Below are 57,671 nucleotides of genomic sequence, written 5' to 3' on the forward strand. Positions count from 1 at the left end.
GTAAATCGATACAATTAAAAAATAGATTATAAATACTGCATAATCTGCAAATTCGAGACTTGAGCTCATAAGAAATTTGTTTTTTAGTTGGTTAATGATAGTTTATAGAATATTAATTTTTCTCATAACAGTTTCGATTCATAAATCTTTTAAAACTTTAGAATTCCTTTAAAATTCCAAATATTAAATAGCGCATATATTTTTATAAGAACTATTTTTTACGAAAAACGAAATCCAAAAGTAAAATAAAAAAACTTATTTCCATCATTTTTTTAAGTGTTAAAAAAACATTTGTAAACAACACTAAAAATAAAACACTGTAAGACAATAATTTACATAATAAAAATTATTCGTATATTTTCTAATTATCCCTGTAAAATGAATATTAATAAGATGCTTTTTCGAAAAATCAAATTAAATAAGACACTTTTAACATCCTTTATAATCAGATACTAATAAAGCATTTGGACTTCTTTTATACCATATTCTGCAAAACTATCATCTTCTAATAACAGAATTAATTTTCCTGCTGCAGAAACTCCTGTAATGATTCCCATAAAAGATTTTTCTTTAACTTTAAAAGGCATTGGAACACCCTTTTTAAACAAAATTCTTAAGTAATTACTCCATAATTCCTGAGAATTTGAATGAATTTCTAATAAATTTTCTTTTAATTGTTCAACGATTAGAACTAATAATTCTTCTTTATTAAAAACAGCATCAGCAACTACAGCCATTGAAGAAGCTTTAGGCAAATCATCAAAATTAGTCTGATTAACGTTTAAACCTATCCCTATTATTGAAGATATATGACCGCTGGTTTTAAAAGTATTTTCTATCAAAATACCGCCAATTTTAAAATTAGCTGACATAATGTCGTTTGGCCATTTTACACTTAAATTTTTAATATTGAAAGTTTTCAGTACCTGAACCATTGCTAATGCTGTTGCAATATTAAGCTGATAAATACCATTTGGATTTAAAACAACATCTTTCACAAAAACACTCATTATTAAGTTTTTAGATGCCTCGGTATTCCAAACCGATCCCATTTGACCTCGCCCTTTAGTTTGATTTTCAGCACTGACTACGGTGAAATTTTGTAATTCCTGCGTAAGTGACAGCCCTTTTAGGAAATCGTTTGTAGAATCTATGGCATTGAGTTTGATTAGTTTCATTAGCAATTATTTTTGTAACATAATTTAATATTATGTTAAGGTTCAAAAATAATCACAAAAAATGGTAACTTTACACCCTTATTATAAAAATAATTCATGGCAAAAAAGACTGTAAATAATGATGACCTACTGGCAAACATTATCAAAGGAATAGAAGAAGTAAAAGGAAATGATATAGATATTCTCGATCTTAGAGAAATTGACAGCGCAGTTTGCGACTATTTTGTTATCTGCAACGGAAATTCAAATACGCAGGTTAACGCAATTGTTAACTCCATTCAAAAAGTAGTTTCAAAAGAAATTAAAGATAAACCCTGGCATGTTGAAGGAACTGATAATGCTGAATGGGTACTTATGGACTATGTTAATATCGTTGTTCACGTTTTTCAAAAACAAATTAGAGAATATTACAATATCGAAAGCTTGTGGGGTGATGCAAAAATTACTACAATTGCAAATAAATATTAAAGTAAGATAAAAGATAATGGCAAAAGACAATAATCCAAATCCTAATAAATTCAAAATAAGTCCATGGTTAGTATACACTGCCATTTTACTTATTTTTCTGTTTATCAGCTTCATAACAGGGAGTTCCAGTTTACAGGAACCGGCTCAGTTAAAATCGTCTAACATAGATAGTATGTTAACCAAAGGCGAAATTAAAAATGTTATCATTTTTAACAATAAAGATGCTGAAATATACCTTTCGGAAAAAGGATTAAAAGATCCTGCAAATAAAAAAGTCGCTAAAGACATATTTGACAGACCAAATAAAGGACCGCATTACACCACTAAATTTGGTGATTTAAAATCTTTTCAGGAAAAACTGGATGCTGCTAAAGCTGAAAAAAAACTTGTTGATTACGATTTCAAAGAAGCCAGTAACTGGTCAGATATTATTATCAGTTTACTTCCGGTAATTATTATAATTGGGGTATGGATTTTTATTATGCGTAAAATGTCAGGTGGTGGCGCAGGCGGTGGAGGACAAATTTTCAATATCGGAAAATCTAAAGCCAGACTTTTTGATGAAAAAAATGATGTTAAAACCACGTTTAAAGATGTAGCCGGACTGGAAGGTGCAAAAGAAGAAATTCAGGAAATTGTAGAATTCCTTAAAAACCCGGAAAAATTCACTAATCTTGGAGGTAAAATTCCTAAAGGAGCTTTACTTGTAGGGCCTCCGGGAACCGGAAAAACCTTATTGGCTAAAGCGGTTGCCGGTGAAGCACAGGTTCCTTTTTTCTCCTTATCAGGTTCTGATTTTGTTGAAATGTTTGTAGGTGTTGGAGCTTCACGTGTACGCGATTTATTCAAACAGGCTAAAGAAAAATCACCAGCAATTATTTTTATAGACGAAATTGACGCTGTAGGTAGAGCCCGCGGAAAAAACAATATGTCAGGTGGTAATGATGAGAGAGAAAACACTTTAAATCAATTGCTGACAGAAATGGATGGTTTTGGCAGTCAGACTAATGTCATTGTTCTGGCAGCTACAAACAGAGCCGATGTATTAGACAAAGCTTTAATGCGTGCCGGTCGATTTGACAGACAAATTTTTGTAGACTTACCGGATGTACGCGAACGTGCAGAAATTTTTCAGGTTCATTTAGCTCCATTAAAAAAAGTAGAAGGTTTAGACTTAGACTTTTTAGCAAAACAAACTCCCGGTTTTTCCGGTGCAGATATAGCCAATGTATGTAATGAGGCTGCTCTAATTGCTGCACGTAATAACAAAACGGCTGTTGACAAACAAGATTTCCTTGATGCAGTAGACCGAATTGTAGGTGGATTAGAAAAGAAAAATAAGATCATTACACCGGAAGAGAAAAAAGCAATTGCAATTCACGAAGCCGGTCACGCAACTGTGAGCTGGATGCTGGAACATGCCGCACCGTTAATTAAAGTTACCATTGTTCCACGCGGACAGAGTTTAGGAGCTGCATGGTATTTACCTGAAGAACGTCAAATTGTTCGCCCTGACCAAATGCTTGATGAAATGTGCGCTACTATGGGAGGTCGTGCTGCCGAAAAAGTAACTTTTGACCGGATTTCAACCGGTGCCTTGAGTGATTTGGAAAAAGTAACCAAACAAGCCCGAGCCATGGTTACCATCTATGGTTTGAATGATAAAATAGGAAATGTTACTTATTATGACTCATCCGGACAAAGCGAATACAGTTTTTCAAAACCTTATTCAGATGAGACTGCAAAAGTGATAGACACTGAAATATCGGCACTTATAGAAAGTCAGTATCAAAGAGCAATTCAGATATTAGAGGAAAATAAAGATAAGCTAAATCAACTGGCTAATATTCTTATCGAAAAAGAAGTCATTTTTAAAGACGATTTAGAAGCCATTTTTGGAAAAAGAAGCTTCGATAAAAATCTGGAAGAAGTAGTCTCTTAATTAGACTATTGACATAAATTATTTAAAATCTTAATTCAAAACCGCGTTTTGAATTAAGATTTTTTTATCTTTGAACGGTTACAAATAATATATAAAGTACCCTACAAAATATGAGTCTTTTTAGAAAAATTTTCGGATCTAGTATTTCGGCATCAGATGAGGAAAAAGAAAACCAGAATAGCAATTTCTTTCCTGAGAGTAATATATCTGTGGACGAACAATTTATCTATAATTTCAAGAAAAACGGAGGTAAATTTTTATACTGCGAAAATACTCAGGAAGTAAAGGACCAATTTGAAAACATCCTCGAAGAAAATGACTGGTTTGAAAGCGAAGTCCTTAGTTATGATCCAAAACTTTTTGACCTGTTAGAAGAAAACAAACTCAATTATACGAAACCGGCAAACCCTAAATTTTTATTTTCCAGCTGTGAAAACTTGATTGCAGAAGAAGGATCTATCCTTTTTTCCTCTAAACAAATCAAGCAGCTTAAACCTAATGAATTACCTGTTAACATAGTAGTATTGGCGACAACCAGTCAAATTTTAGCTATGAAAAGTGATGGACTTAGTGCTATAAAAAAGAAATACGAAAGAGACTATCCTACAAATATTACAGCTATAAAATATTTTGAAAAAGCAAAAGAAGAAGACTTTACCCAGTACGGAAGTTCGGCAAAAAATCTTTATTTGTTGCTTTTAGAAGATCTTTAAAATGAATGAAACCCTTAAAAGATCAATATCGGGTGCCATCTATATCCTATTGTTGATAGCTTCCATATTATATTCTACCGAAAGTTTCTTTATACTTTTTGGTATATTTTTGGTGATAGCCATAGCCGAATTTTGCAATCTGACCCAAATCAACAGAATACTCCCGCTAATTACAGGAGTATTATTGTATGGAACTGTTACTTTAATCAGTCATTACAATAAAATCACTACCACAACGATTAATGATTTTTTTGATACTAATATTCAGATTACAGTCAATGTACAACAACTCAATATTGTATTATTAGCTATAACTTTAGTGGTATCGGTTAAATGCATTCTTTTTCTGTTTTATGATAACATTCAAAAAATAAGTACTTCTTCAAAATACCTATATCTTTTTGGATACATCATACTTCCTTTTATTTTTATTACTAAAATTTCATTTGGAATTAAAGATTATAATCCTAAAATAATAATTGGATTGTTTTTAATAATTTGGACCAACGATACTTTTGCATATATTGTTGGAAAATCTATTGGTAAACATAAACTTTTTGAACGTATTTCTCCTAAAAAAACGATTGAAGGCTTCATTGGCGGGATTCTTTTTGCCATATTAGCGGGTTATTTGATTTCAAAATATTACATTCGCCCTAACCCTCAATTCAGCAGCCAGTCTATTTTAATCTGGACTTCGATTGCTGCAATTGTAGGTGTTTTTGGAACCATTGGCGACTTGGTAGAATCCAAATTCAAAAGAATTGCCGGGGTTAAAGACAGCGGAAATATCATGCCTGGGCACGGAGGTGTACTAGATAGACTAGATAGTGTTATATTTGTAGCACCAATTATATTTTTATTTTATCAAATTTTAAATTATGTTTCATAAAGAAGGAACCAAGACTATTTTACTGGGAATTATTTTTACTGCTTTAGTACTATTAATTTCTGACTATTTTGTTGATATAATCTGGCTTAAAAAAGGATTACAAATTTTTGCTTTTTTTATTCTTGTTATCATTTTACAATTCTTCAGAAATCCAAAAAGAGCTGTAGATATTAACGAAACCCAGATTCTCGCTCCTGTAGATGGAAAAGTTGTGGTAATTGAAGAAGTATATGAAGGAGAATATTTTAAAGACAAACGGTTACAGGTTTCTATTTTTATGTCTCCTATAAATGTTCACGTAACCCGATATGCGATGAGCGGAATTATAAAATTCAGCAAATACCATCCTGGGAAATTTTTAGTTGCCTGGCACCCTAAAGCAAGCGAAGAAAACGAAAGAACAACGGTGGTTATAGAAAACAATACTTTTGGTGCTGTTTTATACCGCCAGATTGCGGGCGCCTTAGCCAAAAGAATTGTTAATTATGCACAGGAAGGGATGCAGGTAGTTCAGGGTACAGATGCCGGTTTTATAAAATTTGGTTCCAGAGTCGATTTATTTTTACCTTTAGGTACTCCCGTTAATGTAGTTTTAAATCAAAAAGTAATTGGAGGAAAAACTATTATTGCAATAAAAAAGTAATGACTGAAAAAGATTTAGATACCCGTTTTAATGAAGCTGTAAAAAAAGCTTCTAAAATGACTCAGGCATCTCTCCCTCAGGATGTCCAATTAAGACTATATGCTTTTTACAAACAGGCAACCATTGGCACAATGGAAATTAGGCAAACTTCCAATTTTCATTTAAGAGATGCTTTTAAAATAAATGCCTGGATGCAAATCAGTCATATTTCTGCCGAAGAAGCCAAAGAAAACTACATAGCAATTATTAATTCTCTTTGAAACATAAGAAGCAATACAATGAAAAAACTTTTTTTAACAGCAACATCTCTCTTATTTTTTAGTTTTTTTATTTCATGTAATAAGAAAAAACTAATTGAAGTGGTTGAAGTTCCGTTACCCACAGCTCAGGAAAAAGTAACTATTGGGTTTCCTGATGATGTAAAAGCAGCTCCCGGTTCTTTTTTATTAGAAAAATTGCCTTATTCTTATGATGCATTAGCACCCACAATTTCTCCGCTTACTTTAGAAATGCATTATTCCAAACATTACCTGACTTACACTAATAATCTTAATACGGCAATTGCAGGAACAGAATATGAGAATTTAACTATAGAAGAAATCCTGACCAAACTTGATATCAATGATACAGAACTAAGAAACAATGCCGGAGGTTTTTATAACCATTCCTTGTATTGGAAATCAATGGCACCTAATGCCGGCGGAAATCCTACAGATACAATTGCAGCTGTTATAAACAGAGATTTTGGTTCTTATAATGATTTTAAAACCGCGTTTAAACAGGAAGCGACAAAACAATTTGGCTCAGCCTGGGTTTGGTTAATTGTAGATAAAGCAGGTAAACTTAAAATTACCAGTTCTCAAAACCAGGATAATCCTCTGATGAAAAATGCTGCTGTACCAGGCACCCCTGTTTTAGCTTTAGATCTTTGGGAACATGCATATTATTTGGGACATCAATACCGCCGAAGAAGTTATATAGAATCCTTTTTTAATGTTATCAATTGGGAAAAAGTAAATGAAAACTATCGCAATACTTTTATCAGAAAAAGGTACTAGCAAATTCTTTAGTTCCATAAACTTAAAGCTGGTGAGTATTTCATCAGCTTTTTTCAATTAAATCAAAGCGAATAATTCCCCCGCTCCTACTTTTAAAATCATAAATAAATAGTAATATTTATTGGGATTGTTTCCTTTTTCATAAATTTGACAAAAATATATACCCTTGAATAAATCACTGTTTGTCATCTGTTTTGCTCTGTTTTTACTTACTTTTATGAATGTAAGTGCGCAAACACCTAAAAAAATAATCGTTGAGCATTCTGATTTTGCCGATGTAAATCAGGCCGAAATGCCCGATGCTTTTTTATTGACCGGAAATGTAGTTGTAAACCATGACGGAGTCGTTTTAACCTGTAATAAAGCCTATTATTTTCAAAAAGAAAATTACATCAAAGCCTTTGGAAATGTACAATTAGTACAAGGGGATACTCTTTATTTAAATAGTAAATATGCCGAATATAACGGAAACGTAAAAAAAGCATTTGCCACAGGTGATGCCGTGATGACTTCTCCTGATGCGACTTTAAGTACAGACACCATAAATTTTGACCGTAATGTTCAGGAAGTTTTTTACAATACTAAAGGAACCATTGTAAACAAAGAAAATACACTGGTAAGTAAATCCGGCAGGTACTTTGTTGCCGAAAAAAAATTCAAATTTTTAACCGAAGTTGTGGTAACAAACCCCAAATATGTAATCAAATCAAATCATTTAGATTACTACAGCAATTCCGGGCATTCTTATCTTTTTGGTCCTTCAACGATAACAAGTGCTGCCAACTTTATTTATACTGAAAAAGGGTTTTATGACTCTAAAAAAAATCTCGCCCATTTTCTTCGGAAATCGTATATCAAATATGACAACCGACTTATAGAAGGTGACAGTTTGTATTATGACAGAAATCAGGAATTTGCATCGGCTACGCGAAATGTAAAAATTACCGACTCCATCAACAGAGGTGTTGTTAAAGGCCATTATGCCGAAATTTTCCAAAAGAAAGATTCGATGTATGTAACCAAAAGAGCCGTTGCTGTTAATTTTGTCGAAAATGACTCTGTTTATATCCATGGAAAAAAACTGATGGTAACCGGAAAAGAAGGAAACCGAATTATCCGGGCTTTTAATAATGTCCGTTTTTTCAAAGTCGATATGAGCGGAAAATGTGATTCCATTCATTCGAGTTCCAAAACAGCACTCACAAAACTCATTGGAAACCCTATTCTCTGGAACGGGGAAAGCCAGATAACCGGAGATATCATGCATCTTATTGGAGATAATAAAACACAAAAACTAGACTCGCTCAAAGTACTCAACAATACTTTTATTATTTCTAAGGATACACTGGGAACAGGCTACAATCAAATAAAAGGTTTGAATCTTTATGGTAAATTCCTCGAAGGAAAACTCCATGATGTTGATATTGTTAAGAATGCCGAAGTGATTTATTATATGCGAAATGACGATCAGGAACTTATTGGAATCAATAAAAATGTAAGTAGTAAAATCAACATTCTTTTTGATAAAAACGCCATTGAGACCATCACTTTTTTCCAACAGGTAGACGGTGATATTTTCCCTGAAGACGAATTAGACGAGCATGACAGGAAATTCAGGGGTTTTAATTGGCGTGGAGACGAAAGAATAAAATCAAAAGATGATATCTTTCCCGAAGAGGAAAATCAATACAACGACAAGATGATTGAAGAAGCTAAAAAAGAAGCCGCTGAAGAAAATGTTCCAATGAAAGTCAGAAAAGAAACTTTAGACTACGATAAAAAGAAGAAAAAAAAATAGCTAGTTAGTATCTAGTCCTTAGTTTTCAAAACTTGGTTATTAGTCTTTTCAGTTTTAAATTTAATAATTTTTAAAGCTTAGAAACTAAGGACTGGCGACTAAGAACTTAAGAAATAAAAAATGAACTCAGATTTTATAAAATACCAGGCACAAACTTCTCCATACCCTTTAGGAATGGAAGTTTCACATGCCATAGGTTCTTATATCTACGACATCAATAATAAAAAATATTTAGATTTTGTAGCCGGTGTTTCGGCCTGTACTTTAGGGCATCAGCATCCGGGAGTTAATCAGGCGATAAAAGACCAATTAGACAAATATTCACACGTTATGGTCTATGGAGAATATTCGCAAAGCCCAGCTGTGGAATATTGCAAACTGATGGCTTCCCTTCTACCCGCTCCATTAGACAAGACCTATTTAGTAAATTCAGGTACTGAAGCCATTGAAGGTTCGTTAAAATTAGCCAGAAGAGTTACCGGCAGAAGCCAGTTAATTTCCTGCCTTAATGCCTATCACGGAAACACCATGGGCTCCATGAGCGTTATGGGATTTGAAGAACGTAAGCAGGCGTTTCGTCCGTTAATACCTGATGTAGATTATATCACTTTTAATAAGGAATCCGATTTAGAAAAAATAACCACTAAAACAGCGGGTATTTTACTCGAAACTATTCAGGGTGGTGCCGGATTTATAACACCGCACAATGATTTTCTGAAAAAAGTACGTGCCCGCTGCAACGAAGTTGGTGCGATGATGATTCTCGACGAAATTCAGCCCGGTTTTGGAAGAACAGGTAAGCTTTTTGGTTTCCAGAATTACGATGTTGTTCCTGATATAGTTGTTATGGGAAAAGGAATGGGCGGCGGAATGCCTGTAGGCGCTTTCACAGCCTCATCAGCGATGATGGATTTATTAACCGAAAATCCTAAGTTAGGCCATATCACGACCTTTGGCGGACATCCTGTCATTGCGGCAGCCTGTCTGGCAACTTTAAAAGAATTGATCCAAACTAACCTGATGCAGGAAGCTTTAGAAAAAGAAAAGCTCTTCAGAACACTTTTGGTACACCCTTTGATACAGGAAATAAGAGGAAAAGGATTGATGCTTGCTGCAATGACGGCTGATGCAACAATCACAAATGAAGTGATATTAAAATGTCAGGACAGAGGACTTATTTTATTCTGGCTCCTCTTTGAAGGATGCGCCATCAGAATTACACCTCCTTTAACCATTTCTAAAGAAGAAATACGTGAAGGATGCGCTATAATACTAGAAGTAATGGACGAAGTTATGGCTTCAGCTAAAAAATAAACTCAATACTTCGATTAACTAAATTGTTTTTGTTAATTAAATTGTTCACAATAATTCATTTTTTTCTTCAAAAATAACACTAAGGATGCCTAACTTTAAGCTAGGCCAAATTCTAAAAACAGAAAGTATGCAACTAAGCAACGAAGAAGAAGATTATAACTTATCGCTATCCAAATTTGAGTCCATGTTGAAAACCAACAAAGTACTCTTTTTTGACTCTGAAGAGTTTGAAGAAATTATACTTCATTATTTAGATACAGGTAAGGCCGCTTTAGCTAAAAAAGCGCTTAAATTAGCATTAGACCAACACCCTAAGTCTACAGGCTTAAAACTCGTTCAGGTTGAAATGCTGGTTTATGATGACAAATTGGATATAGCTGAGAAATTACTCAACGAGCTATATGCCATTGAACCGAACAACGAAGAAATTTATATTCAAAAGGCTAACATCTACTCTAAAAGAGACCAACATGAAAAAGCCGTTGAATTACTAAAAATAGCTTTGCAATACACTGATGATTATGCCGATGTGTATAATCTGATAGGTATGGAATATCTTTTCATGGACAACCTTGAATTAGCTAAAGAAAGTTTTATCAAATGTCTTGAAGAAGATATTGAGGATCAATCTGCTTTATACAATGTTGTGTACTGCTTTGAATTCTTAGACCAAAATGAAGAAGCCATAACCTATCTGGATCATTATATTGATAAAAATCCTTATAGTGAAATTGCCTGGCATCAAAAAGGACGCTTGCATTACGGACTTAAAGATTATGAAAATGCTATTCGTGCCTTTGATTATGCTACACTCATTGACGACGAATTCTTAGGAGCTTTTATGGAAAAAGCAAAGGCATTAGAACGTTTAGAAAAATATGATGAAGCTATAGAAAGTTACAAAAGAACTATCGAATTAGACGATGCGACTTCGTATGCTTTGCTTCGAATAGGTAAATGTTATGAAAAGTTAGGAAATAAAGTATTAGCTCTTAAATTCTACAACGAAACAGTACATGAAGATCCGTTATTAGATAAAGGATGGATAGCTATTACTGATTTTTATTTGCGAGAGCAAAATTACCAAAAAGCGCTTTTCTATGTCAATAAAGCCTTAGCAATTGACAATCAAAATCGTTTTTACTGGAAAAGATATGCTAGTATCAACAGGCATATGAACTTTTTTGAAGAAGCTGAATTTGGTTTCAGGAAAGCAGTCGAATTTGGAGATACTGAACTCGACACCTGGTTGTTTTGGGTTGATATTTTACAATTTTTAGGCGAATTTGAAAGTGCTATCCATACGCTGTTGCAGGCAGCTGATTATTTCCCGGAAGAAAATGAAATAGAATACCGTCTGGCTGGTCTTTATTTTATGATTCAGGACAACAGAAAAGCTAAATTCCACTTAAGTAATGCACTCCGTTTGAATTTTGACAATTACATCCTCATTGAGGATTTATTTCCTGTGGTTTGGTCAAAAAAAATGGTGCAAAATTATATCGAAAAACATAAAAAATAATAATGACCCAAAATTCAAGAAAGCGCTTCGGTTTACTGGGGCGTAATATCAGTTATTCCTTTTCTAAAGGACATTTTACAACTAAATTTGAAAAAGAAAAATACCAGGGATATACCTATGAAAATTTTGATATTCAGGAAATCTCAGCATTTCCTGAAATCATTAAAAACACAGAACATTTAAAAGGTCTGAATGTTACCATCCCTTACAAAGAGGAAGTTATTCCCTATTTAGACAAATTATCTAAAAAAGCAACTAAAATTGGTGCTGTAAACACCATTAAAATTACTAAAAAAGGAAAACTTAAAGGATACAATACTGATTATTTTGGTTTTTTAAAATCTTTAAACCCCTTATTGCAGCCGCATCATAAAAAAGCATTAATCCTGGGAACAGGCGGCGCATCTAAAGGTGTTGCTTTTGCATTAGAGGAACTGGGAATTGAGTATACTTTTGTTTCCAGAAAAGCCTCTGAAAAAGCCATTGATTACAGTCAGCTGAATGCAGATGTTTTTAAAGAATACCAGATCGTAATCAACTCAACACCTATTGGAACAAGCCCAAATATTGAAGCCTGTCCTGAGATTCCTTATGAATTCTTTACAGAGCAACATATTGCTTACGATTTAATTTACAATCCGGCTGAAACACAATTTCTAAAAAATGCCAAAGAAAAAGGAGCACAAATAAAAAATGGATTAGACATGCTTATTTTTCAGGCTGAAAAAGCTTGGGAAATCTGGAATAAATAATATCCAACATGAATTTCCTCTGTTCTCATTACTGCTTAGTCGAAATCGTAGAACAAAATTTAAATAATCATTATTCAAGGGGAGGCTTTCTAGCCGCCCCTTGACTTTTTAAAAACAAAAAAAATGTATTTAAAAAAACACATCTTATTATCACTGACTCTATTATTGTTATGTATTTCTAATATTTCGGGACAAATAACTCTCCCTAAAATACTGGGACATAATATGGTCTTACAACAGCAGAAAAAAATTCCTGTTTGGGGAACAGCTGCTGCCGGCGAGAAAATTACAGTAACTTTTGCAGGACAAAGGAAGAATACCGTTGCTGATCAATCAGGAAACTGGATGATAAAACTCAATCCTCTTAAAGCATCCTTTCAAGCACGAGAAATGAGCATTCAGGGTACAAATACTATTGTTCTTAAAAATATATTAGTGGGCGAAGTATGGCTTTGTTCCGGACAATCAAACATGGAATACGCTATGCGTAAATACAGCGACTATCAAACTAAAACCAAAGGCTATCATCCGCCGGAAGATGATTTGAATAACGCTGACAATACAAACATTCGCATTTTCCTGGACCGAAGAAAATACATGGATCCAAGTCCTGAACATTTGGGATGGGACAATGCAATGGGAAAAGCATTGGTGGACTTTTCGGCTGTTGGTTATTATTTTGCAAAAGATTTATACGCTAAATTACATGTACCAATAGGAATGATTTCTGCTGCGGTACCCGGAAGTCGCATTGAACCCTGGATTCAGGCTTCAAAAATGGAAATAGAACCCAAACTAAAAAACGGACAAATTCTGAGCAAATTAAGCAATGATGGTGGCGATGCCGGAAAATTTTATGACACGATGATAGAACCACTCCTTCCATACAGTATAAAAGGAATCTTATGGTATCAGGGAGAATCCAATTGCTTTTTGGGGGAAAACATCAGATATGCCTACAAACTAAAAACTTTAATACAAAGCTGGCGTAACGACTGGAAAGATAAAAAACTATCTTTCTATTTTGTTCAGATAGCCCCATACAATTATTCTGCTTCAAAAGACAGACCACTTACCGTTGAAAATCTTCCTGAATTCTGGGAAGCTCAGGCTTTAAATTTAAAGTTAAAAAACACTGAATTAGCCACAATTACTGATTTAACTGATACTATAACCGAATTGCATCCCGGTTACAAATGGGAAGTAGGCCGCAGACTGAGCTTAACCGCCGCTAACAAAACTTACGGAATGCAAAATGTGGTTTATTCCGGACCGCGTTTCCAAAAAATGAAACTTGAAAATAACAGCATCGAAATTTCTTTTACCCATACGGGAAGCGGCATAGCAAGTCGCGATGAAAAACCTCTGACCGGATTTACTATTGCCGGAGCTGATAAAAAATTTGTTGCTGCAAAAGCTATTCAGCAAGGGGATAAAGTAATGGTTTCTGCTCCCGGAGTTCCACATCCTTATTACGTCCGTTTTAACTGGAATGAAGCTGCACAGTCAAATTTTATCAATAAAGAAGGACTTCCTGCCGTTCCTTTTAGAACCGACAATCCTTGGGAAAAACTTTTTTAAAAATATTGTAATTAATGTAAAACTCCCTTTCTAAACTTAGTTTAAAATGGGAGTTTTTTATTAAACGAACCTAAAAATTTATAATTTTCAACAGTAATTTTAAAAAATTAGATTAATATATTTTAAAAGCAAATAGAACATGCGAATACTAAAACAATCCCACACTAAAATATAACACACAAGTAAAAAACACTTTATACCTTTAACTTATGCTAAAAAACAAAGTCTAATTAAAGATAGATACCATGAAAAATTCTGAAGATAAAAAAGAAACTACTGAAAATAAAATTGAGAAAAATTTAAATGAATTAAATTATCCTGCAAATGAGGATATTTACAATCAGGAAGAAAAGGTTAAAAATATTAATTTGGATGCCATTACTACTGAAAATGACAGGGACACAAAAGAGGGTACAGGGATCGAAAATAATTTTAATACCGAAAAAGAAAATAAACCCGGGGATGATTTGGACGTACCGGGTAGCGAACTCGATGATGCCCAGGAGGAAATAGGATCAGAAGATGAAGAAAACAATTACTACAGTCAAAGTGATAATGAATAAAAATTAAAAGTACTTTAAAATCCCGCTTCGGTGGGATTTTTTTATACTACAATTTTGAAGACACAAGGTTTATTAAAAATCCATTATATTTACTATTCTCCAAAAAGAGGTTTTATTCCATTAATAATTATGGCTTATGAAAGAAAAATATTTTTACTACCTGTCTTTATTCTTCTGTATTGTTTTAAATGCTCAGGAAAAAACAAACTATCAATCATTAGAACATAAAAATCCTGTTTTATTTACAGGAAAAACCATTGTGTATAAAGGAAAAACGATTGTGTTAGGTCCAAAATCTTTTTTTATTGACAGGGAACTCACTGATGCTCAGACTGCCAAATATCCTTATATCTATAATTCTGTAAATGAAGCTGTAAAACATCTTAGTGACGGAACGGAAAGTGCACCAATGACATTGTATATAGCTCCAAATGTCTACTGGATTGACAATCCTGATGATCCTGAAATCAGAAAACCGGAAGGAGATGGCAGTGTTCCTTATGGTTTAATTATAAAATGTGAATGGCTAAAATTCTATGGGCTTACTGACAATCCTGAGAATGTGGTACTGGCAGCTAATCGCGGGCAAACCATTGGTGCAATTGGCAATTTTACAATGTTTAAATTCTCAGGACAAGGAACCAGTTCAGAGAATGTTACTTTTGGTAATTATTGTAATGTAGATTTAGAATATCCTTTAAAACCAGCATTAAACAGAACAAAACGGGCTTCGGCTATTGTCCAGGCACAATTGATTCATTGTGACGGTGATAAAATTTTAGCCCGCAATACGCGCTTTATCAGTCGCCTCAATCTTTGTCCGTTTGTTGGTGGTAAAAGAGTACTTTTCGACAGATGCCATTTTGAATCTACAGACGATGCTTTATGCGGAACCGCTGTTTACCTCAACTGTACGCTGGATTTTTACAGTTCCAAACCTTTTTACTGGACACGCGGTACGGGAGCGGTGTTCCTGAATTGTGATATCCAATCATTGACTTCCGGAAATCAGTTTTTTACAAAAGCCAACGGTCAGCTTGCAGTTATTGACACTCGTTTTGTAGCTAAAAATGATATTTATCTTGGATGGAACGATAACCTGCCTGATCAAACCCGTAATTACCAATACCAGCTAAGTCTCAATAACAAGCCGGTTTTTATCGAAAAAAACAATCCTGCTTCCACAGTAAACATGGATACCCTTGCTGTTCTGGATGCTTACCGTTTTAATTATAATGGAAAAACCATTTACAATACTTATAACCTGCTGTCTGGCAATGACAATTGGGATCCAATGCAGATAAAAAACACTGTTTTAGCTGCTGAGAAAGCAAATCAGAAAAAATATACACAGCTACCCACCCAACTTTTGATTACTCCTGATCAGATTTCGATAGAAACGAACAAAATTAAAGCCGTTCTAAAAACAACAGTAAACCGCTTTGGCAATTATGAATTAAAAGGTGAAAAAATAATCTGGTCAGTAGAAGATAAAGACAAACCCTTTGTAAGTTTGAAACCAAATGAAGATGGAAGCGAATGCGAAGTAACTCCTAATAACTACAATGATTCTGTAAAAACGATACTCATTACTGCTAAAACAGCTTCCGGTTTAGAAGCAGTTACTGTAATTGATGTGGCTCCGCCAAAACTAACTAGTCCTTCATTTGCAGAAGCACCACAACTTTCGGAACCAAAGAATGGAACAATTAATCTGAAGTACCGGATTGACAGTTCTTTCAAAGACGAATCTCAAATAAAATGGTATCGCTGTTCAGACCGCAATGGAAAAAATGCTATTGAAATTTTAGTGAGTAGAAACAATATCCCTCTGGTTAATTATCCGCTTACCATAAATGATACCGGCTATTACATTATGGCTACAGTGGCTCCAAAACACATTCGGAGTGATGCGGGAAAAAGTTTTACTGTAATCACAAAAAATCCTGTTTCAGTCGAGGATATTACAACTGAAAAAAACAGGCTTTCCACTAATTTTAAAAATAATTCGACCATAAATCAACTTGCCATTATTCCGGGATTCTGGACATTAGCACCATTTATACAAAATAACGATACTGCTAATACTAAAGATGCCTGGTTTTATGGAGAAGGGGTTGATGGTGCAAATAATCAAGTGGGACTTTTACAGACAGGACGCAGTGCAAAACTAATTTATAATGCAATTAAAAGAGATTACAGCGACATGAAAATCAGACTTGATGTTACGCCTTTTAAAACGGCCGGTCAGGGTTTTAGTGTAGCGCACATGTATATGGACATACTTATAAAATACAAGCCTGAAACACAGACCGGTTATGCATTACGTTTAATCAGAACCACAAAACACCACGATGCAATAGATGGTGTTTTATTAGCCTATAAAAACGGAATTGCTACTGAAATAAGCCAGGCATTTTCTACCAATGCTTTTAAGGGCAAATGCACTATTACACTGGAAGTAAAAGCTAATGAATTAACTGCAAAAATATCAAACGGGGATTCGGAAATAAAAAAAGTGACTCCGGACGGGGTTTATCCTCAGGCTTTTTTAAAAGCAACTATTGCCCCTGATTCTTCCGGTAGTTTTGGAATACTTTATAACGGTGGTTCGCAAACCATGATTAATGAAATTAATGCCGAATGGAAATAACAGTTCATAAAAATACCCCAAAAAGAATTGTTTTTTTTTGGGGTATATAATTTTAGACCAATCGTTTTATTCTAAAATAAGACCTATCTGACCATCATCATCAAGTTTAACACTGGTATCATCAGCATTCAATTCGCCTTTTACTTCCAGTTCTTCGGGAATTACTTCTTCAGGAGCTTCATAAGGCAATGGTTCCAAATTGTTGACCTGTTTTAGCTTATCGGTAGTTAATTGATTTCCGAGCGCTTTAAAGCCTTTTACAGCAATGAAATTCTCTACATCAATTGTTACACTTTCCTTTTGAACTCCTTTTATTCTAGGAAACACTAATTCCACAACCGGACGATAATCCGTTGAAACTAATTCTAATTGGGATTTTGGGTGTTCTGTAATAAAACTATCTTCTTTTCCTTCGTTTTCTACTAAAAAGCGTTTCAGATAATAACGTTCTTTTTCACCATCATAATAAATCGCTGAAATTGGTTTCTTAGGAATCCATTTTTCCAAAACAATCATATCGGGTTCAAAATGAGTCGATAGTTCCGGGATAACAACTTTTAATTTCCCTGTTTGCTGAACAATTAAAATTTTATCATTTGGTCTGAATTCGCCCAGCAGCTCTCCTCTTCCATCCACGTTCAAACGCTGTACGGTATCATCATACCAAATTTTTCTTGGCAATAAAGTAGAAATTCCTTTCTCTTTAATTTCGATTTTCTTTATTGGATATTTGGTTACCAAATTTCCTTTAGAAGCACGACCTTTGATTGCCAATTTAGCAAAATCCAAATCAAATTTTAATTTCTTAATGCTACTTATTTGACGCAATAATATTGTAATTACCTCAGCTTCGCCATTTGGATTACAGGTAAAATACAACACCATAGAACCTTTCGTTCCATTAGTCAAATCGTATAATTTATCTCTGGTAACACCGGAAACATTAAAACGTTTGATATAGGAAGGTCCTGATTTTCCATCGCGGTACACTAAGTTGTAAATGGTACGTTTATCACTTTTGTCAAAAACAGCCACATGAATAATATCTTTCCCTACAAAAGTCTTGGCATCCACTTTAGTTACCATCATACTTCCGTCACGCAGAAAAACAATTACATCATCAATATCGGAACAATCTGTAACATATTCGTCTTTTTTCAAGCTGGTTCCAACAAAACCTTCGGCTCTGTCCACATACAATTTCGTATTTCTTAAGACTACTTTAGTCGCTTCAATATCATCAAAAATACGCAATTCGGTTTGGCGTTCGCGGCCTTTTCCGTATTTCTCTTTTAATTTGGTAAAATAAGAAACAGCAAAATCAATAATGTGTTCTAAATTGTATTCCACCTCTTTCATTTCTTCTTCTAATCTAGAAATGAAATCATCTGCTTTATCAGAGTCAAAACGGGTAATACGAATCATCGGAATTTGTGTCAATCGCTGTAAATCGTCGTCATTAATTGCTCTGACAAATGATTTTTTGAAAGGTTCAAACCGGTCGTACATGTACTTAAATAAAGCTTCTTTGTCTGAATACAATTTAAAATCAATATACATTTCTTCACGAATGAAGATTTTTTCCAGTGTGGCAAAATGCCATTTATTTTTTAATTCCTCTAACTGAATTTCCAACTCTTGTCGCAATAAATCGACTGTTCTGTGGGTAGAAATTTTCAACATTTCCGAAACACCGATAAACAAAGGTTTATTATCCTCAATCACACAACCTAAAGGCGCTACCGAAGTTTCACAGGCCGTAAAGGCAAACAGCGCATCAATTGTTTTATCAGGAGAAACGCCCGGATACAAATGAATTAAAATTTCAACCTCAGCAGCGGTATTGTCTTCAATTTTCTTGATTTTGATTTTACCTTTATCATTGGCTTTCAAAATGCTGTCAATCAAAGTAGTCGTATTGGTCGAAAAAGGGATTTGGGTAATCGCCAGAGTATTCTTGTCTATTTGCGCAATTTTAGCGCGCACACGCACACGGCCACCACGCATACCATCATTATAATTAGACACGTCGGCAATACCGGCTGTCATAAAATCAGGATACAGCGTAAACGATTTTCCTTTTAAAATTTTAATAGAAGCATCAATTAATTCATTGAAATTGTGCGGCAACACTTTAGTAGAAAGCCCCACTGCAATTCCTTCTGCTCCTTGTGCTAAAAGCAATGGAAACTTTACCGGAAGATTGTTGGGTTCCGCACGACGACCGTCATAGGAAACACCCCAATCGGTAATTTTAGGCGAATACAAAACCTCCAAAGCAAACTTAGACAAACGCGCCTCGATGTAACGGGAAGCCGCAGCACCGTCACCTGTTAAAATATTTCCCCAGTTTCCCTGGCAATCAATCAATAAATCTTTCTGACCTATTTGAACCATAGCATCACCAATACTCGCATCTCCGTGCGGATGATACTGCATCGTGTGTCCTACTACATTGGCCACTTTGTTGTAACGACCGTCATCCAATTCTTTCAGCGAATGCATAATTCGGCGCTGAACAGGTTTAAAACCGTCCTCAATTGCAGGAACTGCACGTTCTAAAATTACATAAGAAGCATAATCCAGAAACCAGTCTTTGTACATACCGGTAACTTTGGTTATGGTATCACTGCCGTCACTTTCTTCCTGATGATCATAAAAATGCTCTCCTTCAAAAGAATGAGCTTCTACTTTAATAATTTCTTCGCTGTCTTCTCCTTCTTGATTCGCATCAATAGAATTTTCTTCTGAATTATTTTCTTCGTTATCAGGAATGATGTTATCGTCTTCTTCGTCTTTCATATTTTGATTACGAAATTAATTTTATTAAATCTTCTTTACTTGGTAAAACTGTTTTGTATTTACTGGCGAAAATTTGTTCATTATTCTCAGGCAAAGTATATTCTACTACCAAGTTACTTTTGTTTTGACAAAGTATAATGCCTATCGTTTTGTTTTCTCCTTCAATACGTTTTTCCCGATCATAATAGTTCACGTACATTTGCATTTGACCTAAATCCTGATGTTTTAATTCTCCTATTTTTAAATCAATAAGGACAAAACACTTTAAGATTCGATTGTAAAAAACCAAATCTATTCTAAAATGTTTATCATCAAATGTAATTCGATCCTGTCGGGCCACAAACGTAAATCCATGACCAAGTTCCAACAGAAAGTGTTCTAATTTATTAATGATTTCTTCTTCTAAATCAGATTCAGAATATTGATTCAATTCGGGTAGTCCCAAAAACTCTAAAATGTATGGATCCTTAATTATATCTTTTGGTTTTTCTATAATTTGACCTCTCTCAGAAAGTTTCTTTATACCTTCCCTATCCCGGCTTAAAGCCAATCTGGTATAAAGTGCTGAATCGTATTGTCTTTTTAATTCTCTTAAACTCCATCTGTACCTAATTGACTCTATTTCATAAAATTTCCTCTCTTTTACGTCCTCTATACTCATCAAGAAAATATAATGAGACCATGACAATAGGAAGTTTGCAGTGAATTTAGAAAGCTTTTCTTTACTTTCATTTTGAAAAATACTAGACACTGTCTCGTATTTTTGATTCACTTCTTTAGAAATATTAGACACTGAATCGGAAATTGAATATACCAAATACAACTTCCTCATATTTTGCAAATTATCTACAGAAAACCCTTTTCCAAATTCTTTTGTCAATTGCTGCGAAAGTTCTTTTAATAACTGTTTTCCATATTCAGCTCTTTCTTTTCCGCTTTGTTCTTCTTCAACAATCATTTTGCCTATTTCAAAATAAGTATATACCATTGTTGAGTTTACAGTACGCAAAACTTGTTGTCGGGCGCTTTGCAATAGCGCAACAACTTGCTGAAACAAAACTATATTTTGAAGGTCTTTAGGCAAATTTTATAGTTTAACAATCATTAAGCTTCCTCCAGAGTATCTAATTCCACTTTTAAATTTTTAATGATAAATTCTTGTCGGTCTGGGGTATTTTTTCCCATATAAAAAGACAACAATTGCTCTACCGAAGTATTCTTGTCCATCATGATAGGATCCAAACGAATGTCTTCTCCAATAAAAAACTGAAACTCATTTGGAGAAATTTCTCCCAAACCTTTAAATCGGGTGATTTCTGGTTTTGGTTTTAATTTTTCTATAGCTGCTTTTCGCTCTTCTTCAGAATAGCAATAAATAGTTTCTTTTTTATTTCGAACCCTAAACAATGGTGTTTGCAAAATATACAAATGTCCTTCCTTGATTAATTCGGGGAAAAATTGCAGGAAAAAAGTAATCAGCAATAAGCGAATGTGCATTCCATCGACATCGGCATCGGTAGCAATTACAATGTTGTTGTAACGCAGGTTTTCCATGTCGTCTTCAATGTCTAAGGCAGCTTGCAAAAGATTAAACTCTTCGTTCTCGTACACAATTTTTTTGCTCATACCATACGAGTTCAAAGGCTTACCACGTAAACTAAAAACCGCCTGTGTATTCACATCTCGTGATTTGGTAATTGAACCCGAAGCCGAATCTCCTTCGGTAATAAACAACGTACTTTCTAAATATCTTGGATTTTTAACATCCGGTAAATGCACACGACAGTCACGCAATTTTTTGTTATGCAAACTCGCCTTTTTAGCCCGGTCTTTAGCTAATTTTCGAATACCCGAAAGTTCTTTTCGCTCCCTTTCTGCCTGCAAAATTTTGCGTAACAACAAATCGGCAGTCTCCGGATTTTTATGCAAATAATTGTCCAGATTATTTTTGACAAAATCATTGACAAAAGTTCTAACGGATGGCATTCCCGGTTCCGAACCTATTTCAGTAGAACCTAATTTAGTTTTGGTTTGCGATTCAAAAACCGGTTCCATAACCTTAATACTCACCGCACCCACAATAGATTTTCTAATATCCGAAGGCTCAAAACCTTTATTGTAAAACTCTCTTACTGTTTTTACAATTGCCTCGCGAAAGGCTACTAAATGTGTTCCTCCCTGCGTTGTATTTTGTCCGTTTACAAACGAATGGTATTCTTCACTATATTGGGATTTACTGTGAGTCATCGCAATTTCGATATCATCTCCTTTTAAGTGAATGATATCGTAAACCTTATCTTCTTCGGCAATATTTTCGTTTAATAAATCTTTTAATCCGTAATCTGAAAAGAATTTTTCCCCATTGTAAATTATCGTTAATCCTGTATTCAGATAGCAATAATTCTTTAGCATTTTTACCACATACTCATTTCTGAATTTATAGTTTTTAAAAATAGCTTCATCGGGTGTAAAAGTAACTTTGGTTCCTTTTCTTTTGGTCGTATCAATTACATCTTCTTCCAGCACTAAATTTCCAGCAGAAAACTCAGCTGCTTTTTGTTTATCCTCTCTAACTGATTCTACACGAAAGAAATTAGACAAGGCATTTACCGCCTTAGTACCTACCCCATTCAAACCAACGGATTTCTTAAAGGCTAAGGAATCGTACTTTCCTCCGGTATTCATCTTAGAAACTACATCAACCACTTTTCCCAGCGGAATTCCACGACCATAATCTCTCACGGCCACCGTTTTGTCTTTTATGGATACTTCAATCGTTTTACCGGCACCCATGACAAACTCATCGATACAGTTATCGAGTACTTCTTTTAATAAAATATAGATACCATCATCTGGCGAAGAACCGTCTCCCAGTTTCCCAATATACATACCGGGACGCATACGAATATGTTCTTTCCAGTCCAGTGACCGAATATTATCTTCGGTATATTTACTTTGATCTGACATTAAATTTTGTGGATTTTTTGCTAATATAGCATATCTCACCCTATTTTAAAAGGGCTTGTCGTCAAAGTTATCAATAATGATATTGACAATGAAACTTAAGATTTAAAGATTAAGTATTTTTAAAATTAAGTTTGACACTTTCGACTATTTTTTTCAGTTGATAATCCAATTCTGAATTAGAAATTTCTCCTTTTTCAACATTAAAATTATCATTAAAAGAAGGCAACGAAAAAGTAGCTTTAACATTGGCACCATAGCGAGGGAAAGCATTTTCAGCAATTTCTAAAACAGATGCTCCGCCTCTTCCTCCAGGAGAAGTTGCCATTAAAAGCATAGGCTTCTGTTGAAAAATTTCTTTTTGAATCCGACTACACCAGTCAAAAAGATTCTTGAAAGCCGCCGAATAATTTCCGTTGTTTTCTGCTAATGAAACTACTAAAAAATCAGCAGACTCTATTTTAGCCAAAAAAGCTTTAGCTAATTTATGCTGACCAATTTCAGCCTCAATATCCACACTAAAAAGCGGCATTTGGTAATCATTTAAATCCAAAACTTCTACTTCGGTATTTTCAAACAACGAAGCAGCATAGGTGGCTAATTTTTTATTGATGGAATTTTTACTTGGGCTTCCGCCAAAAGCGATTATTTTCATAACTATCTGTATTAGATTTTACTCTTTTTCTTCGAAAATTTCTTTTTTTATCTTTACTGAATATGCATTGGGAGTAATGGCTCCACCATATGATCTGGCATACACCTTTGTAAACTCAGCTCCAAAATACAAAATTATAGCCGAATAATAGACCCATACTAATATTATAATAACAGATCCTGCAGCTCCATACACACTACCAATAGTAGAGTTTCCTAAATAAAATCCAATTGCAAATTTACCTACCATAAAAAGAACGGCAGTAGAAGAAGCTCCAATAAAAGCATCTTTCCATTTTATGATTCCATCAGGAAGGGTTCTGAAAATAATAGCAAAAAGCAAAGTGATACTAGCAAAAACAATTACTAAATTAATCACATAAAAAAGGTAGATAGTGCTCTCAGGTAAGTATAGCTTTAATCTGGCATTCAAAACATCTAAAGTAGCATTTAAAATCAAACTTACAAGCATCAAAAAACCCACAGATACAATCATTGAGAATGACATAAGCCGGTTTTGAATGAATTTTTTCAAACCTTTATCCGGCTTGGCTTTTAATCCCCAAATAAAATTTATAGAACTTTGAATTTCGGCAAAAACACCGGATGCACCTATAAGCAGCATCACTACTCCAAAGATGCTGACAAAAATATTACTATCTGCTAATTGGACGTTTTTTATAGCTTCCTGAATCTGGATTGCAGCATCATCACCTACCATCCTGTTTATTTGTCCATAAAGCTCACCCGTAACCGCTTCTTCTCCAAAAAAGAAACCACATATCGTTATAATTATTATCAACAAAGGCGGTAATGCAAAGATGGTGTAATAGGATAACGCAGCGCTTAATTTAATTGCATTATCATCCATAAATTCTAAAAAAGTATCTTTTAGTAGGTTCCACGATTTTGAAAATGTATTTTGATTTTTCACGAGACTGCTTTTTAGTTATCCTTCCAAATTTAAGAATAATAAAAAAAAGCTTATTTCGATATTTCACTAAATAGTTATCATATTTCCACATCATGAAGATCACCTTCTTCTGCATAAAAATCATACATAAAAAAATCCCGGCATTATTCATGCCGGGATTACTATAAATCACTTTTTTTTAAATTATTTTAATTTTAAAACTTCTGCAGTATTAGCTCTGACTTCTTTCAATAATTCAGGATTTTCGTTTAATTTTTGTCCGTAAGAAGGAATCATTTTTTTAAACTTTGCCTGCCATTCGGGAGTTTTCATTTGGTCTTTATAACACCTGCCTATTACATCAATCATAATAGAAACTGCTGTTGAAGCTCCAGGAGAAGCACCTAATAAAACTGATAAAGTTCCATCTCCGGAAGTAATAACCTCAGTACCAAATTCTAATTTACCACCTTCTTTTTCATCTTTTTTAATCACCTGAACGCGTTGTCCGGCACGTTCCAAAACCCAGTCTTTAGACTTAGCTCCCGGAACATACTCTCTTAAAGCTTTCATTCTGTCAGCCGGAGACTGACGTACCTGCTCAATTAAATATTTAGTCAAAGGAATGTTTTTTATCCCAGCCATAACCATTGGCACAATATTATCGAGTTGAATTGATTTTGGCAAATCAGAATATTTACCATTTTTCAAAAAACGAGTGGAGAACCCTGCAAAAGGTCCAAATAATAATTGTTTCTCTCCATTAATCATTCTGGAATCGATATGAGGAACAGACATTGGCGGAGCTCCTACACTTGCTTTTCCATATACTTTTGATTCGTGTTGTGCAATTACATCAGGATTGGTACATCTTAACCATTGTCCGCTTACCGGGAAACCTCCAAAACCTTTTCCTTCAGGTATATCTGCTTTTTCTAATAAAGGTAAAGATCCTCCACCAGCACCAATAAATACAAATTTAGTATAGGCTTTTCGTACGGAATCATCACTCAGATTTTTTATTTTTATCCTCCAGGATTTATCCTCCCGTTGTTTTAATTTTCTAACTTCATGATGAAAATACATATTTACTCCTTCCATTTTTGTCAGGTAACCAAACATATTTCGGGTTAATTCCCCAAAATTCACATCGGTTCCTATAGCCATAGAAGTTCCTGCAACTTTATCCGAATCTTTTCTGCCTTCCATCACCAGAGGCATCCATTTTTTTAACTCTGCAAAATCAGTACTGAATTGCATATCTGCAAAAAGCGGATTGGCTTGTAATGCTTTAAAACGTTTTGTAAGATATTCAACATTTTTATTTCCCCATACAAAACTGATGTGCGGAATCCTTTTAATAAAATTTTCCGGAGCTGATACTTTTTCCTGTTGTACTAAATAAGCCCAAAATTGACGGGAAACCTCAAAAGATTCTGCAATACTGATAGCTTTATTAGGATTAATACTTCCGTCAGCTCCTTCCGGAGTATAATTTAATTCGCAAAATGCAGAATGTCCTGTTCCGGCATTATTCCATGCATCAGAGCTTTCGGCCGCTGCACTATCTAATCTTTCATAAATATCAATGGTAATATCAGGTTGTAATTCTTTCAAAATCAAACCTAACGTTGCACTCATAATTCCAGCTCCAATAAGAACTACATCACTATTTGAGCGTATGGTTGTATCAGACATAATTGTATTTTTTTATAAAGCGCAAAGATACTTTAATATTATCACAATTAAAAGGCTAATTCACCTCCAAAAAGTTATATTTATCACTAAACAACTTCTATTTGATAAATAATTAAAATGTTTTACGGGACAAATAATCCTGAAGCATTATAGTAGCCGAAATTTCATCAATCAAGGCTTTGTTTTGACGTTGTTTTTTATTCAAACCGCTGTCAATCATGGTTTGGAATGCCATTTTAGAAGTAAAACGTTCATCTACCCGAACGACTTTCATATCCGGAAAATGATTCGTAAAATGCGTTACAAATCCTTTAATAATGGAAGCACTCTGCGAAGGTTCGCCGTTCATTTGTTTGGGTTCACCAATGAGTACTAACTCTACCTTTTCTTTAGAAAAATAATCTTTCAAAAAAGCAATAGCTGTAGCACTTGGAATAGTAGTTAATCCCGAAGCTATGATTTGCATTTCGTCAGTAACAGCGATTCCGGTACGTTTTTGTCCGTAATCTATGGCGAGAATTCTTGGCATAATCAAAATTTAATATTGCAAATATACAACGGATTGCATCAGAACCTGAAAGGAATTCTGGGTATTATTTTTAAAAGTATCCCACCAAATTATTTTAAAAACAGAGCGGATTAAAAAAATCGAATTATATTTGTGCAAAAATTTTTTAAACATGAACGCATTACAAACAATTATAGAACAAGCTTGGGAAAACAGAGCTTTGTTGCAGGAAGAAACAACTACAAACGCAATTAGAGAAGTTATTGAATTATTAGATTCAGGAAAATTACGTGTTGCTGAACCAAAAGGGGACGGATGGCAGGTAAATGAATGGGTTAAAAAAGCAGTAGTGATGTACTTTCCTATTCAAAAAATGGAAACCTGGGAAGCCGGAATTTTCGAATACCATGACAAAATGGAATTGAAAAAAGACTACGCTGAAAAAGGAGTTCGTGTAGTTCCTGGCGCTTCTGCCCGTTACGGTTCATTTATTTCCAGTGGTGTAATCATGATGCCAAGTTATGTAAACATTGGCGCTTATGTTGATGCCGGAACAATGGTAGATACCTGGGCAACTGTAGGTAGCTGTGCTCAAATTGGTAAAGACGTTCACTTAAGTGGTGGTGTTGGTATTGGTGGGGTTTTAGAACCATTACAAGCGGCTCCGGTAATCATTGAAGACGGAGTATTTGTAGGTTCCCGTTGTATTGTGGTTGAAGGAGTTCACGTAGGAAAAGAAGCGGTTTTGGGTGCTAACGTATGTTTGACTGCTTCGACAAAAATTATTGATGTTACCGGGGATACTCCAGTAGAAATGAAAGGTTTTGTACCTGCCCGTTCAGTAGTTATTCCAGGAAGTTATACTAAAAAATTTGCTGCAGGTGAATACCAGGTTCCATGTGCTTTAATCATCGGTACCCGTAAACCTTCTACTGATTTGAAAACGTCATTGAACAATGCGTTAAGAGAATATGATGTAGCAGTATAAATACTGATTTTTCAATATATAAAATTCCAAATTTCAATTAATCATTGGGATTTGGAATTTTTATTTTAAGAACCCATCTCTAAAATTGATTTTTTTATATCCATTTGTAATTATTAAAAAAAGAATACTTTTGTTATATGAAGATACTTGTAATTCAGCAGAAAATGATTGGCGACGTACTCATCAGTTCTATTATTTGTAATAATCTGAGAAAAGCGTATCCAAATGCTCAAATTGATTACTTAGTAAATTCATTTACCGTTCCTGTTATTATTAACAATAAAAGCATTTCGAATATTATTCAATTTTCTGACAAATACAGAAAAAACAAACTGTCTTTTTTTAAATTCATTTTAGAAATCAGAAAAGAAAAATACGACATTGTAATAGATGCTTACGGAAAGCTTGAAAGCTGCTTGATTACTTATTTTTCAGGAGCTCCTCAAAGAATAGGTTACAGAGAAAAAGACAAATTTTTTGCTTATAATAAAAAAGTAGCGCATCCTGATAAAAAAGAAACTTACCAAGGGCTAGCAATAGAACGCAGGTTGAATTTATTTTCTTTTTTAATGCAAGGTCAGGAAATTGATTCTTATCCGCACTTATTTTTAACTCCACATGAAATAGCTGAAGGTGCATTATTTTTTGAAAATCATAATATAAATATTGCAAGTACAAAAATCATCATGATTAGTGCTTTTGGTAGCGAAGAAAATAAAACCTATCCTATTCCCTATTTAATTGAATTACTCAATGCCATCGCTGCTCATCATCCACATTCAGTAATTTTACTAAACTATCTGCCTAGTCAGAAGAACAAAATTGAAGATATTGTTTCTCAATGCAATGCTGAAGCTAAAAAAAATATCAACTTAGATCTTATAGGCAATGATCTTCGTTCGCTTGTGAAAATTCTTTATCACTGTACTATATTAATTGGAAATGATGGCGGAGCTGTAAATATAGCCAAGGCTTTGAATAAACCTACATTTACCCTTTTCTCTCCATGGATTGATAAAGACAGCTGGAGTATCTTTGAAGATGGTATTTTTCACAAAGCGGTACATTTGAAAGATTTTCAACCTGAAATTTTCACTAAATTTTCAAGAAAACAACTAAAAAAAGAATACCAGCAATTCTACCAAAAACTAAAACCAGTATTGTTTCAAGACGAAATGATTCTTTTTATTAACAAACATATAAATAGCAATGTATAAATTCCTTATTTATATTTCATATCCTTACAGTATCCCTATCGGAGCCCCAATACAAAAAGAAATTGAACGTCAGGGACATCAAATTTACTGGTTTTCTGATTTAGAAGAAACAAAACGCTATTTTAAAAATAACGAACCGGTTCTAAATTCAGTGCAGGAAGTTATGACTTACAAACCTGACATTGTACTAACCGCTACAGATGTTGTTCCTGATTTTTTTCCTGGAATTAAAGTGCAAATTTTTCACGGTTTTCTTTCTAACAAACGAGAAGAAATGAAATCACATTTTAGAATTAGAGGTTTCTTTGATTTGTATTTAACTCAAGGTCCGTCAACTACTTCTGTATTTAAAGAACTTTCTCAAAAACTTGGTTTTTTTGAAGTGGTTGAAACTGGCTGGTCTAAAGTCGATCCTTTATTTCCTATTGAGAACAGAAAACAAAACCACAAACCTGTTATCATGATTTCTTCAACATTTACAACTCGATTGAGTTTAGCTTTAAATGATGATGTTTTTAACGAAATAAAAAGGATGGTACAAAGCGGAAAATACCGGTTCATTTGCGTACTTCACCCCAAATTAGATCAGGCAACAAAAGATAAATTTGAATCATTAAATGGTGAAAATTTTCAATATTATGACACTACCGATTTAGTTCCATTATTCAAACAGGCTGACATTATGCTCTCGGATACTACTTCTGCAATTGTTGAATTTTTATTGCAAAAAAAACCTGTGGTTACTTTTAGAACTAACAAAATAATGTCTCATCTTATCAATGTAACGGAAACCGTCGACTTAGAGAAAAATATTGATCATGCCCTTAGTTACCCTGATGATTTATTATTAGAAATTGAACAATACGTCAAAATTACCCATCCCTATTCTGATGGAAAATCCAGTGAGCGCATAGTAAAAGCAGCCCTTGATTTCTTAAATAAAGACCGCTCCTATTTAAAGAACAAACCTTTTAATTTTTTGAGAAAATGGAAAATCAGAAAACATTTTAAAATGTATTATTTCCAAAAATATTTTTAAGAAAAAAGCCAATAATTATTTGAAATTAATTATTGGCTTTTGCTTCATTACAAATTTTTAAACTAAGATTTCCAGAATTTAAGTTTCTTCTTTAATCGTTTTTTTCTGTAAAATTCCTCTTGAAAATTATTCGTTAATTCCCACATTTTATTGAAAATTTCAGCCTCAGTTTTTTCTGTATACAATTTTGAATATTCATTACTCATAACAGTAATCATTCCTTTTTGCGGAGTCAATCGCCTAAAATTATTCATTCTTTGATGAAAATTCATACTTTGATGAAAATTCATTCTGTTCAAATCAACCAGGAAAAACAGATACTGCCCCTCACTACCTTTTTTAATTAAAGTGTTCCCGGGAGAGTGATCTAAAAATTCTATTCCTTTTTCATGAAGCTGAAACGTGAATTGAGTAAATTGTCTTAAAATATTAGAATAATCTGGATAATTTGGATTAGTAACTAATTCTCTAAAAGTCAATTCGGTTACAAGATGTTCACTCACATAATAACTTTCTTTTAACCCTATACCATCATAATTCTCGAAATAAGCGATTGGTTGTGGTGTCCCGATTCCTTTTTCCAGTAAAACTGTAGCGTACTCATAAGAACGTCTCGCTTTTGTTTTTCTGAAATACTTGTAGGCGATTTTATTAATTAAATGTGGAATTTTAAAGGATTTAATATTGATTGTTTTTCCTTCAAGTTCAAATAACTTAATTTTATTTCTTTTTCCGCTACCAAAAAGGATTCCTTGTGAATCGAAGTTATTTATTTTATCCAGAACAGATACGCTATTAGCTTTAAAAAGAGGAGCTACTTTAGAATTCATCAGTTGGTTTTATTAACTAACAAAAATACATATATCATTTTGAACTTCAAATTATAATTGTATTTTCGTGAAAAAAAATGTCGCAGAAAAGCATTTTTCTTGAAACACACAATATCCAAAACCGAACAACTGGATTAGGAACTTTTAATTATGAATTAATTAAAGGATTATCACAATTAGATTTTGGAAATTACGATTTAACATTAAACACTCCCTCTCCAGAGCTACTTAAAAAAGAATTTGGGAATAAATTCAACTACAACAAATATAATAGTATCTCCCGATATCCATTGTTTAGAGTTCGAAAAAAATATGATTTATGGCATTCTGTAAATCAGAATATTAAAGTAGAACCTTTTTACTGCAATAATTACTTACTAACAGTACATGATATTCATTTTACCCAAGATTTACCTTCAAATAACAACAAATCAAAAGAACGATTTAAAGAAAAACTAAAAAAAGCATCTGCTATTACATATATTTCTGAATTTGTAAAAAAAGAAACTCATAATCATTTTAATGTACCTGACATCCCTGAATATGTAATATATAATGGAAATCCCATTTCGACAATTTTAGACACCACGGTTTATACGCCTACTGTACCAATTGACAAACCTTTTTTCTATACAATTGGTGATTTTATAGAACGTAAAAATTATGAATCAATTATCAACATGATGAAATTGATTAAAGATTTCAATCTTATTATTTCTGGTAATAATAATAAACAATATGGTGAAGAAATAAAGAAACTTATTAAAGTGAATGGTTTAACGAATCAGGTCTTTTTGACAGGTAAAGTTACTGATGAAGGAAAACAATTTTACATGAAAAACTGTACTGCTTTTCTATTTCCCTCACTTAAAGAAGGGTTTGGGCTTCCACCTGTTGAAGCTATGAGTTTTGGGAAGCCTACATTTTTATCTGACAAAACCTGTCTGCCTGAAATTGGAGGAAACGCATCTAATTATTGGAATAATTTTGATCCTGATTATATGAAAAACATTGTAATCGAAGGACTAAATGATTTTGAAAATAACAGAATGGATAGAGAAATACTTATAAAGAGCCGAGCTGCAAGTTTTGATTGGAAAATTGCAGCTGTGGAGTATTTTAAAGTTTATAATCAAATTTTAAAATAAACCTATTATTTATAAAATGTTTAAACCATTGCCCAAAGTTTTTCTTCATCAAATAAGTTCTAGAGATTTTTAACTTCAATTCTGCATCCATAATTTTCTTTGTTGGTAAATAATTCAATTTTTTCCAACGTTTAGGATTTATATAATAAAAGTCTTCAAATTGATCGTAATTTGTTTCATCAATCATAATCCATTTCTTTAGAAAGCCTTTGTTCACATCATTATTATGTCCCCAATTTTTAAGTTTGTATCGAAGTTGCTCTTCTGTACGTGCAATCGATTCGTGTAATACTAAATTATCTAAATAAATTACCCTTTCACCTGTTCGCCTTGCACATTTATAGTTAGGGTAATTCGTAGCAAAAACAGCTTTCATGGGTTTATTTACATATAAAATTCCTTTTTCAGTATATTTATAAATAACAAGCCAAAAGCAAGCAAACTGAACTTTATTTTTTTCAGGATCATCTAAATAATGGTCGTACTTTCTTAAATTAGAAATAAAACTTCTAAAATCTAAAAAATACTCATCTGCATCAATTTGTATTAACCAGTTTCCAATTCCCATTTTCAAAGAAAGTAAATGACGCTCACGTGTATCATTTTCAATTGCTGTTAATTCAGGAATATAAAAATTATCTCTGTAAAACTCTATTTTATTATCTATATCAAATTCTTTTATCCATTGATAAAAAGAATTATCTACTTCAAACTCGTTACCGGACCAAGTTTTCTTGTTGATATCTTCGGCTATAAAAATTTTATCGGCACTATCATAAACTGGTGGTATGGATTGTTTTAATTTCTCATAATCATATGAAAGAAGGAAACCTACGTGTATTTTTTTCATTATTTAATTTTTAATACGAACAACAAATACTTCTCAGTGTCAGTTCTTTTAACCTTGTTATTAGTTGCTCTATAATTAAAGATTGCCGTTTTATAAAAGGTTGCTTTTCATATTATATTTTTGTGCAAAAATAAGAAATAAAATCTTATTAATTAAACCAAAGAATCAATACGCTCTATTTGTAGTTTCTCCTTTAAAAAATAAAAAAATAAAAACTAGTATGATAAAAATACAATAATTATTAGATTTGTAAGATATATATACATTTTATGAAAATCTGCTTAATAAGCTTTGATTATTGGGGGTATGATGAAAAAATAGTCCAGAAATTAATTGAAATGGAACATGAAGCATTCCATATAAAGATAAGTGATTTCAAGTACAATTACATCAACAGAACGCAAAAGGTTTTAAATTTTGTTAAAAAAAATCTATTTAAAAAAAACATCAAAAAAATTAAAACCGAAGAATTTATTTTATCAAAGTTAGAGAATGCTGGACCACAGGATATAATTATAGTTATCAATCCCGAAAGGATTAGCAAAAGTTGTCATTTAAAAATAAAAGGTTTTGCAAAGAAATATATTTCTTATTTATATGATAGTCTTGACAGGTATGACAATAAAAATATCATAAGTAAAAACATTTTTAATAAAATATTCACTTTTGACAAAATGGATGCTGAAAACTATAGTCTTCATTTTTTACCAAACTATATTCATTTAGAAAAAAATAAAAAAAAAACGCAACCAAATTACAAAATACTGTCTATATCATCAATAGACGAAAGATATACTACAATTAAAACTATAGTTGAATTATTAGATAAAAAACAAATTAAACATCAAACAATATTTTTTGGAAAGAGGAAGCCTAAAAACTTTAAAACTTCTGCAGTATTTACAAAAGAAAAACTTTCTCAAAATCAAATTCAAGAAAAAACTGAAGATGCAGAAATTTTATTAGATGTATTAAGAGAGAATCAAAATGGGCTCAGTTTTAGATTTTTTGATGCATTAGCATTAGATAAAAAAATTATAACTACCAATATATCGGTAACTGAATATGATTTTTATAATCCGAATAATATTTTGGTAATAGATAAAAACAAAATTGAAATTCCTGATTCTTTTTTAAAGACTGAATATCAAAAAATTCCTGAAGATATTTACAACAAATACACCTTAAAAAACTGGATAAATAAGTTAATAGAATGAGTAAAAAGAGGTTACTATTTATAGCTCCTGATCACTATAGTTTTTACAAAGTAATCCTAGAAGGATTTATTAAATACAGTGATTATGAAGTACATTTTATTTACTCCAATAAATCAGAAAATTTTAAATATAAAAATTTAACACAACGCATATATAATTTTTTTTTAAAAAAATTTATTGGCAGAAATATAAAGCATGAATATAAATTAAAATATTTTGATTTAAAATTAAATGAGTATGAAAGCTATGATTTATTATACATTAACAGACCTGATATCTTAACAGAAGAGTCTCTAATTAAGGTTACTGCTAAATGCAAAAAATCAATAGTTTATTATTGGGATAGTTTTGCTAAAATAGAAGGACAATTTGAAACTTTGAAATACTTTAATAAAACATACAGTTTTGACAAATTTGATTGTGAAAAATACGGAACTATAAAAGGACATAATTTCTTTTATCATGAGGAAAATGATTTAGAGCCTGAATATGATATTTTTTTCTTTGGTACATACGACAAAAGATATAATGATTTAATACAAATTATAGATTGTATTAAAAATCAAAACCTAAAAGTTCATTCAACATTATTCTCTTATGATAAAAATATTTCAAAAAAAACAAACCATAATAACATATCATTTATTCACAAAATTGTTCCCTTTAATAAAGCATATATCTATAATCAAAATACTAAAATAATTTTAGATATTCAACACGATACACAGGTAGGATTATCTTTTAGACCTTATGAAGCAATGGGATTAAAAAAGAAACTTATAACAACTAATCCTCATATTAAAGATTATGATTTCTATAACCAAAATAACATTTTCATTTGGGACAAACACACAACTGAAATACCTAAGTCTTTTCTAGAAACGCCTTATGAAGATATTGACGAAGAAATATATAATAAGTACAAATTAGAGAACTGGGTTAAATCAATATTATCTTAAAAGATATGGAAAGAAAAATATATTTTATTTGCACCGATAATAAACAACCTATTGGAGGTGTTAAACAATTATATCGTCAGGTAGATATTTTAAACAAGAATGGTTTTGATGCTTATATCGTACACCGAAAAAAAGATTTTAGACATACCTGGTTTCAAAATGACACCAGGATTATTTATAATCTCTCTATTTTTACAAAGATTGATGATATCATATTAAAAAAAAGAACTAAACCATTTAAAAAATTTAAAAATTTCTTCCGAAAAAGAAAAGAAGACACTATAGAAAGAAATGGCATATTAGTAATTCCTGAGATCTACGGACCATATGTTAGTGAGCTGTATAGCAATATGGAAAAAGTTATTTTTAATCAAAACTGTTATTATACATTTAATAATTGTGAAATAGAAAACACAAACAACATCCCTACATACTTAAATAAAAAACATTTAGCATCAATAGTTGTATCTGAAGATTCAAAAAAATATTTACAACTTGCATTCCCCCTTTCAATTACTCACAGAATTCATTTAGGTATAAATACTGATAAATTTATATATAATAAAATTTCAAAAAAAAAGCAGATAGCTTACATGCCGAGAAAACTGGAAGATGATATTGTTCAAATAATAAGTATTTTAAAAATAAGAAATAATTTAGGAAATTGGAATTTCATTCCTATTTCAGGAAAAAGTGAAGATGAAGTTGCACAAATTCTAAATGAAACTTTAATTTTTTTAAGTTTAAATCACCGGGAAGGCTTTGGGCTACCTCCTGCAGAAGCAATGGCTTCAGGATGTATAGTCATAGGATATGCCGGTCAGGGAGGTAAAGAATATTTCAAACCTAATTTTTCTTTTAAAATTGATGAGGGCAATATTTTACAGTTCGTAAATACTATTGAAGAAACTTGTCTTAAATTAGAACAAAATGATTCTAAAACGCTTGCAATTCCACAACAAGCCACTGATTATATAGCAAAAAATTACAACTTAGAAAAAGAAGAAGAAAGTATCGTTTTAACCTGGAAAAAAATTTTAAAATTAAATTAATCAAAATAATATATCTGGTACTATAACACAACTCTATTTAATTAACCTCCAAAGACTGTAAACTCACCAGATTAGCATAATTACCATTCATTCTGAGTAATTCTTCATGAGTACCCTGTTCAACAATTCTTCCTTTACTCATTACCACTATTAAATCGGCATTTTGAATGGTGGATAAACGGTGTGCAATTACAATAGATGTTCTATTCTCCATCATGTTTTCTAATCCCACCTGTACTAATTTTTCCGATTCGGTATCTAATGCTGATGTGGCTTCATCCAGAATCATAATAGGAGGATTCTTCATCACTGCTCTGGCAATTGCCACACGCTGGCGTTGTCCTCCAGATAACATTCCGCCTCCATCACCTACAGGGCTATTGTATTGCTCTGGAAATTCGGATATAAAATTATGAGCATTCGCTACTTTTGCAGCACTTACAATCGCTTCCATATCAGGATTATCTATACTTAACGAAATATTATTCGCAATAGTATCATTAAACAAAATAGAATCCTGAGCTACAATTCCCATTTGTTTTCTGAGCGAATTAGTACTGACATCCTTGATATTGACACCGTCAAAAGTGATACTTCCTTCGGTAACATCGTAAAGTCTGGTTACTAAATTTGCTAAAGTCGATTTCCCACTACCCGATTCTCCTACCAATGCTACTCTTTTTCCTTTTGGAACCGTTAAATTAAAATCTCTTAAAACATACTCTGAATCGTATTTAAAAGAAACATTAGTAAACTTAATTTCACTTTTAAATTCGGTAATCTCTATAGCATCAAGATTGTCTTGTAAGGGATTGGTTGCGTCTAAAATAAAAGAAACTCTTTCATAAGCTGCATTTCCTCCCATTAAAGCCTGATTGGCCTTCGTAATTGATTTGGCAGGTGTTAATATCTGATAAGCTAATCCCATATAGGCAATAAAAGCACTACCACTCATCGAACCATCAATTAACACCAAAGATCCTCCATAAACTAACAAAATAGAAATCACAAAAATCCCTAAAAACTCACTCATGGGACCAGCTAAACTCATACGAGCTCCCATTTTATTATTCAGATTATTAATATACTCAGTAGAATTATAGTAACGGCGTATAAAAAAATTCTCTGATGTAAAGTTTTTAATCACTTTTATCCCACCCAAAGTTTCTTCGATATCGGATAATAAATGACCTTCTAATGAAAAAATGTCTCCTGACTGACTTTTGATAGACTTACTCATTCTGGATATTAAAAATCCTGAAACAGGAAGAAAAAGAAATACAAAAACAGTCAGCTTCCAACTTATAAAAAACATAGATGCTAACGTAAACACAATAGTTAAAGGCTCACTTACCATCATCAGAATACTTAGAAAAGCACTTTTTATCGTATTAATATCAGAGGTCATTCTCGAAATCAAATCGCCTTTTCTTTCATTCGAGAAAAAAGAAACCGGCAGACTGATCACTTTTTGATACACATCATTTCTCAAATCTTTTAAAATCCCGTTATTCAGATAAGTCATGTAAACTATCGAAATAAAATTGAAAAGATTTTTTAATAAAAATGTTGTCAGTACAAATACCACCATCCATATTAAAGTACTTAAAGCTCCTTTGGTTTCAGTATTGTGGGTAATAAAATAATTTAATGAATTTTCTAAATAACTTTTGTCTAAACTTTTAAAACCTTCATAAACCGGTTTTACACGAACTTTTTCACCATCAGAAAACAACACTTTCATTAATGGAAACAGTGAAAGCATCGAAATAGCCGAAAAAAAGGCATATAAAACGTTAAAAATGATGCTGATTATTAAATTTTTCCTGTGGGGTATTAAATACTTTAAAAAGCGTTTGAAATTTTTCATTGAATTACTTTAGATAGAAAACTATTCTATAATATTATTTTTAGTAATATTTTTGGGTACAAAGATAAAATTAAAATAGTTTTAAAGCTAACAACTCAAAGTGAATAAACTTACAGATAAGTACCTTTGAAATATCTCCTCTTTCTACTATATTTTTATACTCAGATTTTTGACTAAACTTTCAATATTATTTTCTTCTTTATCATTATTTTCATCTCCTATCATTGGCGAAACGCCTGCTAATTCGTGAAAATTTGACATTTTTTTTTTGTTCCTTTGCAATTATCAATTTATTATCTGTATTCATATATCAAAATGGAAAATTTAAACGAAGAAGTTCATAAAGCTTTTGAAATAATTAAAGAAGGGGGAATCATCCTCTATCCCACAGACACTGTTTGGGGAATAGGATGCGATGCTACTAATCCTGAAGCCATAGCTAAAATCTACGCCTTAAAACAACGCGAAGAAACCAAGAGTATGATTGTTTTGATGAATGGTGAAAAAATGCTGTACAACGTTTTTAAAGAAATCCCTGAAGTGGCCTGGCAAATCATGGATTTATCTGAAAAACCTACAACACTTATCCTGGACAACCCCCGAAATGTTGCTCCTAATTTAATCGCATCAGATAAAACACTAGGAATCAGATTAATTAAAGAACCTTTTTGTTTTAAATTATTAGAGCGTATGAAAAAACCTTTGGTTTCCACTTCGGCTAATATTTCAGGGCAGCCTACTCCAAAATCCTTCAAAGAAATCAGTCCTGAAATTATAAAAGGTGTAGACTATGTTGTAAATTTGCATCGCGAAAAAATTTGCCAGAATCCGTCGACTATTATTAAATTGACCAATGATTGTCAGGTAAAGGTTATTCGAAAATAGCACATTACTTTTTATTGACCGCAAATTCGCAAATTATTTTATATACATTATGAAAGAAGAATATATCTACAAAAATGAAAATTTTACGATAGTAGGAATTCTATTTGAAGTTCATAAAAATCTTTGGAAAGGATTTTCTGAAATTGTATATAAAGATGCTATCGAATATGAATTTCAGCAAAATAATATTGCTTACGAGAGAGAAAAAGAATTTTCAGTGCAATACAAAAACACCACCCTAAACCATAAATTTTATGCTGATTTTGTCGTTTATGATAAAATTATTCTTGAAATAAAAACTGTTGACTGTTTCAACAACAATCACTACAATCTGTGCTTGAATTACCTGAAAACCTCTAAAAACAAATTAGCTATATTAGCTAATTTCAACCTAATATCATTAGAATATAAACGTATTATTAATTCAAAAAACTAATTTGCGAATTTGCGGTAAATTTTAAATACCCTGTTTACAAATGCTACTACAGCAGCAAAAAAATGAACTACAAAGAATCCTTACATAATCCAATTTTCGAAATCATCTCTCAAGCTTCAAAAGAATTGAATGTTGACAGCTATGTCATTGGCGGTTTTGTGAGAGATTTAATTTTAGAACGTGATTTTAAAAAAGATATCGACATCGTTGCTGTAGGCAGCGGAATCGAATTAGCCTTAAAAGTATCTGATTTACTGCCTAAAAAACCAAAAGTTCAGGTTTTTAAAACCTATGGTACGGCCATGCTTCGATTTGAAGATACTGAAATCGAATTTGTAGGTGCCCGAAAAGAATCTTATACACAGGACAGCAGAAATCCAATTGTGGAAAACGGAACGCTGGAAGACGATCAGAACCGACGTGATTTTACCATTAATGCATTAGCATTATCACTAAGTGAAAACAATTTTGGTGAATTACTGGATCCTTTCAATGGTCTGCAGGATATGAAAAATAAAATTCTGAAAACACCACTGGATCCGGATATTACTTTTTCTGATGATCCGTTACGAATGATGCGCGCCATAAGATTTGCAACACAATTAAATTTTGAAATAGAAGAAAATTCGCTTCAGTCTATTGCAAAAAACGCAGAGCGTATCAAAATCATTTCCGGAGAACGTATTGTTGATGAACTGCATAAAATCCTGGCTACAGATAAACCGTCGACAGGTTTTTTACATTTATACAAAACAGGTCTTTTAGACCTATTAATCCCTGAATTAACTGCTTTAAACCAGGTAGAAGAAATTGAAGGACAAACCCACAAAAATAATTTTTACCACACCCTTGAGGTTGTTGACAATATTTGCCCTAATACAGATGATGTCTGGCTACGCTGGGCTGCACTCTTGCACGATATTGGTAAAGCACCCACTAAGCGTTTCAACAAAAAACAAGGATGGACTTTTCACGGGCATGAATTTTTAGGTGGAAAAATGGTCAAAAAACTATTTGAACGATTACACATGCCTTTGAACCAAAAAATGAAATTTGTACAAAAAATGGTAGTCATGAGTTCACGCCCTATTGTTTTATCTCAAGATATTGTAACTGATTCGGCGGTTCGCAGACTGGTTTTTGACGCCGGTGAAGATGTTGAAAACTTAATGACACTCTGTGAGGCTGACATTACCACTAAAAACCCTGCAAAATTCAGAAAATACCATAAAAACTTCGAAATTGTCCGAAGAAAAATCGTTGAAGTAGAAGAGAAAGATTCTGTTCGAAATTTTCAACCGCCTATTTCGGGAGAAGAAATTATGGAAATTTTTGATATTAAACCATCCCGGGAAATTGGTATTTTAAAAGAAGCTGTAAAAGAAGCTATTTTAGAAGGTGAAATCCCAAATGAATATGATGCCGCTTATGAGTTTGTGCTAAAAAGAGCTAAAAAGCTCGGACTGGAAAAAGTCACAAAATAGCTAAATTACAAAGTTTAAAGAATAAAAAAACATTCCGTTCGTTTAACTAAACAAAACCGAATGTTCAAAATGTAAAGTACAAAATGAGAAAAGAGAATAAACCCGTTATTATCTGGCTACTTTCCGGCTGTGTATTAATTTTTATAATGGTAATAGTAGGCGGCATTACCAGATTGACCAATTCCGGCTTATCTATGACCGACTGGCATCTGATTACTGATACACTTCCACCGCTTACAGAAGCTAAATGGCACGAAGCTTTTGAGCAATATAAAAAATTCCCCGAGTATCAAAAAATCAATATTCACAATGATTTTACCATCGATGATTATAAATACATTTATTTCTGGGAATGGTTTCACCGTTTTATAGGCCGTGCCATCGGAATGGTATTTATCATTCCTTTTATCTATTTTTTAATCAAAAAAAGACTGGATAAAAGCACTATTAAAAAATGTATCATTCTACTTTTATTGGGAGGATTACAAGGTTTTTTTGGATGGTTTATGGTAAAAAGCGGACTAATCGACAATCCGGATGTCAGCCATTTCAGACTGGCATTACATCTTACTACTGCATTTATTACATTTGCTTATACCTTTTGGGTAGCCTTAGATTTAATTTATCCTGTTAAAAGAAATATTGAAAAATCGCTTCGCAAAATAGCCCGATACGCTTTGTTTTTTCTGCTATTACAAATTATTTACGGTGGTTTTGTTGCAGGATTAAATGCTGGATTAATTCACAATCACTGGCCTTTGATGAGTGATGGACAGTTTATACACGACAGTGTTTTTCTGGAACAGGATAACCTTCTTTTAAGTTTTACCGAAGGCAAGAGTGGTGTGCAGTTTGTCCACCGGACACTGGCATATGTTGTAGTAGGAATGATGTTGTACTTATACATTGAAAGCAGAAAATATATTTTAGATTTCAATCAGAAAAAAGGTATCTTATTATTAGTTTTTCTTGTTTTTGTACAATTTGCCCTTGGAGTATTTACTTTACTTTACGGAGTACCGTTATGGCTTGGACTAATCCATCAGGTGAATGCTTTTTTCCTGTTATCAGCAATGGTATATAGTTTGCACAGATTATCTAAATAAAGAGGAAAATTGATTATATTTACCCCGACTATATTGTCTTATTTCCTGTTTCTTTTTTATAATGTCTAAACTCGCTGCCCAAGATAAATTTATAGATTTATCCGATTACGGAAGACCTCTGGGAAAATTGCTTGCCATTTCATTAAAAAACACCCGGTTTACCCCTATTCATGTCACTGTTTTATTTGGTATTTCTGGCGTTTTAGGAATTTATTGTATATTAAACAATCATTATGTTCTCGCAGGATTTTTTATCCTATTAAAATCTATTATTGATGCAGCCGACGGAGAATTAGCCCGAATAAAAAACACGCCGTCCTACAGTGGAAGGTATCTGGACAGTATTTTTGACATCATCCTGAACTTTTTGTTTTTCATAACTATTTGCTACGTTTCTGCTACCTCTTTATGGTTAACCCTAGTATCTTTTTGTTGCATCCAGTTACAAGGCACTTTATACAATTATTATTATGTAATTTTAAGAACCAAATCAATTGGTGGTGATTCGACAAGTAAAATTTTCGAATACAAATCACCTAAGGCGCTTCCGGGAGAAAGCCAGAAATCCGTTGATTTCCTCTTTCAGATTTACACTTTAGTTTACGGAATTTTTGACAAAATCATCCATGCTTTAGATCCCGAGGCTTACAAAGTAAAAACCTTCCCTAACTGGTTCATGACATTCGTTTCCCTGTACGGACTAGGGTTTCAATTATTACTGATTGCCGTATTACTACCATTAGGCTGGATAGAAATAATCATTCCCTTTTTTATTAGCTATTCCTTATTCATTTTTGTTTTAATAGGAATCCGCAGAATTTACATTAAATAAAAAAAGAGTAAAAACGGCATGCTTTTACTCTTCTTTACACAATTACAACTTGTATTATTTTTTTGTTTTAATTGAACAACCTATTGCTTTTGTAACTTCCGGTGATGGTGTTTCTCCTTTTTCTAATGCAGCAATAGCATTTTCAAGGTATTTTTCTTTTACATCAGCCGCACTGTCTACATTATCATCTATCGCTCCAATATATTTTACAACACGGTTTTTATCCAGTAAAAAGGCATGAGGCGTCTTTGTAGCTCCGTATTGTGGATAAATCTTTTGTCCCTCATCAAAAAGATAAGGAAATGCAAATCCTTTCTCCTTAGCTCTTACTTTCATTAATTCAAAGCTATCTTCCGGTTGAGCAACAGGATCATTAGGATTAATTGCCAGCAAAATATATCCTTTAGACTTATACTTTTTAGCTAAATCATTAATTCTGTCTTCATATTTTATAGCAAAAGGACAATGATTACAGGTAAAAACTACAATATAACCTTTGGCATTTTTATAATTAGCCATGCTATACATTTTGCCATCAACTGACTTTAACTTAAAATCAGTAGCAGTGTCCCCAATTTTATATGCGGATGGTGCTTTTGAAGTAAAAGCTGCCATACAAAAGACAGCGACAAATAACAGAATAGGAGATAAAATTTTCATAGTTCAAAATTGTTAGTTAATATTCGAATTCACAAATTGGTTTAATTCTTCATAGCTGGTAAACATCTTTTCTACAAATACTTTTTTACCATTTTTCACAATCAAAGTTGCCGGTATAGAACCTGACCAGTCTTTATCCACAGTGGGCAACCAACTATTATAATCCTTATCCGTTAGTAAAACCACCTCTGACTTGATAGCTTTCTTTTTTATAAAAGGCAACAATTTTGATTCATATTGATTCTTAAAATCCAGACTGACAAGCACTACTTTTACTTTTTTATTTTCTGAATTGAGTTGTTCAAAATGCGGTAATTCCTGCACACATGGAGCACACCAGGTAGCCCAAAAATTAACCACATAAGTCGTGTTTTCATCATTCAAAACTGTCTTTTCGATATCAGCATAATGATCAAAAACTGCTACTTTCTGAGCCTGTATCTGAACAGAAAAAAGAAACATAAAAGCTCCTAAAATACACCATTTCATATTAGTTATTTTTTAAATTATCAATCGAACGAATTTACAATCTTTAAACTGTTTTCCTCTCTCAATTAACATAAAATTATTACTGAGTCTTACGAAAAAAAGTTTCTACTTATGGTAAAAAAGAGTCTTTTTAATAAGTCAAAAACGTCATTATTAAGACCCAAAATTCAGCCTGAAAAGCATCCAAAAAACGAACCAAATCCGGAGCATTTTCACAGATGGAATTCATTCCAAAAACACACTCCAAAAACAACGAAAAAACAACGAAAAAACAACCCCAAAAAACTTCAAAAAAACTACCCAAAAATACTCTTGATTTTTCAGATTTTCTATCCCCTAAAAAATTAAAATCTTTTTCAAAATTGGAATTAAAACTAAAATTCAAAAAAACTAAATCGAAAATTTCAGCAACAAAAATCCTTAATTAAAAAATCTGATTTCATTTTAAGTCTGCAAAAAAACACCTTTTTTGAAGTAAAAATTCACTCGAAATAAAACTATAAAAAAGCTTGTTATTACAAACAACAAAACATATTTTTACAAATCATAACTTTAAAACTAAACAAGAATTTTAAATTCTTCAAAAAATGTCAAACATTTTCAGATTCACTCACAAAACCTTATAAAAATACTTTAAAATACAGAAAAAAGAACCATAGAAATAATCTATACAATTAATTCAAAAAATTAAAATCCAGACTTTTATATAAAAACATTTAAACCAAAAAATCAATATATACAATTTTAGTCCTTCAAGAACACAAAACCAAACCAACAACCAACAAATCCACAAAAAAACCTTTATTATTAAATTAAAATAACACTATTTACTTAAACTAAAACTTTAAACAAAAAACAAAGCTTTTTCTTTCCCAAAAAACACCTTCAATTTCACTCCTTTTTTCACTACCAAATTTTAGTTAAAAAAAACATTTTGCACTTACACTGCAGGTATAAAAAAAAATAGTCTTTGCAGCATTAGAACACATTTACATTTTTATCCTATATTTACAAGAAGCAAAATCACTTTAAAAAAGAGAACTAACCCACCCCTTTTTTCAATACATTTTTGCATTAAAAAACCAAAGAAAAAGAAGCCCCTTTTTTGATCAAAATAAACACTCAAAAACTGCCTTAAACAACGTTAAAAAAACACATCAAAAAGCATGAAAACGGAGAAAGAAAAAATGATTGACGGAGACTATTATTTAGCAGGTGATACTACACTTGTAAAAGACCGAAGAAGAGCTAAAAATTTATTACACAGACTAAACGTAACCGAATACCGATTAACCAAAAAAGCAAAAGAAATTTTAAAAGAACTGATTCCAAATGCAGGTTCCAATTTATATATAGAACCTCCTTTTCATTGCGATTACGGATACAACATTTTTTGCGGAGAAAATGTGTATTTCAATGTCAATTGTGTGGTGCTGGATTGCAGCACAGTCACCATTGGTTCAAATGTATTTTTTGCTCCCGCCGTACAACTTTATACTGCCACTCACCCGCTCGATGCTGAGCTTAGAAAAACACTTGAAAATGCATTACCTATAACCATAGGAGACGATTGCTGGATAGGTGGCAATTCGGTAATTTGTCCCGGTGTAACTATTGGTAAAGGGTGCGTCATCGGAGCCGGATCAGTTGTAACCAAAAACATCCCTGACAATTCACTTGCTGTTGGCAATCCCGCCAAAGTAATTCGGAAATTAAATCAATAATTAAAGATGCTGCAATTAAAACACATACATCACATTGCTATCATTTGTTCTGATTATAAAAAATCAAAACAATTTTATACTGAGATTCTTGGTCTGAAAATTATTCGGGAAGTATTCCGCCACGAACGGCAATCCTACAAACTGGATTTAGCACTGAATGACAATTATTGTATTGAATTGTTTTCTTTTCCTAATCCACCTGCCAGACCTTCAATGCCGGAAGCATGCGGATTACGTCATTTGGCTTTTGCTGTAAAAAACCTCGAACAGACTGTTGCTTTTCTCAAATCAAAAGACATTACTTCAGAAACCATTCGCACAGATGAATTTACGGGTAAACGATTTACATTCATAGCCGACCCTGACCTTTTACCTATTGAATTTTACGAGCTTTAACTTCTTAATTTAGTTCATTTCTAAACCTGAAAAAACTCAGATTAATGAACTCTCTCATTGTAAAATCTTATCATTAATACCAATCAAAAAACAGATATTAGATGTTTTTCTATAGTTAAAAAAAACTTGTTTTTTGTTGCGAAAACGCAGGTTTTTGTTTTTTTTACATAATTTTGCCGTTCAATAAAGATTTCAAGTAATGAAAACTACCGCACAAATTAAAAAAAACTATCAACTTATTAAATTCCAAAAACTTGTAATCGTCTCTCTTTTAATTGGTTTTCTCTCTGCTCTTTTAGGAATAAGTTTAAAAAAAATGACCGAATATTATGAAGAGATATTCTTTCATCAGGCTGATAGCAATCCGTTATTCTTACTTTTATTTCCCATATTTGGTTTATCTGTAATTTACTTTTTAAGACTGTATTTATTTAAGAAAAAAGAAAACAAAGGGATTAAAGAAGTTTTTGAAAGTACTCATTCAAAAACAAAAAATTTACCCTCTTATAAAATTCCGTCCCACACGATAAACGGATTACTGACAGTTATTTTTGGCGGATCAACCGGAATAGAAGTTTCTACCGTAGTTGCTACAGCTACAATAGGATCAGTAGCACATCAAAAAGAGAATGTTTTTCGTCAGTACAAAACAGAGTTAATTTGTGCCGGAGTTGCAGCAGGAATTACCGCTTTATTCAGCAGTCCAATCGCAGGGATTTTATTTGCACTCGAAGTAATTTCCCGAAAAGTAACCCGTGCCTTTGTTATTGCAAATCTGATTGCAGTTTCCATCGCTTTTGGGTTATTAACTCTTTTAAAAGAAGAATCTTTATTTTCAGTTGCTGTTACAACCTGGCATTTAAGAGCCATTCCTTACTTTATTTTACTTGGAATTCTGGCAGGAATCAATTCGGTTTATTTAACAAAATGTGTGTTGTTTTTTAAATCCCGATTTGCAAAAATCGAAACACATTACTACAAAATCATAATTGGTTCAGCTATTTTAAGCATTTCACTTTTTATATTTCCTCAATTGTATGGTGAAGGATATCATGCCATAAAAGAAATCATGAATTCTAATAATGAAATCCCTCTGACTTTTACATTGGCTTTTACATTTTTAAGCATTTTACTTTTAAAACCAATTGTAACTTCGATTACACTTGCATCTGGAGGTGATGGCGGTGTTTTTGCACCCAGCTTATTTATTGGTGCTTTTTTAGGTATTTTAGTCGCTTCGGTATTAAATACTTTTTTTGACACCCAAATCATTCCGGTTAATTTTATGATTATTGGTATGGCAGCTGTTTTAAGTGCCAGTATCCATGCTCCGTTTACCGCTATCTTTTTGGTTTGCGGACTCACCAATAATTACACCTTGTTTTTTCCAATATTAGCTGCGTGCTTAATCTCTAAATATACCGCCAAAATGATTTACCCTGACACGGTCTATACATTTGTTCCAAGTATTTAAATTTACAACTCATGCCTACTCGCAAAATTAAACGCGGATACCGCAAAACCCGATACATTTTATACAAAGAAACCCTGATAGATTACAAAGAGCAATTTTGGTCTTTTCTGGGCTCTTTCATAGGTATCGGTCTTATCTCTTATTTTCAAAACCTGAGTTTCTCTCATCAGGACGTTATTTATCTTATTGGTTCTTTTGGAGCGTCAAGCGTTTTGGTTTATGGAATTATTGAAAGTCCGTTTTCGCAACCCCGAAATCTTATTGGAGGTCACGTAATTTCGGCTTTCATTGGTGTCTCAGTAAATCTTTTATTTCCGGATGCCATTTATATCGCTGCTCCATTAGCTGTTTCGCTATCCATCGTATTCATGCAGATAACTAAAACATTGCATCCACCCGGAGGTGCAACTGCCTTAATTGCTATTATTGGAACGGATAAAATTAAAGAATTGGGCTATTGGTACGTAGTATCTCCTGTATTAACCGGTGTTTTAATCCTGTTTTTTACTGCTTTGATTTTTAACAACATGACCTCCAGCCGTAAGTATCCTGCTCACAGCACTTACCATAAGCGATACCAGAGAATCATTCAGCGCCTCAGACGAAATAAGTAATTCACAATCAAAACTATCGTGGTTTGTTTATAAAAATTCACAAATCGCATTGGGATTAAAAAGGATTAAATGTACCTTTGATTTTTATAAAAACAACGATTATGGTTTATAAATTTAGAGTAATCTTAGACGCAGAAGAAGATATTTTCAGAGATATCGCGATATTAGATGATGATACTTTAGAAGATTTACACAATGCTATCTTCAATTCCTTTGGGTTTGACGGTATGGAAGTCGCTTCTTTTTACACCTGTGATGAAACCTGGAATCAGGAAGATGAAATTTCGCTTTTTGACACCGGCGATGTTCCCGGCGAACAAAAAATCATGAGTGATTATAAACTTTCGGATATTCTGGATAAAGAAAACACTAAAATCATTTATGTGTATGATTTTATTAATATGTGGACTTTTTTAGTGGAACTTGCCGCAATTGAAGAACAAACAGCAGGAGCTATTTATCCTGAAACATTATTTTCGCACGGAGAAATGCCCGACGAAGCTTTAGAAAAAAACTTCGAAGCAGAAAATGCTGATGATTTTTATGACGAATTTGAAGATGGTCTTGACGAAGATGACATGGATATGTTTGAAGGAGACGACAGTTATGAAGATTATGGCTTTGAAGAAAATTGGAATTAGTTTTTAAAGTCGCTGAGATGCTGAGTCGCTGAGATGCTGAGTTTTTAGTATTGTAAATTATTGAAATATAAGTTTTTAATTAGACAAAAACAATAACTTAGAAGCTCAGAAACTTACAACTTAGAAACTTCAATAAAAATGAGCAACTTTAGAAAACTATTAGTTTGGCAAAAAGCCATGTTGTTAACAACAAAAATTTACACTGAAACAAAAAAATTTCCAAAAGAAGAAGTTTTTGGTTTAACCTCTCAATTAAAAAGAAGTAGTATTTCAATTCCTAGCAATATTGCCGAAGGACTTGGAAGGGATAGCAACAATGAACTCATTAGATTTCTTAATATTGCTGTAGGTTCTTTATTTGAATTACAGACTCAACTAGAGATTGCAAAAAACATCAGCTATTTAAGCGAAGAAAAATTTAACAACTTATATGAGGATAGCCGAGAAGTAGAAAGAATGTTAATTGCATTTCTGAAAAAAATAAAAGGAAGCAACTAAAATCTTAGAAACTTAGAAACTTAGTCTCTTAGAAACTCTAAAAAAAATGATCAACTTATTCAACACGCACATCGAGACGCTTTCTATTCACAGAGTAGGAAACAAAAGCCGAAATGAAGCTATCTTTTTATCTGAGCAACCTTACAGCTTACAAGATGAAATTGTTCCGCTTATAAAAGAATTTTTCTTTAAACCTTTTAGAGAAAAAGAAGAAAATTATTTTCAATTTGCTCACGAAGTTGATTTGGATTATAATGACATGTATAAGTATGCAACTGAAATTTTTGATAATCCCGGCAATTTGCATGAGGTTTCTAAAAATATTACGAAGCATTTATTTGAGCAGTCTAATCATCCGCACATTAAAAACGGAGAAGTTTATGTTACTTATTTAACCAATATCAATATTGATAACAATGTAGTTGATGCTATTGGTGTTTTTAAAAGTGAGCTGCAAAGTGATTTTTTACAATTTGAAGAAAAAGGATCTAATCTGGAAATGATTCTGCAACAAGGAATCAACCTGAATAAATTAGACAAAGGCTGCTTGATTTTTAATCATAAAAAAGAAGAAGGATACAAAATACTTACTATTGACAGCAACCGCTATGATGCCCGTTACTGGTTAGAACATTTCTTATCTGTTGATGCTTTTGAAGATGAAAATTTTATCACAAAAAAATATTTGAAATTCTGTCAAAATTTTGCCAAAGATGTTGTTTTTCCTGCTGAAGACAAAAAAGAAGAAGTCATGTTTATGAACCGCTCTGTGAATTACTTTGCAAAAAATGATCAGTTTGAAGAACAAAACTTTTTAAATGAGGTTTTAGACAATCCTGATTTAATTCCTGAATTTAAAAATTATAAAGTTGACAAAGGGGAAAAATACAGTATTGAGGACGTAACTTCATTCCCAATTGCCAATGCTGCTGTTAGTGATGCCCGAAAATCAATCAAAAACGTCATCAATCTTGATACTAATATCCAGATTAAAATGGATTTTATCAATCCGGAAAGTGCGGAAAAATTTGTAGAAAAAGGCTGGGACGAAGAAAAACAAATGTATTATTACTTAGTTTATTTTAATAAAGAACAAAAATCTTAATTTGTCACAGACCATTCATTATCTCCAATTATTTCAATAGTTGGAGATTTTTTTTACTCAAAAACAAAAGCTAAAAACTTACAAATACATAAAATAAATGCATTTTATCGACTTTTTAAGTAGTTTTACCTATAATTAGATATTTTTATCATCCTAAATAGAAATTAAGCTAATCTACTTATGTATTTATGGAAATAAAAAAAGCTTTTATCAGTAAAAGAATTTTATGCGCCGTATTTGGACACAAAATTATTACTTCAAAAAAGATTACCAGTCATTTAAAGGAATACCAGTGCACCACTTGCAAAATGGAATTAACGAATGATGAAAAAGGCGGTATTACCTTCCTGACTCCTGAACTAAAAGAAATAAATGATGCCTTAGAAACTTTCTGTCAAAAAAAGCTCTCTCTTAAACAACACTAAATAATAGGTTTCTAAAAGCTTTTCAAATAAGTTAATTCACTATTTTTGTATACTAAATAAAACAAAAAAAATGAATCATCTTTTATTTAAAGAGAGTCCTTTTAAAACCATCATTTCTTTTCACAAACTCATTGAGTCCTTAGAAGAAATTGCACTGTCAGACGTTGACTACCGCTCAAATTATGCTAAATCATTACTAAAAGAAATTGATGCTGTTCCGGAGTTAAAAACCGGAATTGAAGATTTTTCAATCATTCAGAATAATAAAAAAATTATTAGAAACCTACTCGCTGATTTATTTCCCACAGCATTAACTAATAATGAAATTAAAGCCGTTACCATTCCGTTTCAGAATATCACTTTTAATTATACCAGACGATTTAAAAAAATAATTAAAAATGCAGGAGAATTTGACCTGACCATACAGGATTTTAATGAAGAGCATTTTTATGTTCTAAGCTGTATTTTAATTTTAAATGAATATTACAATCAAGAATTTGATTATAATAAACCCTTATTTTATGATATTCCGGACGCAAACGGAATCATAAAGCATTACCGAATTCTTTACAATGCTGATTTTATAGAAATTTATCCTTCGGAAAAAGCGCTTCCGTTAAGCCCTGAAGAAATTGATGAACTAATGGATAATTTTGACAATTTGGCTTTATGGAAAGAAAAATTTCCTCCAGAAAGCTGGATTTTAAAAGGATTCGGAATCATCAGCTTATTTGATGCTACTAAAGAAAGTGCTATTTCTAACCTAAAAACGAATCTTTTAAAGCGATACAAGGAACCGAAAGACAACATTACTTCTGAAAGTATTTTTAAATCTTTTTTTAAAATTCCCGACTTAAGAATAGGAATCAGTATTTATAATGAAGAAGAGAACAAGTTTACTAAACTGCCTTTTGAAAAAGCCAATATCGGAAGTTTTATTCTTCAGAATAAAGATGAAATGGAGTGCTGTAGTACCGTTCTGGGATTTTCTCTGGACAAACTGCTGAAGGAAAAAGAAACAATTTCTATTTCAAATGTAACTGCTTTTGGTACAATTCCCGGTAACGAAAATTTTGCAAAACTATTATCAGAGCAAAACATTCAAAGCTGTATTTTTACTCCTGTTGTTAAAGACTCTAAATTATTAGGAATTATAGAACTGGTTTCGGCTACACCACGGCAATTAAACAGTATAAATGCTAATAATTTAAAATTAATTCTGCCTAGTATCATTAACACACTGGAACGCTACAATACTGAGTTACAAAATCAGATAGAAGCCATTATTCAAAGAGAGTATACTGCAATTCATTCCAGCGTTTACTGGAAATTTAAAGCCGAAGCCCAAAAATATTTATATGTCGGGACCTCTAACAAGGAACATACTTTTAAAGAAATTGTTTTTAAAGAAGTATATCCTTTATATGGACAGATAGACATTAAAGGTTCTTCTGAACACCGAAATAATACTGTAAAAGAGGATTTAAAAAATCAGTTATTCAGTATTATTTCAATTTTCGAAAATTCAGCTTTTCTTAACAAACTGCCGCTGTCTGAGCAACGAAAATTTGAATTACATTCTTACGTAAAAGAATTAGAGAAAGAATTAAAAGCGGATACCGAACAACAAATTCAAAATTATATTGAAAAAGAAATTCATCCTATATTGATGAATTCCAGAGTTAGTGACAGCGACCAGGAATTTATAAATGCCTATTTTGAAGATTTAGACCCTAAAACCAAACTTTTTTATCATGCCCGAAAAAAGTTTGATGATGCAATGGGAATGATCAATAAAAAGATGGCAGTAGTTTTAGATTACGAACAAATGGAGGCTCAAAGCATTTTTCCGCATTATTACGAACGTTTTAAGACGGATGGTGTGGAACATAACTTATACATTGGTGCTTCAATTGCTCCTAAACAACCATTTAACACCTTATATTTAAACAACTTGAGATTATGGCAGCTGCAAACTTTGTGCAAAATGGAGTTAGAGCATCACCGCCTGAAAAAAACGTTGCCTTATGAGTTAGATGTAAGTTCGTTAATACTGGTTTTCAGCTCCCCTATTTCTATCAGATTCAGAATGGATGAAAAGCGTTTTGATGTTGACGGAACCTACAATGCACGTTACGAAGTGGTAAAAAAACGCATTGACAAAGCGCATATTAAGGGAACCCGGGAAAGAATAACCCAACAAGAAAAAATCACTATTGTTTATTCGCATCAGTCTGAAGAAACGGAATATTTAAAATACATTAAATTTCTACAATTCAAACAAATACTGGAACCCACAATTGAACAATTTGAAGTGGAACAACTACAAGGCGTTTATGGTCTAAAAGCTATCCGAATAAAAGTGATGAATACCGATGCAAATTTAGACAGTCAATATTCATACAAAGAATTACTGGAAACGTTGCACTAGATTCTGGTTGCATTAAATGCAAGAAAAAAGGCAAAGAATGAAATAATGATTCCTACCATAAAAATATTATAAGTTGTACGTAATAGTTTATATTTTTTTTCCAGAACAATTCCTAAAAAGTATAAATCCTTAATCATGGAATTGTATAAATACTGATTGTCTTTCATCATTTCATTCATCGCCCATTCATACTCGTCCAAAGGCATTTTGTAAAAATTACCAAAAAATAATAAATTGACTTTTCGGTCTTCGATATCTTTTCTGGTAAATGTACCGCTGGTAACTTTTGGGCGGGTAGAAAGTATCGCAAAAATGATAGATACTACGCTAAAAGTAAGCATAATAAAAGTAGGAATTACTAAATGTGCATTACTGGGGCTGTCTAATTTAGGAACAATAGTAGACAATGCGATTGAAATAATAATGGCATTTACAGATAATAAAATATTGGCTTTACTGTCTGCAATCCCACTTAAACGGGTATGATTGCTTAATGTAATTCTAAACAGTGTATCAATCCCACGATCCGGTTTTGCAATTTTATTTTTGTTTTTCTTATCTTTTTTTGGAGTAATTTCTTCGCTGTTTTTTTCCATATTTTCTATTCGTGCACGTATCAAATTTACATTTTTTTCTTTCAATGCTTCCCAATTTTCTTTTGCGTAATCAGTATAATAGCGGTGGCATTGCGTAAGCATATCTAAATTTTCTTTAGCCCATTCTAAATCTGAAACATTTTTACCTCTTACATACTTCCATTCTGTTCTTAAAAGTTCGCATCTGTCGCAATAATTTTTAGTGGTAAAATGATAAAAATCGGCATCTTTTATTATTTTTTCAAGAGTATTTTTAGGCTCATAATGATACAATGTCGCTCTGATAAGAGCACTTACCTGAGCGATATATTCAGGTGTTTTTTGTTTGTTTTTTAAAAATTCAGCAGCAATAACAATACTATTATCCTCATGGTTTTCAAAGCCATACACATAGCCTGTGTCATGAAACCAGGCTGCTATTATAAGGATTTCAATCTCTTCATTATTGCATTTTTCTTTTTCAGAAAGTATTTTTACAGCCTTAACCACATCAAAAGTATGGTTAAAATTATGGTAAATAAATGAATCAGATAGTTTATCTTTGAGTAAATTAGAAACAAAATCTTGTACTTCTTCAATAAAGCCCATAAGTGAATTTTTATACTACTAAATTATGAAATTGTTTTTGGATATGCATTTCTTCAAAATTAAAATATTTTTTTATGCAATCATCGCTTCTTTAATTATTACATCCTGTGCCACACATAAGATACAATTGGGAAGTGATATAAAAGAAAATCCAGGTATAAACGACAAACACCTATCTGAAATTGCACACCGCTTTTTTTTAATTGGTGATGCCGGAAACGCTGATCAGGAAAAAGCTCAGAAAATTCTAAATTCTTTAAATCAGCAATTACAGGAATCTGATAAAAATGCTACATTATTGTTTCTTGGCGATAATATTTATCCAAAAGGAATGCCTGATAAAAAAGATAAAAAAGACTATGCTACCGCAATAGGTAAATTAACTGACCAACTGGATATTTCTAAAAACTTTAAAGGTAAAACTATTTTTATTCCCGGTAATCACGACTGGTATTCCGGTATTAAAGGATTAAAACGTCAGGAAGATATAGTCAACAGCTACCTTGATGAAAAAAAAGCATTCCTTCCGGCAGACGGCTGCCCTATTGATGATAAAAAAATAAACGATCAGCTGTGTCTTATTACTATTGACAGTCAATGGTTTTTAGAAAACTGGGATAAAATACCAACTATAAATGATAATTGCACGATAAAAACGCGTGAAGGTTTTTTTGAAGAGTTAGAAAGTATTTTAAATAAAAATCAGGACAAAACTATAGTAATAGCTATTCATCATCCGTTAATGAGTAATGGAACTCACGGAGGACAGTTTTCTCTTGAAAAACAGCTATTCCCCTTAGAGCAAAAAATCCCTTTGCCTGTTGTGGGTTCGTTTATTAATTTTTTAAGAAAAACATCCGGAATTAGTCCACAGGATTTACAGAACAAACAATATCAGACTTTAGTAAAAAGAGTTAAAACACTTTTACAAAACCAAAATAATGTAATCGTAGTTTCTGGACACGATCATAATTTACAATACATCGAAAATGAAAATATCAAACAGATTATCAGTGGTGCGGGATCAAAATCCGAAGCTGCAAGAGCTGTTTATCCAAATGATTTTTCTTATGGTAAAAATGGATATGCTGTTTTAACAGTTTACAAAAATGGTACATCCGTAGTTACCTATTATGGCATAGAAAACAATCAAACCAAAGTACTTTTTGAAAAAACAGTAAGTAAACCAGAAAACAAGATTACGGAACAATACCCGGAGACTTTTTCAAACCGTACAAAAGCTGCTGTTTATACCGAAAAAATGACCACTAAAAGCGGATTTCATAATTTTCTTTTTGGCAAACATTATCGGGGATATTACAGCCGTTTGATTGACGTTCCTGTGGTGACCTTAGATACTCTCCATGGAGGCTTAATTCCCGTAAGAGCCGGAGGAGGGCATCAGTCAAGATCATTACGTCTTGAAGATGCTAAGGGAAAAGAATATGTAATGCGTGCTTTAAAAAAGAGCGTAAGCCGTTTTTTACAAAGTGTTGCTTTTAAAGATCAATATGTTGAAGAGGAGTTTACCAATACGTTTGCGGAAAACTTTCTATATGATTTTTACACTACCTCTCACCCTTACACTACTCTGGCAGTAGGCAATTTAGCAGATGAAATCGGAGTTTTCCATAGCAATCCTAAACTTGTTTATATTCCGAAACAAAACAGATTAGGTGAATTCAATACCGATTTTGGTGATGAATTATATTTTGTAGAAGAAAGGCCTTCAGACAGTCAAAAAGAACTCAGCAGTTTTGGTAAATCAGAAGCTATAATAGGAACAGATGATTTATTAAAAAACCTGCAAAAGGATGAAAAATATACTGTTGATGAAAACGAATATATCAAAGCAAGGTTGTTTGACATGCTCATTGGTGACTGGGACAGGCATTATGACCAATGGCGCTGGGCTGAGTATAAAGCAGGTGATAAAATAATTTACAAACCTATTCCCCGCGACCGCGATCAGGCATTTTCTAAATATGACGGAACATTGCTATCCCTTTTAATGAATATTCCGGCGCTTCGTCATATGCAAAGTTTTAAAAATGATATTAAAAATGTAAAATGGTTCAACAGAGAACCTTATCCTCTGGATTTAGCTTTATTAAAAGAATCCGGAGAAAAAGAATGGACAGCACAAGCTCAATTTATTCAGGATCACTTAAGTGACGAAAGCATTGATGCGGCTTTTAGGAATTTACCCGAAGAAGTCCGGGATGAAACTATTGCTTCGATTCAAGAAAAATTAAAACACCGAAAAAAACAATTAATTACTTATGCCGGTCAATACAATAAAGTATTACAAAAAACGGCTCTTATCGTGGGAACAAACAAAGAAGATGAATTCCTGATCCATTCTCCTTCTAAAAATGAAGTTGAAATAACTGTAAACCGAATTAAAAAAGATGGAAGAGAACTGGTTTTCCAAAAAACATTTAACCGTCATGAAACAAAAAACATCTGGATTTACGGTTTAGATGATGATGATCTTTTTGATTTTCAGGGTTCTCAAAAAACACCCATAAAGATAAAAATGATTGGGGGACAAAATAATGACCAATACACAATAACTAATGGTAAAAACATTCATATCGTTGATTTTAAATCAAAAAAGAACACTTTTGATACTGATTCAAGAACCCGAATTTTACTGACTGATGATTATAAGACAAACTTTTATAATTATGAAAAACCTAAATACAATGCTTTTTCCGGTTTACCCTCAATAGGTTTTAATCCTGATGACGGTGTCAAACTTGGGATTATCGCGAATTACACAGTGAATCACTTTAAACAAAACCCCTATACTTTCAAACATACTTTAAATGCAAATTATTATTTTGCTACTGACGGTTTTGAATTAGGGTATCATTTAGATATTCCAAAACTAATTGGTCAGTGGAATTTTGGTTTTGACAGCCAGTTTACCAGTCCCAATTTTGCCATCAATTATTTTGGTTATGGAAATAATACGGCCAATACAGATGAACTAAATGGAATGGATTACAACCGAGTTCACATTCGAATATTAAAATTTGCACCAAAAATAGAAAAAAAAGGACGCCTTGGAAGTTATATTAATTTTCAGTTTGCTTATGAAAATTTTGATGTCGAAAAAACAGAAAACCGATTTATTGCCATTCCGAATGCTATAAATCCTGAAATTTTTAAACAGCAACAATTTGCAGGAGCAACTGTAGCATATGGATATGAAAATTATGATAATGCTTCACTCCCTTCTATGGGAATGGGATTTATGGTTGCTGCTAACTGGACAATGAATCTTGATAATAACAAACAAAATTTTCCAAAATTAGAATCAAAAATCAATTTCAATCATAAAATTGATCATCAGGGCAATATTGTATTTGCCACATTAGTAAAAGGAAAAGCTATTTTGAACAATAATTTCGAATTTTATCAGGCGGCCGCATTAGGAGGCGATTATGATTTAAGAGGTTTTAGAAACCAACGTTTTATAGGAAATCAGTCTTT

At 32.6% G+C, this 57,671-nt stretch carries 50 protein-coding genes (1 of these 50 running past the window's edge); 36 read left to right on the forward strand and 14 right to left on the reverse strand.

The window, feature by feature from the left end; all coding sequences use genetic code 11:
* Positions 1-452: 452 nt before the first annotated feature.
* The gene (locus ACSV4D_RS03980; RefSeq protein WP_439227241.1) at positions 453-1,178 is read right to left on the reverse strand and encodes a biotin--[acetyl-CoA-carboxylase] ligase; all 726 of its coding nucleotides are present in this window, start codon (positions 1,176-1,178) and stop codon (positions 453-455) included.
* A 96-nt stretch (positions 1,179-1,274) separates the two neighbouring features.
* On the opposite strand from ACSV4D_RS03980, the gene rsfS reads away from it, so the two are divergent.
* From rsfS to ACSV4D_RS04050, 14 genes are all read left to right on the forward strand, one after another.
* Complete coding sequence (gene rsfS / locus ACSV4D_RS03985; RefSeq protein WP_408081530.1) at positions 1,275-1,646, forward strand: ribosome silencing factor; 372 nt, start codon at positions 1,275-1,277, stop codon at positions 1,644-1,646.
* Between the two features lie 16 nt (positions 1,647-1,662).
* Positions 1,663-3,588, forward strand: a complete 1,926-nt coding sequence (ftsH, locus tag ACSV4D_RS03990; protein WP_408081529.1) for an ATP-dependent zinc metalloprotease FtsH — start codon at positions 1,663-1,665, stop codon at positions 3,586-3,588.
* Between the two features lie 110 nt (positions 3,589-3,698).
* Positions 3,699-4,301, forward strand: a complete 603-nt coding sequence (locus tag ACSV4D_RS03995; protein ID WP_408081528.1) for a lactate utilization protein B/C — start codon at positions 3,699-3,701, stop codon at positions 4,299-4,301.
* A 1-nt stretch (position 4,302) separates the two neighbouring features.
* A complete protein-coding gene (locus tag ACSV4D_RS04000) occupies positions 4,303-5,193 on the forward strand; it encodes a phosphatidate cytidylyltransferase (protein WP_439227243.1) in 891 nt (296 codons plus the stop codon).
* A complete protein-coding gene (locus tag ACSV4D_RS04005; protein WP_408081526.1) occupies positions 5,183-5,836 on the forward strand; it encodes a phosphatidylserine decarboxylase family protein in 654 nt (217 codons plus the stop codon). The genes ACSV4D_RS04000 and ACSV4D_RS04005 overlap by 11 nt, the downstream gene beginning before the upstream one ends.
* On the forward strand, positions 5,836-6,096 hold the full coding sequence (locus tag ACSV4D_RS04010) for an acyl-CoA-binding protein (protein WP_408081525.1): 261 nt from the start codon (positions 5,836-5,838) through the stop codon (positions 6,094-6,096). The genes ACSV4D_RS04005 and ACSV4D_RS04010 overlap by 1 nt, the downstream gene beginning before the upstream one ends.
* A gap of 18 nt (positions 6,097-6,114) precedes the next feature.
* On the forward strand, positions 6,115-6,894 hold the full coding sequence (locus ACSV4D_RS04015; protein WP_439227244.1) for a superoxide dismutase: 780 nt from the start codon (positions 6,115-6,117) through the stop codon (positions 6,892-6,894).
* A gap of 217 nt (positions 6,895-7,111) precedes the next feature.
* Positions 7,112-8,692, forward strand: coding sequence for an OstA-like protein (locus tag ACSV4D_RS04020; RefSeq protein WP_439227476.1), 1,581 nt, complete (start codon positions 7,112-7,114; stop codon positions 8,690-8,692).
* A gap of 120 nt (positions 8,693-8,812) precedes the next feature.
* Positions 8,813-10,006 (forward strand): aspartate aminotransferase family protein, encoded by a 1,194-nt coding sequence (locus ACSV4D_RS04025; protein WP_408081523.1) that lies wholly within the window; start codon positions 8,813-8,815, stop codon positions 10,004-10,006.
* A 127-nt stretch (positions 10,007-10,133) separates the two neighbouring features.
* Positions 10,134-11,528: a tetratricopeptide repeat protein gene (locus ACSV4D_RS04030; protein WP_408081522.1), complete on the forward strand. Its 1,395-nt coding sequence runs from the start codon at positions 10,134-10,136 to the stop codon at positions 11,526-11,528.
* A gap of 2 nt (positions 11,529-11,530) precedes the next feature.
* Positions 11,531-12,280, forward strand: a complete 750-nt coding sequence (locus tag ACSV4D_RS04035; RefSeq protein ID WP_439227245.1) for a shikimate dehydrogenase family protein — start codon at positions 11,531-11,533, stop codon at positions 12,278-12,280.
* A gap of 123 nt (positions 12,281-12,403) precedes the next feature.
* On the forward strand, positions 12,404-13,861 hold the full coding sequence (locus ACSV4D_RS04040; protein WP_439227246.1) for a sialate O-acetylesterase: 1,458 nt from the start codon (positions 12,404-12,406) through the stop codon (positions 13,859-13,861).
* 245 nt (positions 13,862-14,106) lie between these two features.
* Positions 14,107-14,424 (forward strand): hypothetical protein, encoded by a 318-nt coding sequence (locus ACSV4D_RS04045; RefSeq protein ID WP_439227247.1) that lies wholly within the window; start codon positions 14,107-14,109, stop codon positions 14,422-14,424.
* A gap of 136 nt (positions 14,425-14,560) precedes the next feature.
* The gene (locus ACSV4D_RS04050; RefSeq protein ID WP_439227248.1) at positions 14,561-17,077 is read left to right on the forward strand and encodes a hypothetical protein; all 2,517 of its coding nucleotides are present in this window, start codon (positions 14,561-14,563) and stop codon (positions 17,075-17,077) included.
* A 66-nt stretch (positions 17,078-17,143) separates the two neighbouring features.
* On the opposite strand, the gene ACSV4D_RS04055 is transcribed toward ACSV4D_RS04050, so the two are convergent.
* The 7 genes from ACSV4D_RS04055 to ruvX all read right to left on the reverse strand — a co-directional run bounded on the left by ACSV4D_RS04055 (position 17,144) and on the right by ruvX (position 26,637).
* A complete protein-coding gene (locus ACSV4D_RS04055; RefSeq protein ID WP_408081517.1) occupies positions 17,144-19,879 on the reverse strand; it encodes a DNA gyrase/topoisomerase IV subunit A in 2,736 nt (911 codons plus the stop codon).
* A gap of 7 nt (positions 19,880-19,886) precedes the next feature.
* The gene (locus ACSV4D_RS04060; protein WP_439227249.1) at positions 19,887-20,963 is read right to left on the reverse strand and encodes a PDDEXK nuclease domain-containing protein; all 1,077 of its coding nucleotides are present in this window, start codon (positions 20,961-20,963) and stop codon (positions 19,887-19,889) included.
* Positions 20,964-20,983: 20 nt separating this feature from the next.
* Positions 20,984-22,846: a DNA topoisomerase IV subunit B gene (locus ACSV4D_RS04065; protein WP_408081516.1), complete on the reverse strand. Its 1,863-nt coding sequence runs from the start codon at positions 22,844-22,846 to the stop codon at positions 20,984-20,986.
* 109 nt (positions 22,847-22,955) lie between these two features.
* Positions 22,956-23,498, reverse strand: a complete 543-nt coding sequence (locus ACSV4D_RS04070; protein WP_439227250.1) for an NADPH-dependent FMN reductase — start codon at positions 23,496-23,498, stop codon at positions 22,956-22,958.
* Between the two features lie 18 nt (positions 23,499-23,516).
* Complete coding sequence (locus tag ACSV4D_RS04075; protein WP_408081514.1) at positions 23,517-24,431, reverse strand: YihY/virulence factor BrkB family protein; 915 nt, start codon at positions 24,429-24,431, stop codon at positions 23,517-23,519.
* A 183-nt stretch (positions 24,432-24,614) separates the two neighbouring features.
* Positions 24,615-26,108, reverse strand: coding sequence for a malate:quinone oxidoreductase (locus tag ACSV4D_RS04080; RefSeq protein WP_439227251.1), 1,494 nt, complete (start codon positions 26,106-26,108; stop codon positions 24,615-24,617).
* A gap of 112 nt (positions 26,109-26,220) precedes the next feature.
* Complete coding sequence (gene ruvX, locus ACSV4D_RS04085; protein ID WP_408081512.1) at positions 26,221-26,637, reverse strand: Holliday junction resolvase RuvX; 417 nt, start codon at positions 26,635-26,637, stop codon at positions 26,221-26,223.
* 151 nt (positions 26,638-26,788) lie between these two features.
* Here ruvX and ACSV4D_RS04090 point away from each other — a divergent pair, with 151 nt between their 5' ends.
* The 3 genes from ACSV4D_RS04090 (at position 26,789) to ACSV4D_RS04100 (ending at position 29,860) form a co-directional block, all read left to right on the forward strand.
* Positions 26,789-27,604: a 2,3,4,5-tetrahydropyridine-2,6-dicarboxylate N-succinyltransferase gene (locus ACSV4D_RS04090; RefSeq protein ID WP_408081511.1), complete on the forward strand. Its 816-nt coding sequence runs from the start codon at positions 26,789-26,791 to the stop codon at positions 27,602-27,604.
* A 137-nt stretch (positions 27,605-27,741) separates the two neighbouring features.
* Positions 27,742-28,821, forward strand: coding sequence for a glycosyltransferase family 9 protein (locus ACSV4D_RS04095; protein WP_408081510.1), 1,080 nt, complete (start codon positions 27,742-27,744; stop codon positions 28,819-28,821).
* The gene (locus ACSV4D_RS04100; RefSeq protein WP_408081509.1) at positions 28,814-29,860 is read left to right on the forward strand and encodes a UDP-N-acetylglucosamine 2-epimerase; all 1,047 of its coding nucleotides are present in this window, start codon (positions 28,814-28,816) and stop codon (positions 29,858-29,860) included. Before ACSV4D_RS04095 ends, ACSV4D_RS04100 begins: the two co-directional genes overlap by 8 nt.
* Before the next feature lie 62 nt (positions 29,861-29,922).
* Here ACSV4D_RS04100 and ACSV4D_RS04105 read toward each other — a convergent pair whose 3' ends face one another.
* On the reverse strand, positions 29,923-30,690 hold the full coding sequence (locus ACSV4D_RS04105) for a lipopolysaccharide kinase InaA family protein (RefSeq protein WP_439227253.1): 768 nt from the start codon (positions 30,688-30,690) through the stop codon (positions 29,923-29,925).
* A 77-nt stretch (positions 30,691-30,767) separates the two neighbouring features.
* On the opposite strand from ACSV4D_RS04105, the gene ACSV4D_RS04110 reads away from it, so the two are divergent.
* Positions 30,768-31,838 (forward strand): glycosyltransferase family 4 protein, encoded by a 1,071-nt coding sequence (locus tag ACSV4D_RS04110; RefSeq protein WP_439227254.1) that lies wholly within the window; start codon positions 30,768-30,770, stop codon positions 31,836-31,838.
* Here ACSV4D_RS04110 and ACSV4D_RS04115 read toward each other — a convergent pair.
* Positions 31,810-32,688, reverse strand: coding sequence for a hypothetical protein (locus ACSV4D_RS04115; protein WP_439227255.1), 879 nt, complete (start codon positions 32,686-32,688; stop codon positions 31,810-31,812). The genes ACSV4D_RS04110 and ACSV4D_RS04115 overlap by 29 nt on opposite strands.
* Positions 32,689-32,957: 269 nt before the next feature.
* Here ACSV4D_RS04115 and ACSV4D_RS04120 point away from each other — a divergent pair, with 269 nt between their 5' ends.
* From ACSV4D_RS04120 to ACSV4D_RS04130, 3 genes are read left to right on the forward strand one after another with little or no spacing between them, the layout of a single operon-like run.
* On the forward strand, positions 32,958-33,905 hold the full coding sequence (locus ACSV4D_RS04120; protein WP_439227256.1) for a hypothetical protein: 948 nt from the start codon (positions 32,958-32,960) through the stop codon (positions 33,903-33,905).
* Positions 33,902-34,864, forward strand: coding sequence for a hypothetical protein (locus tag ACSV4D_RS04125; protein WP_439227257.1), 963 nt, complete (start codon positions 33,902-33,904; stop codon positions 34,862-34,864). The genes ACSV4D_RS04120 and ACSV4D_RS04125 overlap by 4 nt, the downstream gene beginning before the upstream one ends.
* A gap of 5 nt (positions 34,865-34,869) precedes the next feature.
* Positions 34,870-35,916: a glycosyltransferase gene (locus ACSV4D_RS04130; RefSeq protein WP_439227258.1), complete on the forward strand. Its 1,047-nt coding sequence runs from the start codon at positions 34,870-34,872 to the stop codon at positions 35,914-35,916.
* Positions 35,917-35,953: 37 nt separating this feature from the next.
* Here the strand turns inward: ACSV4D_RS04130 and ACSV4D_RS04135 are convergent, their stop codons facing one another.
* Complete coding sequence (locus tag ACSV4D_RS04135) at positions 35,954-37,786, reverse strand: ABC transporter ATP-binding protein (protein ID WP_439227259.1); 1,833 nt, start codon at positions 37,784-37,786, stop codon at positions 35,954-35,956.
* A 315-nt stretch (positions 37,787-38,101) separates the two neighbouring features.
* On the opposite strand from ACSV4D_RS04135, the gene ACSV4D_RS04140 reads away from it, so the two are divergent.
* The 5 genes from ACSV4D_RS04140 (at position 38,102) to ACSV4D_RS04160 (ending at position 42,529) form a co-directional block, all read left to right on the forward strand.
* On the forward strand, positions 38,102-38,671 hold the full coding sequence (locus ACSV4D_RS04140) for an L-threonylcarbamoyladenylate synthase (protein WP_408081500.1): 570 nt from the start codon (positions 38,102-38,104) through the stop codon (positions 38,669-38,671).
* A 49-nt stretch (positions 38,672-38,720) separates the two neighbouring features.
* The gene (locus ACSV4D_RS04145) at positions 38,721-39,107 is read left to right on the forward strand and encodes a GxxExxY protein (RefSeq protein WP_439227260.1); all 387 of its coding nucleotides are present in this window, start codon (positions 38,721-38,723) and stop codon (positions 39,105-39,107) included.
* Positions 39,108-39,169: 62 nt separating this feature from the next.
* Positions 39,170-40,591 carry a CCA tRNA nucleotidyltransferase gene (locus ACSV4D_RS04150; protein ID WP_439227261.1) on the forward strand — a complete coding sequence of 474 codons (1,422 nt, stop codon included), beginning with the start codon at positions 39,170-39,172 and terminating at the stop codon, positions 40,589-40,591.
* 83 nt (positions 40,592-40,674) lie between these two features.
* Positions 40,675-41,697, forward strand: coding sequence for a COX15/CtaA family protein (locus ACSV4D_RS04155; RefSeq protein WP_439227263.1), 1,023 nt, complete (start codon positions 40,675-40,677; stop codon positions 41,695-41,697).
* A gap of 61 nt (positions 41,698-41,758) precedes the next feature.
* Positions 41,759-42,529: a CDP-alcohol phosphatidyltransferase family protein gene (locus tag ACSV4D_RS04160; RefSeq protein WP_439227264.1), complete on the forward strand. Its 771-nt coding sequence runs from the start codon at positions 41,759-41,761 to the stop codon at positions 42,527-42,529.
* A gap of 54 nt (positions 42,530-42,583) precedes the next feature.
* Here the strand turns inward: ACSV4D_RS04160 and ACSV4D_RS04165 are convergent, their stop codons facing one another.
* Together ACSV4D_RS04165 and ACSV4D_RS04170 are read right to left on the reverse strand one after the other, a co-directional pair.
* Positions 42,584-43,189, reverse strand: a complete 606-nt coding sequence (locus ACSV4D_RS04165) for a thioredoxin family protein (protein WP_439227265.1) — start codon at positions 43,187-43,189, stop codon at positions 42,584-42,586.
* A 12-nt stretch (positions 43,190-43,201) separates the two neighbouring features.
* Positions 43,202-43,678, reverse strand: coding sequence for a TlpA family protein disulfide reductase (locus ACSV4D_RS04170; RefSeq protein WP_439227266.1), 477 nt, complete (start codon positions 43,676-43,678; stop codon positions 43,202-43,204).
* Positions 43,679-44,844: 1,166 nt separating this feature from the next.
* On the opposite strand from ACSV4D_RS04170, the gene ACSV4D_RS04175 reads away from it, so the two are divergent.
* From ACSV4D_RS04175 to ACSV4D_RS04215, 9 genes are all read left to right on the forward strand, one after another.
* Entirely contained in the window at positions 44,845-45,402 is a 558-nt protein-coding gene (locus ACSV4D_RS04175; protein ID WP_439227267.1) for a sugar O-acetyltransferase, read from the forward strand.
* Positions 45,403-45,408: 6 nt separating this feature from the next.
* A complete protein-coding gene (gene gloA2, locus ACSV4D_RS04180; protein ID WP_439227268.1) occupies positions 45,409-45,798 on the forward strand; it encodes an SMU1112c/YaeR family gloxylase I-like metalloprotein in 390 nt (129 codons plus the stop codon).
* 199 nt (positions 45,799-45,997) lie between these two features.
* Entirely contained in the window at positions 45,998-47,272 is a 1,275-nt protein-coding gene (locus tag ACSV4D_RS04185) for a chloride channel protein (protein WP_439227269.1), read from the forward strand.
* An 11-nt stretch (positions 47,273-47,283) separates the two neighbouring features.
* On the forward strand, positions 47,284-47,886 hold the full coding sequence (locus tag ACSV4D_RS04190) for an HPP family protein (RefSeq protein WP_408081490.1): 603 nt from the start codon (positions 47,284-47,286) through the stop codon (positions 47,884-47,886).
* Between the two features lie 101 nt (positions 47,887-47,987).
* Positions 47,988-48,527: an IS1096 element passenger TnpR family protein gene (locus tag ACSV4D_RS04195; protein ID WP_439227270.1), complete on the forward strand. Its 540-nt coding sequence runs from the start codon at positions 47,988-47,990 to the stop codon at positions 48,525-48,527.
* Positions 48,528-48,665: 138 nt separating this feature from the next.
* Entirely contained in the window at positions 48,666-49,025 is a 360-nt protein-coding gene (locus ACSV4D_RS04200) for a four helix bundle protein (RefSeq protein ID WP_439227271.1), read from the forward strand.
* Positions 49,026-49,071: 46 nt separating this feature from the next.
* A complete protein-coding gene (locus ACSV4D_RS04205) occupies positions 49,072-50,130 on the forward strand; it encodes a nucleoid-associated protein (RefSeq protein WP_439227272.1) in 1,059 nt (352 codons plus the stop codon).
* A gap of 188 nt (positions 50,131-50,318) precedes the next feature.
* Positions 50,319-50,555 carry a hypothetical protein gene (locus tag ACSV4D_RS04210; protein ID WP_439227273.1) on the forward strand — a complete coding sequence of 79 codons (237 nt, stop codon included), beginning with the start codon at positions 50,319-50,321 and terminating at the stop codon, positions 50,553-50,555.
* Between the two features lie 70 nt (positions 50,556-50,625).
* Entirely contained in the window at positions 50,626-52,986 is a 2,361-nt protein-coding gene (locus tag ACSV4D_RS04215) for a GAF domain-containing protein (RefSeq protein ID WP_439227274.1), read from the forward strand.
* On the opposite strand, the gene ACSV4D_RS04220 is transcribed toward ACSV4D_RS04215, so the two are convergent.
* A complete protein-coding gene (locus tag ACSV4D_RS04220; protein ID WP_439227275.1) occupies positions 52,983-54,170 on the reverse strand; it encodes a Pycsar system effector family protein in 1,188 nt (395 codons plus the stop codon). The two genes, ACSV4D_RS04215 and ACSV4D_RS04220, sit on opposite strands and share 4 nt — an antisense overlap.
* Before the next feature lie 25 nt (positions 54,171-54,195).
* Between ACSV4D_RS04220 and ACSV4D_RS04225 the strand changes: the two genes are divergently transcribed.
* On the forward strand, positions 54,196-57,671 hold the 5' portion of the coding sequence (locus ACSV4D_RS04225; RefSeq protein WP_439227276.1) for a metallophosphoesterase. The gene runs 253 nt beyond the window's last position; the window shows 3,476 of its 3,729 coding nt (coding positions 1-3,476); it begins with the start codon at positions 54,196-54,198; its stop codon lies off the right edge, out of view.

Origin of the sequence: Flavobacterium sp. ARAG 55.4 (assembly GCF_051846875.1) — a bacterium.
Classification (GTDB): Bacteria; Bacteroidota; Bacteroidia; order Flavobacteriales; family Flavobacteriaceae; genus Flavobacterium; species Flavobacterium plantiphilum.

Coding starts and splice junctions, on each gene's coding strand:
- ACSV4D_RS04005 (WP_408081526.1), top strand. CDS start 5,183: ATGTTTCATAAAGAAGGAACCAAGACTATTTTACTGGGAATTATTTTT.
- ACSV4D_RS04020 (WP_439227476.1), top strand. CDS start 7,112: ATGAATGTAAGTGCGCAAACACCTAAAAAAATAATCGTTGAGCATTCT.
- ACSV4D_RS04150 (WP_439227261.1), top strand. CDS start 39,170: ATGAACTACAAAGAATCCTTACATAATCCAATTTTCGAAATCATCTCT.
- ACSV4D_RS04040 (WP_439227246.1), top strand. CDS start 12,404: ATGTATTTAAAAAAACACATCTTATTATCACTGACTCTATTATTGTTA.
- ACSV4D_RS04000 (WP_439227243.1), top strand. CDS start 4,303: ATGAATGAAACCCTTAAAAGATCAATATCGGGTGCCATCTATATCCTA.
- ftsH (WP_408081529.1), top strand. CDS start 1,663: ATGGCAAAAGACAATAATCCAAATCCTAATAAATTCAAAATAAGTCCA.
- ACSV4D_RS04205 (WP_439227272.1), top strand. CDS start 49,072: ATGATCAACTTATTCAACACGCACATCGAGACGCTTTCTATTCACAGA.
- gloA2 (WP_439227268.1), top strand. CDS start 45,409: ATGCTGCAATTAAAACACATACATCACATTGCTATCATTTGTTCTGAT.
- ACSV4D_RS04050 (WP_439227248.1), top strand. CDS start 14,561: ATGAAAGAAAAATATTTTTACTACCTGTCTTTATTCTTCTGTATTGTT.
- ACSV4D_RS04185 (WP_439227269.1), top strand. CDS start 45,998: ATGAAAACTACCGCACAAATTAAAAAAAACTATCAACTTATTAAATTC.
- ACSV4D_RS04080 (WP_439227251.1), bottom strand. CDS start 26,108: ATGTCTGATACAACCATACGCTCAAATAGTGATGTAGTTCTTATTGGA.
- ACSV4D_RS03980 (WP_439227241.1), bottom strand. CDS start 1,178: ATGAAACTAATCAAACTCAATGCCATAGATTCTACAAACGATTTCCTA.
- ACSV4D_RS04160 (WP_439227264.1), top strand. CDS start 41,759: ATGTCTAAACTCGCTGCCCAAGATAAATTTATAGATTTATCCGATTAC.
- ACSV4D_RS04035 (WP_439227245.1), top strand. CDS start 11,531: ATGACCCAAAATTCAAGAAAGCGCTTCGGTTTACTGGGGCGTAATATC.
- ACSV4D_RS04110 (WP_439227254.1), top strand. CDS start 30,768: ATGTCGCAGAAAAGCATTTTTCTTGAAACACACAATATCCAAAACCGA.
- ACSV4D_RS04100 (WP_408081509.1), top strand. CDS start 28,814: ATGTATAAATTCCTTATTTATATTTCATATCCTTACAGTATCCCTATC.
- ACSV4D_RS04135 (WP_439227259.1), bottom strand. CDS start 37,786: ATGAAAAATTTCAAACGCTTTTTAAAGTATTTAATACCCCACAGGAAA.
- ACSV4D_RS04025 (WP_408081523.1), top strand. CDS start 8,813: ATGAACTCAGATTTTATAAAATACCAGGCACAAACTTCTCCATACCCT.
- ACSV4D_RS04120 (WP_439227256.1), top strand. CDS start 32,958: ATGAAAATCTGCTTAATAAGCTTTGATTATTGGGGGTATGATGAAAAA.
- ACSV4D_RS04190 (WP_408081490.1), top strand. CDS start 47,284: ATGCCTACTCGCAAAATTAAACGCGGATACCGCAAAACCCGATACATT.
- ACSV4D_RS04145 (WP_439227260.1), top strand. CDS start 38,721: ATGAAAGAAGAATATATCTACAAAAATGAAAATTTTACGATAGTAGGA.
- ACSV4D_RS04030 (WP_408081522.1), top strand. CDS start 10,134: ATGCAACTAAGCAACGAAGAAGAAGATTATAACTTATCGCTATCCAAA.
- ACSV4D_RS04010 (WP_408081525.1), top strand. CDS start 5,836: ATGACTGAAAAAGATTTAGATACCCGTTTTAATGAAGCTGTAAAAAAA.
- ACSV4D_RS04215 (WP_439227274.1), top strand. CDS start 50,626: ATGAATCATCTTTTATTTAAAGAGAGTCCTTTTAAAACCATCATTTCT.
- ACSV4D_RS04175 (WP_439227267.1), top strand. CDS start 44,845: ATGAAAACGGAGAAAGAAAAAATGATTGACGGAGACTATTATTTAGCA.
- ACSV4D_RS04125 (WP_439227257.1), top strand. CDS start 33,902: ATGAGTAAAAAGAGGTTACTATTTATAGCTCCTGATCACTATAGTTTT.
- ACSV4D_RS04200 (WP_439227271.1), top strand. CDS start 48,666: ATGAGCAACTTTAGAAAACTATTAGTTTGGCAAAAAGCCATGTTGTTA.
- ACSV4D_RS04170 (WP_439227266.1), bottom strand. CDS start 43,678: ATGAAATGGTGTATTTTAGGAGCTTTTATGTTTCTTTTTTCTGTTCAG.
- ACSV4D_RS04045 (WP_439227247.1), top strand. CDS start 14,107: ATGAAAAATTCTGAAGATAAAAAAGAAACTACTGAAAATAAAATTGAG.
- ACSV4D_RS04065 (WP_408081516.1), bottom strand. CDS start 22,846: ATGTCAGATCAAAGTAAATATACCGAAGATAATATTCGGTCACTGGAC.
- ACSV4D_RS04090 (WP_408081511.1), top strand. CDS start 26,789: ATGAACGCATTACAAACAATTATAGAACAAGCTTGGGAAAACAGAGCT.
- ACSV4D_RS03995 (WP_408081528.1), top strand. CDS start 3,699: ATGAGTCTTTTTAGAAAAATTTTCGGATCTAGTATTTCGGCATCAGAT.
- ACSV4D_RS04155 (WP_439227263.1), top strand. CDS start 40,675: ATGAGAAAAGAGAATAAACCCGTTATTATCTGGCTACTTTCCGGCTGT.
- rsfS (WP_408081530.1), top strand. CDS start 1,275: ATGGCAAAAAAGACTGTAAATAATGATGACCTACTGGCAAACATTATC.
- ACSV4D_RS04165 (WP_439227265.1), bottom strand. CDS start 43,189: ATGAAAATTTTATCTCCTATTCTGTTATTTGTCGCTGTCTTTTGTATG.
- ACSV4D_RS04220 (WP_439227275.1), bottom strand. CDS start 54,170: ATGGGCTTTATTGAAGAAGTACAAGATTTTGTTTCTAATTTACTCAAA.
- ACSV4D_RS04015 (WP_439227244.1), top strand. CDS start 6,115: ATGAAAAAACTTTTTTTAACAGCAACATCTCTCTTATTTTTTAGTTTT.
- ACSV4D_RS04210 (WP_439227273.1), top strand. CDS start 50,319: ATGGAAATAAAAAAAGCTTTTATCAGTAAAAGAATTTTATGCGCCGTA.
- ACSV4D_RS04070 (WP_439227250.1), bottom strand. CDS start 23,498: ATGAAAATAATCGCTTTTGGCGGAAGCCCAAGTAAAAATTCCATCAAT.
- ACSV4D_RS04140 (WP_408081500.1), top strand. CDS start 38,102: ATGGAAAATTTAAACGAAGAAGTTCATAAAGCTTTTGAAATAATTAAA.
- ACSV4D_RS04115 (WP_439227255.1), bottom strand. CDS start 32,688: ATGAAAAAAATACACGTAGGTTTCCTTCTTTCATATGATTATGAGAAA.
- ACSV4D_RS04055 (WP_408081517.1), bottom strand. CDS start 19,879: ATGAAAGACGAAGAAGACGATAACATCATTCCTGATAACGAAGAAAAT.
- ACSV4D_RS04095 (WP_408081510.1), top strand. CDS start 27,742: ATGAAGATACTTGTAATTCAGCAGAAAATGATTGGCGACGTACTCATC.
- ACSV4D_RS04105 (WP_439227253.1), bottom strand. CDS start 30,690: ATGAATTCTAAAGTAGCTCCTCTTTTTAAAGCTAATAGCGTATCTGTT.
- ACSV4D_RS04130 (WP_439227258.1), top strand. CDS start 34,870: ATGGAAAGAAAAATATATTTTATTTGCACCGATAATAAACAACCTATT.
- ACSV4D_RS04195 (WP_439227270.1), top strand. CDS start 47,988: ATGGTTTATAAATTTAGAGTAATCTTAGACGCAGAAGAAGATATTTTC.
- ruvX (WP_408081512.1), bottom strand. CDS start 26,637: ATGCCAAGAATTCTCGCCATAGATTACGGACAAAAACGTACCGGAATC.